The sequence below is a fragment of the Kerstersia sp. genome (genome assembly GCF_052103615.1).
Classification (GTDB): domain Bacteria; phylum Pseudomonadota; class Gammaproteobacteria; order Burkholderiales; family Burkholderiaceae_B; genus Kerstersia.
The window spans coordinates 1-45809 of record NZ_JBQEKA010000018.1 but is presented as its reverse complement, the minus strand read 5'-3'; the positions used below and the strand labels follow the sequence as shown (position 1 = coordinate 45809).

The window sequence follows — 45809 nt, the reverse complement described above, 5'->3', positions numbered from 1 at the left end:
GGCGATACTGCGGCATAAGGCTGGTCAGGGAAACAGCACCCAGGCGGGCCGGATAGATATCGCGGCAACTCGCTCCCCACTGACCGGCCAGCCATCTCAGGCAGACTGGCAGACTGGCCCCAGCGTCATCAGGCCTGCACAGGTTTAGGTTTTCGCCAGCTCATCACCGCATGCGCGGCCAGGCCGATCACTATTCCCCAGAACGCAGAACCGAAGCCCCACAACGTCATCCCCGATGCCGTGGCCAGGAACGTCACAGTCGCAGCCTCCCGGTGGGGCGCATCCTCAATCACCAGCGTCATATTGGACACGATGGCGCCTATCAAGGCCAGGCCCGCAAGAATGGCCACCAGCTCCGCAGGAACAGCCTTGAACAGCAGCACGATCGTGCCTGCGAAAGTGCCGCCCACCAGATAGAACACCCCATTGGCAATACCGGCAATGTAGCGTTTGTCTTTCTCAGGGTGAGCATCCTTGCCGGTGCACAAGGCGGCCGTAATAGCCGACAGCACAATCGTGGCGCCGCCAAAAAAAGCCGTCGCCAAGGAAGCCAGCCCCGTCACCACAATCACTGGCCGAGCCGGCATCTGGTAGCCCGACAATTGCATCACGGCCATGCCCGGCAAGAACTGCCCTGTCAGGCTGACAATCGTCAATGGCAGCGCCAGGCTGAAAAACGATATCCAATCAAACTGCGGCGCAATGAATAGCGGCTGTGTCCATGACAGCGTCAAACTGGAAAAATCAGTCAGCTGCTGCGCGAGCGCCATCGCAAAACCCGTCAGGGCAACCGCGACGACGGTATAGCGCGGACAGAGCCGGCGGCAAATGAAATAGGCAGCCAGCATGGCAAACACCAAGGCGGGCATGGTGCCTGCGGCGGCAAACGCCTGAGCGCCAAACTGGAACAAAATCCCGGCCATCATGCCGGCGGCAATCCCGCGCGGTATCGCCCGCACCAGCTTGTCAAAATACCCGGTCAACCCCACCAGCAGCACCATGACGGCCGCAAGCATATAGGCCCCGACCACCTGGGCCATGGATATTTCAGGAAATAGCGTAATCAGCAGCGCGGTGCCCGGCGCCGACCAAGCGGTAATCACCGGAATCTTCAGCCAGGCGCTCAGCACCAGACCGCTGACGCCTGACCCAATCGAAATCGCCCATATCCACGACGCCAGCATATCCGGGGCAATCTGGCCGACATGCGCAGCCTGGATAAATATCAGCAATGGCCCGGCATAAGAAATCAAGACCGCCAGAAAACCCGCGACCCATGCTGAACCCGACCCTGTACGCGCACCCATGAAACCTCTCCGACAAGCAAAAACAAGCTGCCGATATTGCCAGACATGCTCTGCCCTGCCCCCGATAACCCTGCCTGCCGCATAGGCGTTGCGCCTAGCCAAGCCGCACAAAGCAGACAGCCAGGCGCAGTCCGCTGATATATTCCCTCTTCTTGGCGCTATTCTTCTTTAACGTACATCCGACTGCATGTCCGCACACAATAATCGCTATGGCCGTCTGGCCGCGCAGGTCTATCACCTGGACAAACCCATCGGCCACTCCTTCGGCGACGTCGCTTTCTATCTGGAACGCCTGCAACACTGCCCCGGCCCCATCCTCGAACCTGCTGCCGGCAATGGCCGGATCCTCATCCCCCTGTTACAGGCCGGGTTGGATATTCACGGTTTCGATGCCTCGGCAGACATGCTGGCCTTATGCCGCACCGAATGCGCGCAGCGCGGCCTGCCCGCGCCCGTCACGCAACAGACCTTTGAAGCATTCCAGTACGACCAGCCATTCGCCGCCATCATCATTCCCGCCGGATCGTTTCAACTCATCACTGATCACGCTGCCGCCACGGACGTTCTCCGGCGTTGCCATCACGCCCTGCAAACCCAGGGCCGCCTGATTCTGGATCTGGACCCGGCGCACGCCATTCACACCGGCGGCCACTCCGTGCGGGCCTGGCAACCCTCCCCCGCGCAGCAACTCACCCTGACCTGCGACCGCCTGCAGACCGACCACATCAATCAGATATCCGTGGACCTGCTGCGCTATGAAGCCTGGGAAAACGGCCTGCTGCAAAGCACCGAACTGGAGTCCTTCAGCCTGCGCTGGTGGGGCGTCCAGGAAATGCTCGCCGCTTTGCGGGCAGCAGGCTTCACCGGCAGCATCACAGTCTCGGGCAGCTATGCGCATGGCCGCTGGCCGACGGACGCGGACACCATCATCACCTTTGAAGCCGTCAAACCTTAAACCCGCCGCACGCCTTACGCCGTAGCCTGGGCGCCTGGCGGGCGGTGACAGAAGGTGTTCAACACGCCAAGCCTAATCGGCACGGCGCTAGCCTCTTGCCGCAAACCACAAGCCGCCCGCCTCACACGGCTCCCAGGCACTCGACACATTGTGCAGCCTTTGGCAGCAATAAAAAAACCCCTGGGCGCCATCAAGGCATCCAGGGGTTTTCCGGTCAGGCGCATGACGCGCCTGCCTTCATGCATCAGTCCATCAGTGCTTCAGCACCGCGCCCGGCTCACCCGGCTTGGAACCGGAAGCAACCACCGGTTCTTCCGGCTTGGCTTCTTCCTCAGGCAGAGGCGTAGGCAAGCGTTCCAGCGCATGTTCCAGCACCGCGTCGATCCAGCGTACCGGCACAATCTCCAGCTGGTTCTTCACGTTGTCCGGAATTTCGGTGAGATCCTTCACGTTTTCTTCGGGAATCAAAACCTTCTTAATTCCCCCGCGATGGGCGGCCAGCAGCTTTTCCTTCAAGCCGCCGATCGCCAGCACCTCACCGCGCAGCGTGATTTCACCTGTCATGGCGACATCGGCACGCACAGGAATGTGCGACAGCGCAGACACGATGGCCGTCGTGATGGCGATACCTGCGGACGGCCCATCCTTGGGCGTCGCGCCTTCAGGAACGTGCACGTGCATGTCGCGCTTTTCGAATACGGTGTCGGCAAAACCCAGACGGCGGGCACGCGAACGCACTACGCTGCGGGCGGCTTCGACCGATTCCTTCATCACGTCACCCAGCGAACCCGTGCGCTGAATCACACCCTTGCCCGGCATGTCGGCCACTTCAATGGTGAGCAAGTCGCCCCCCACTTCCGTCCATGCCAGCCCGGTGACCTGGCCGATCTGGTTTTCCTTCTCCGCCACGCCGAAACTGTAGCGCCGCACGCCCAGGTAATCCGCCAGATTTTCGCTGTTGACCACAACGATCTTGGCTTCGCCTTCAACCTTGTCTTCCACGCGCTTGATCAGTTGGCGGATCACCTTGCGGCAAATTTTGCCAACCTCACGCTCAAGCGAACGCACACCGGCTTCACGCGTGTAATAACGCACGATGTCGCGCAGCGCATCTTCCTCAACCTGTAGCTCGCCTTCGCGCACGCCGTTGTTCTTCATCAGCTTGGGCAGCAAATGCTCACGCGCGATGCGGATCTTTTCCTCTTCGGTGTAACCGGAAAGGCGGATCACTTCCATACGGTCCAGCAGCGCCGGCGGGATGTTCAAGGTGTTGCTGGTCGCAACAAACATGACGTCCGACAGGTCGAAGTCCACTTCGACATAGTGATCCTGGAAGGTGTGGTTCTGTTCCGGATCCAACACTTCCAGCAAGGCCGATGCGGGATCGCCACGGAAATCCATGCCCAGCTTGTCGATTTCGTCGAGCAGGAACAAAGGATTGCGCACGGCGACCTTGCCCATGTTCTGCAAAATCTTGCCAGGCATGGAGCCGATATAGGTACGGCGGTGACCGCGAATTTCGGCCTCGTCACGCACGCCGCCCAGCGCCATGCGCACGAACTTGCGGTTCGTCGCCTTGGCAATGGACTGCCCCAGCGAGGTCTTGCCGACCCCGGGAGGCCCCACCAGGCACAGAATCGGCGCCTTGACCTTGTCCACACGCTGCTGCACCGCGAGGTGCTCCAGAATGCGTTCCTTGACCTTTTCCAGGCCATAGTGGTCGCCGTCCAGCACCCGCTCGGCATTATCCAGCGAGTTGTTGACGCGGCTCTTCTTGCGCCACGGCAAACCGATCAGCGTATCAATATAGGTACGCACTACGGTCGCTTCCGCCGACATGGGCGACATCAGCTTGAGCTTTTTCAGCTCGGCATCTGCTTTTTTGCGCGCTTCCTTGGGCATTTGCGCGGCAGCGATCTTTTTCTCGAGTTCTTCGAGATCAGCGCCTTCCTCGCCTTCGCCCAGCTCCTTCTGAATGGCCTTGACCTGCTCATTCAGATAGTAGTCACGCTGGCTTTTTTCCATCTGCTTTTTGACGCGGCCACGGATACGCTTCTCCACCTGGAGAATGTCGATTTCCGTTTCCAGCTGGCTCAGCAGCGTTTCCAGGCGTTCGGTCGTCCCGAACACTTCCAGCATGCGCTGTTTTTCTTCCAGCTTGAGCGGCAAATGCGCAGCGATGGTGTCGGCCAGACGCCCGGCTTCGTCGATCCCGGACAGCGAGGTCAGGATTTCCGGCGGGATTTTCTTGTTGAGCTTGACGTATTGCTCGAACTGGCTGACCACAGCACGGCGCAGAGCTTCGGTTTCCGCATTGGATTGGGTATCCGATTCAATGGGCGTCACCGAGCAGGTGAAATGCGCTTCACCATCGGTAATTTGTGCAATGCGGGCGCGCTGCGTGCCTTCCACCAGCACCTTGACGGTGCCATCCGGCAGTTTCAGCATCTGCAGAATGCTCGCAACGCATCCAATTTCATAAACATCTTCCGGCGTAGGGTCATCCTTGCTGGCGGACTTCTGCGCCACCAGCATGATGCTCTTTCCGGCTTCCATTGCCGCTTCCAGTGCCTGGATCGAACGCGGCCGTCCCACGAACAATGGAATGACCATATGTGGGAAAACCACGACGTCGCGCAGAGGCAGCAGCGGCAATTCAACGGGTTCTGAAGGCAAGGCCCGGCTGACTGACATGATTAGGCTTCCTCGGAGAGAAACTGTAGTTCGGGAAGCGTATGGGATGGCAGCGCGATGCCGCCAGCTTCCTGTGATGAGTCAGAGATGGAGACGATATCGGAAAAAACAAGCCCAGTGGCCTGAAATTTCATGAAAACCCTTCAAAGTAAAGGGTTTTCATGCCTTATCGACACTCTCAGGCGGCGTTTCCGACCGAACGGCGCAGATTTCCTTCCTCGCGGAAGAAACGGGGCTCAGCCCCTTTTTCGATGACGTCCGCATCCACAAACACCTTGTGGATGCTGGCGTCACTGGGCAACTGGTACATGGTGTCCAGCAGCGCAGATTCAAGTATGGACCGCAAGCCGCGCGCGCCCGTCTTGCGCTTGAGCGCCTTGCGCGCCACCGCATGCACGGCTTCGGGCGACAACTCCAGTTCGACCTCTTCCATTTCGAAGAGTTTCTGGAATTGTTTGACAATCGCGTTGCGCGGCTCCGTCAGGATGCGAACCAGGGCCGTTTCGTCCAGTTCCTGCAATGTCGCCACCACAGGCAGACGGCCCACCAGCTCGGGGATCAGACCGAACTTGACCAGGTCTTCCGGCTCGACTTCGGTGAAAACTTCGCCCACCGAACGCTCGGACTTTTGCTTCACATCCGCCGAAAAACCAATACCCGATTTTTCCGTGCGATTGCGGATCACCTTTTCCAGACCATCGAAGGCGCCGCCCACGATGAACAGGATATTGGTGGTGTCCACCTGCACAAAATCCTGGTTGGGATGCTTGCGCCCGCCTTGCGGCGGCACCGAAGCCACTGTGCCTTCAATCAGTTTGAGCAAGGCCTGCTGGACACCTTCACCCGATACGTCACGCGTAATGGAGGGGTTATCCGCCTTGCGCGAAATTTTGTCGATTTCGTCGATATAAATGATGGCACGCTGTGCCTTTTCGACATCGTAATCGCAGCTTTGCAGCAGCTTCTGGATGATGTTTTCGACATCTTCGCCGACATAACCGGCTTCCGTCAGCGTCGTGGCATCCGCCATCACGAACGGCACGTTCAACTGCCGCGCCAAGGTCTGGGCCAGCAAGGTTTTGCCGGAGCCGGTCGGCCCGATCAGCAAAATATTGCTCTTCGCCAGTTCCACACCGCCATCCTCAAGATGGTCGCGATGCCGGATACGCTTGTAATGGTTATAGACCGCCACGGCCAGCATGCGCTTCGGAGCATCCTGACCAATGACATATTGGTCCATGAAAGTCTTGATTTCCGCTGGCGTCGGCAACTCATCGCGCTGATTCTGGCGGGCTTCCTGCTGCAACTCTTCGCGGATGATATCGCGCGACAGGTCTATGCACTCGTTGCAGATATAAACCGAACCCTCACCCTTGATCAGCTTTTTGACTTCATGCTGGCTCTTGTTGCAGAACGAGCAGCGCGGCGCGCGCGCATCAAGCAGGTCTTTTTTATCAGTCATGGACTCTGTATCGGTAGTGAAGAACAGCGGGCCGCTGGCCCGATATTCTCCGACACCACTGGGAGGAGCCTAAGGCTCCCTATTAAACATGCCTCACCTGGCCTGGTCAGCTTGGCCAGGCCTCGTCCGGTCAGGCTGAGGCCTTTTCCGGACGGCGAGGATTATTCCCGCGTACTCAATACCTGATCGACCAAGCCATAAGCTGCGGCATCATCCGCAGACATGAAGTTGTCGCGTTCGGTATCGACCTCAATGCGTTCCACAGGTTGCCCCGTGTTGTCCGCCAGAATGCGGTTCAGGCGGGCACGCAAATCAAGGATTTCACGCGCCTGGATCTGGATATCGGTAGCCTGACCCTGCGCACCGCCAGAAGGCTGGTGAATCATGATGCGCGAATTGGGCAGCGAGAAGCGCTTGCCGCGCTTGCCCGCTGCCAACAGAAACGCGCCCATGCTGGCCGCAAGACCCGTGCACAGCGTGGACACATCGGGCTTGACGAACTGCATGGTGTCAAAGATGGCCATGCCGGCATACACCGACCCGCCAGGCGAGTTGATGTAGAGGGAGATGTCCTTGTCAGGATTTTCCGATTCCAGGAACAGCAGTTGGGCGACGATCAGGTTGGCGCTGTTGTCGTTCACGGGACCGACAAGAAACACCAGACGCTCCTTTAGCAGGCGCGAGTAGATGTCGTACGAACGCTCGCCGCGCCCGGACTGTTCGACGACCATGGGGATGTACCCCAGCCCAGTAGGCGTGACGGACGAGCCGCCGTGCATGGACGCATAGAAATCGGTAAATCGCTGCATATCAGGCCGTTCCCATCAATTGCTCGAAAGATACGTTCTCGTCAGTGACCTTGGCTTGCGACAGGATGTGTTCGACCACATTGTCCTCGACCACCACGGCTTCGATTTCACCACGACGCTGCTTGTCGGCCAAGTAGTAAGCCACGACTTGTGCCGGCTGCTCGTAGTTCTGAGCGAACTCTTCGATACGGGCGCGCACTTGTTCCGGCTTGGCTTGCAGGGCAGCCTGCTTCACCAGTTCCGACACCAGCAGGCCCAGGCGCACACGGCGCGAGGATTCGTCAGCAAACGCTTCCACCGGAATATTGAGCGACTCGGCATTGGGCACGCCGCGTTGCTTCAGGTCTTCACGGGCAGCTTGCACACGGCCTTGGGCGTCCTGGTTAACCAGAGCCTTGGGCACGTCGAACTCGGACGCGGCAACCAGCGCATCCATCACGCTGGACTTGGTGCGGCCCTGGGCGCGCAGCTTGACTTCGCGTTCCAGGTTGACACGGATGTCTTCGCGCAGCTTGGCGACGTCGCCTTCAGCCTGGCCCAGCGACGTGGCGAATTCGGCATTCAGTTCCGGCAGCACTGCTTCGGCGACTTCCTTCACCGTGATGGTGAATTCAGCCGTTTTGCCAGCCACTTCCTTGCCCGGGTAGTCTTCCGGGAAAGCCAGCGGGAAGGTCTTGCTTTCGCCAGCCTTCAGGCCGCGCACGGCCGTTTCGAACTCGGGCAGCATGCGGCCCTGGCCCAGCACGAAGGGGAAATCAGTTGCCTGGCCGCCTTCGAACAGTTCGCCGTCGATGCTGCCGCTGAAATCCAGCGTCACGCGATCGTCGTCGGCTGCCGCGCGGTCGGCGCGAGCTTCGTAGGTGGCGCGCTGTTTGCGCAGCACATCAATGGTGCGGTCAACTTCGGCGTCGCCGACTTCGGCCAGCGTGCGGGTGATTTCCAGCGCGCCCAGCTCGGGGATCTTGACTTCGGGGTACACCTCGAAGGTTGCGCTGAATGCCAGCACGCCTTCCTGGCCTTCGCCTTCGGCCTTGGGCTCCAGGGTGGGCTGACCGGCCACGCGCAATTCAGCGGTGCGGACGGCTTGCTCAAACGCACGGCCAACTTCGGCGTTGATGGCATCGTAACGGATGCTGGGGCCGTGGCTGCGCTCAAGCAGATTCAGGGGCACTTTGCCCGGACGGAAGCCCGGCAGTTTCGCCGTGCGAGCAAGACGCTTGATTTGCGCCTGCACTTCCTTTTCGATATCGGCCACAGTAACGGCCAGATCAATACGGCGCTCGAGGCCGGAGAGGGTTTCAACCACAGGCTGCATGAAAAACCTATTTTTCTGAAGTATGGAGTGAAAGCGGAAAGCTTAGCAGAGCATTTTACCGGAAACTAGAAAGAGCATCGTTTCTACCGTCAATGAAGCGATTTCCTGCTGATTTTCCTCAGGTCTGAGGCTATTTTCCGCCAGTCAAACACCGAGCGCGCCCTTTTCCCAGCATTGTCATACGGCCAGCGCCCCCCAAAAAAAACGGCACCCCTGAGGGTGCCGGGCCGCTTGCGTCATAGGCACCGCTTGCGACCGGAATTCATTATGCCCGCAGTCCTGGCCAGCGCCTCAGGCCGTTCGATAAATTGGAAAAACCAGGCTGCCGCATGACACTCTGCTGCTGGAATCGTCCTGTGCTGTGCCCCTCCTGTGCCCCTATCTGGCTTCATCCCCCCTCATCTGACGCCTTACACTGCCCTGTATGGTCATGTATGGCCCTGCGCCTCAGCCAGGAGGGCGTCTATCCGGCCTCTATCTTCCGACGCCCTCCAGCTCCCTCTGCGACACACCCTGCGGCCAAGCGTAGCCCTGAACAGCCCTAGCAATCCTGAACTGCCCTAGCGGCCCCGGCCTGCCGGGCACGCTGGCGTTTCAGGAATGCACGCTTCCCAGTGTTTCGCTCGCTGGCGCATCCAGCCGCAGCGCCTGTTTCCCCTCTTCCTCAGGCGCAATGGAGATTTGCAGCACCGAACGCACGCCCAGTTTCCTGAACAGGTTCTGCTTATGCGCGCTGACAGTTTTTTCGCTCAGGCAGAGGCGTGTCGAGACTTCCTTGTTGCGCATGCCTTGCCGCAACAGCCGCAGCACCGCCAGCTCCCTGACCGATAAGCGCGACAAATCGTGATAGCGCGGCCGCTCCACGGCGGCCGGGTCCAGGACAGGGAAGCACTGCATGCCGGCCAGCACCATGCGCACCGCCGCCGCGACCGTGACCTCTTCACCATCCTTGGCAATGAAACCGCTGATCCCCAGGCGTACAGCCAGCGGTGAATAAATGTCGATATCCCGGCCGCAAAAGAACAGGACGGGCACGCCGGGAAAACGGCGGCGTATTCGATAAACCAGACGGTCGCCACTTTCGCTTGCCTGGGCGGGGTCAATAATGATCAGGGACACCGGCTGGCTCAGCTCGGCAGGCACTGCCTGCAGACTGACCGACTCGATGATTTCATGGGGGAAACCGTTGTTGATCAAAAGATTGCGTACGCCAAGACGCACGACGGGCAATTTTTCTATAATGAGAATCGTGTGCATCACATCTGCGGGAGAAGGCCGTTGATGGCTGAAATCTACCCGGCATCCTGTCGCCAGATAAGGCCGATCCGGTGATTTCAGAAAAAAACACGAAACGCTTGGCAAGAGGGAAGGAAAATACATGGCAGCCCAAGGAAAATTCTGTAGATAAAGTGCAAGTACCTGAGAACTTCAGGGAATTTCCATTCATCATTGCCACTCAGGAATAAAACGATAAAAACAGCATTGCTGATCTGGCAATGCCCTCATCATAGAAAATAACTGGATAAAAACACAGCATACTGAGTGCTGAAATCAGCACTCTTTTGCCCCTGCCCGCCCGGCCTTCGGGCGGGCCGCCTGAAGCAGACGGATCGCTCAGCGCATCCTCAAGCACATCCTCAGCACATCCTCAGCACATCCTCAGCACATCCTCAGTACATCCTCAGTACATCCTCAGTACATCCTCAGCATAACGCTCACTAGACCGCTACGCGCATCCTTTAGCGCGGCGTGCCAGGCGCAGGCCATTCAGCGCAAACGCGGCGCAAGGACGGCCTGATGCAGGCGGCCAGGCACAGTACTCAGCCAGCATGAAAAAAGCCTGCCTCCTTACGGAGGCAGGCTTGCAGCGAATTGCCACATGACTCAGCCGGGCAGCTTGGCCGCCCGGCCGCCGCGCTTATTCCTCGCGGCCGTCCTTCAGTTGCGGCACGCCCGCACCGGCAGGCAGCAGCAAACCGGATTGCGTGTAAATCATCAGTTTGTCGCGGGTATCCACGATATCCAGATTGCGCATCGTGAGCTGGCCGATACGGTCAGCCGGCGAGAACGGTGCATCGTCCACCTTTTCCATGCTCAGGCGCTCAGGCTGATACGTCAGGTTGGGCGACACAGTGTTCAAGATGGAGTAGTCATTGCCGCGGCGCAGTTCCAGGGTCACTTCCCCCGTCACGGCACGCGCCACCCAGCGCTGGCTGGCTTCGCGCAACATGATGGCTTGCGGATCGAACCAGCGGCCCTGATACAGCAGACGGCCCAGGCGGCGGCCATTTTCGCGGTACTGCTCGATGGTGTCTTCGTTATGGATGCCGTTGACCAGACGCTCGTAAGCGATGAACAGCAGCGCCAGGCCCGGAGCCTCGTAGATGCCGCGGCTCTTGGCTTCGATGATGCGGTTTTCGATCTGGTCGCTCATGCCCAGGCCATGGCGGCCGCCAATGCGGTTGGCCTCAAGGATCAGTTCCACGAGGTCGCCAAAAGTTTCGCCATTCAGCGCGACCGGCACGCCCTCTTCAAAGCGGACCGTCACTTCTTCGCGCTTGACCACAACCTCATCGCGCCAGAACGCCACGCCCATGATGGGCTGAACGATATGGATACCCGTGTCCAGGTGTTCCAGATCCTTGGCTTCGTGCGTAGCGCCCAGCATATTCGAATCGGTCGAATAGGCTTTTTCGGCGCTCATCTTGTACGCGAAACCGGCCTGGTTCATGTACTCGGACATTTCGGCGCGGCCGCCCAGCTCGTCGATGAAGTCCTGATCCAGCCAGGGCTTGTAGATTTTCAGCGCCGGGTTGGTCAGCAAGCCATAGCGGTAGAAACGCTCGATGTCGTTACCCTTGAAGGTGCTGCCATCACCCCAGATATTGACGCCATCTTCCTTCATGGCGGCAACCAGCATCGTGCCGGTCACAGCGCGACCGATGGGCGTGGTATTGAAATAGGTCGCACCGGCGGAGGAAATGTGGAAAGCGCCCGATTGCAAGGCGGCCACGCCTTCGGCGGCCAGCTGCGCGCGGCAGTCGATCAGACGGGCAGCCTCGGCGCCATACTGCATGGCGCGGCGGGGAATATCCTCGTAATCGGTTTCATCGGGCTGACCCAGGTTGGCCGTGTAGGCGTAGGGAACGGCGCCCTTGGCGCGCATCCAGTGCAGTGCCGCGCTGGTGTCCAGTCCGCCGGAAAAAGCGATGCCGACCTTCTGGCCGGCGGGAATATGCTGAAGGATGGTTGCCATGGTGCAGGAAAGCAGTCAGAAGTAAGAAAAAACAGCGGGACAAAACAGTGGTTGCAGCCAATCAAACGCCGCGCAGCAGACTTTGCAGCGCGCCGGCCGCTGCCAGCCACCGAAATGCACAAGAGGGACATTGTAGAGCGATTCCCCCGGCTTGCCCAAGAACCGCCACTGCTGCGGCGCTGCCGCCGCCCCGCCCTGCAAACCGAAGAACTTCGAGCTGCCATGATCCAGGCCAAAGTTCTGTCACAGGAAGCCTGCCACGGTGTCATGCCCGCGACGTACACTGGCGGCGGACTCATTCCTATTCCCCTAGCCGTAACAGGAGCCGTCGCATGAGCGTCTCATCTGCCTCCCCCCAGGTTTCCCCTGCGCCCCCCACCCCGGCCGCCCCCACCGGCCAGGCGCCCAAACCCATGCCAATCGCGTTCCTCTGCGGCATCGCCGCGATGATCGCTGTTCTGCTCCTGCCCACGCCGGCAGAACTGCCCGTTGCCGGGCACCGCATGCTGGCCATCCTGGTTTTTGCCGTGGTGGTCTGGATTACGGAAGCGGTTTCCTACGAAGCCAGCGCCATCATGATTACCGCGCTGATGGCCGTCTTGCTGGGCACGGCACCCAAAATCAATGACCCCGACACCCTGATCGGCACGTCTTCGGCCATCAATATGGCGCTGCAGGGCTTTTCCAATAGCGCGCTGGCGCTGGTAGCCGGCGCCCTCTTCATTGCCGCCGCCATGACGCATACCGGGCTGGACCGCCGCATCGCTCTGGTCACGCTATCACGCATAGGCACCAGCACGCGGCGGATCCTGATCGGCGCCATCGCCGTCACCATCATCCTCAGTCTCGTCGTGCCCAGCGCGACCGCCCGCAGCGCCTGCGTCGTCCCCATCATGATGGGGGTGATCTCCGCCTTCGGCGTGGACAAACGCTCCAATATCGCCGCAGGCATCATGATTGTGGTGGCGCAGGCCACCAGTATCTGGAACGTCGGCATCCAGACGGCTGCCGCGCAGAACCTGCTCACGGCGGGCTTTATGCAGCAAATCCTGGGTGAGCGCGTCAGCTGGGCCGACTGGCTGATTGCCGGCGCGCCCTGGTCGCTCATCATGTCGCTGATCCTGTTGGTCACGGTGCTCAAGCTGCTGCCCCCGGAAACCGATCAGGTGCCCGGCGGCGAACAGGCCGTGAAAGACTCCCTGCAGGCGCTGGGCCCGATCACCAGCGCCCAGAAACGCCTGATGGGGGTGTCGATTCTGTTGCTGCTGGCCTGGGCATCGGAAAACAAACTGCATCATCTGGACACCACGACCACCACTTACGCCGGCCTGGTTCTGCTGATGCTGCCCCGCGTAGGCATCATGACCTGGAAAGATGTGCAGTCGCGCATTCCCTGGGGCACGGTCATCGTCTTCGGCGTTGGCATCAGCCTGGGCACCGCCCTGCTGAGCACGCAAGCGGGCCAATGGCTGGGCGCGCAAGTCGTCAACCATACCGGGCTGGATCAAATCGGCCCGCTGGCGATTTTCGCTATTCTGGCGGCCTTCCTCATCGTCATCCACCTAGGCTTTGCCAGCGCCACCGCACTGACATCCGCCATGCTGCCCATCCTCATTACCGTGCTGCAAACACTGCCTGGTGAATTCAACCGGCTGGGCATGTCCATGCTGCTGGGCTTTGTCGTGAGCTATGGCTTCATCCTGCCCATCAATGCGCCGCAGAATATGGTTTGCCTGGGCACGGATACCTTTAACGCACGCCAGTTTGCCAAGGTCGGCATCATTATTACCTTGGTCGGCTACCTGCTCATGCTGGCATTCGGCATGACCTACTGGCGCTGGCTGGGTCTGATGTAATCCCTTCCCCCTGCTAGCCGCTTCCCTTGCCGGCACCGTCAGACAGTATTCCTGCTGCTCTCCGGTGCCGGTTTTGCATCCGCGGCCGGGCCGTGTGCTGTCATGGCGCAACACTCCTGGCCCATGACAAAAAAAGCTGTTTTCCGGTGTAGCCCGGCGCAATAAAATCGGCTCCCAACTATCGCTGGCGCGCTGACCCCGGCCAGCCATCTGTCTCCCCGACCATGAGCAACAGCCTCACCTACACGCCACTGCCGCTGGCTGATCTCGCCTCTTCCGAGCTGCGCGACGACAACCCGGACAGTAATCCCTGCCTGCATTGCGGCGCCTGTTGCTCCCATTACCGCGTGTCTTTCTATTTCGGAGAACTCGACGGCCTTAACGGCGGCTGGGTTCCCGCGGAATTGACCACGCCGGTTACCCCACACCGTGTTTGCATGAAAGGCACCGAACAGGCGCCAGTGCGCTGCGTGGCCCTACAGGGCACGGTGGGCGAACCAGGTATCGCATGCGCCATCTACACGCAACGGCCCAGCCCCTGCCGGGAATTCAGTCTTTGGGAAGCCGACGGCAGCCCCAACCCGGACTGCCAACGCCTGCGCCTGACGCTGGGCCTGCCGCCGCTGCGGGGCCGCCCCGACGCCGATAATGACCCTGATGGCCCCGGCCATCCCAACCATCCGCCGCAACCTGCCGCCGCCTGAAGCGCCTGAAGCGCCTGAAGTGCCTGAAGTGCCTGAAACGTAACACCTGGAAAACGCCCCGGCCCGCCATGCATTGCATGAGTGCGCCGGGCCTTGTTACTCTTGTACGGGTTCTCAACCGTGCCGTCGCTGGCCGCGCCATGACATCCTGGTCTTTCCCCACCTTTCTGTCCCGTCTGCGTTGCCTTCGCCCCCAGGTGACGGCTGCCCTGCTCTCGGCCGCCCTGCTCGCCGCCTGCGGCACCACAGGCTCCAACGGCGCCAGCGGCCCCGTTCCTGCCGGACATTACCGCGTGCAGCCTGGCGATACGCTCAACCAGATTGCGCGCTCCAATAAACAAAGCGTGTCCAGTCTGGTGCGCTGGAACAACCTGTCCAACCCCAACCAGATCCATGTGGGACAGGTCTTGCGGGTGACCGCGCCGGCTGGCGGCAGCACGCCCAGCAGCAGCAAAACAGCGTCAAGCGGCCGCAACAGCACCGCCACAGCCCCTGCCACCAGCAACACCAGCCGCCCCAGCGGCAGCTCTGCCTCGACCGCGCCCACCAAGAAAATTGCGCTGGTCTGGCCTGCGCCGGGCAACATCATCCGGCAATTCGGCCAGGCGCGTTCCAACGGCATCACCATTGGCAACACCGCCGGCACACCGGTGGTCGCCGCTGCCGCTGGCACAGTGGCCTACGCCAACAACACGCTGCGCGGCTACGGCAACATGCTGATCATCCGCCATGCCAATGGTTTTCTCAGCGTCTATGCCCATAACCGCAAACTGCTGGTTCAAGAAGGCGCCACCGTACGCCAAGGGCAGACCATTGCGGAGATGGGCCAGACCGAAACCAGTCAGCCCTCACTGTATTTTGAAGTGCGCCAGGACGGCCGCGTCGTTGACCCCCGCTCGCTCCTGCCCAAACGCTGAGCCGGCTTCTTGCTACCTCTTGCTGCCCCCCCCCCGCCGCCCCCGTCCCGCCAAAGACTGACACGCAGCGAAACAGTTGCTTAACCCCGCCGGCCGGGGGTTAAGCGAGACGAGAATACGAATAACTGTTAGTGTTACGCATGCTTGCGGGAACAGCATTCCAGGCTTGCATTGGCTACTTGCTGGCGCGCTGTCGGGCATGCAACTGCAGACTTGAAACTGCAAGCTTGATATTTCAGGCTTAGTGATCTCAAGCTTGGGCTTTCAGATTTAGTGAGCTCAGACTCAGGCAGGCAAGCTCAGTGCAGACACTCAGTGTTGGCAAATCCAATATTGGCAAATCCAGCAGGGGTAAATTCAGAGCGGCCTGACTCAGTCAGGCCCAGCACTGCCGGCTTCTGTATTCTGCCTGATGCGCCAGGACAGCCCGGTTTTTGCGCGGCTCAAGCCGCATGGCGGTCTGCTCGTTGGTCTGCGCGTGGTCCGCTTATTGGTCTGCTTATGTGTATGCTCGCAAGACCCAGCTGAATCATGCTGCAGGTGCCGACCACTGCGCCCTCCGCCCAGGCAGACGGCAGGTCCTCTGCCAGCGCCGCAAAGCCCCCGGCTCAGCCAGTTCCAGCCCCGGCCTTCGAGTCAGCACGCACAGCCATGCAGTCCCGCATTACCGTATTCTGCAATTTGCATTTTTCGCCATCTTCTACGTTTTGTTCCGCTATTACCATACAAGGCAATCCCGTGACGAATTCCACTTCTGCATCCCCGAATAGCGACGACCGCAAACCCCAACGCCAGCGCCACCCGCTGCGTTTCCGGCTCGTCAACGTCGTCAGCCGTGAACTGCTCAGCCCCAGCCTGCTGCGCCTGACCTTGACCGGCGATGAACTCCAAGGTTTTTTCAGCCCCGGTTTCGACGACCACGCCAAACTGATTTTCCCCGACCCTGATACCGGCGAAATTCCGCGCCCGACGGTCACGGAAGAAGGCATTGCCTGGCCGGACGGCAAACGTCCGCTGGCGCGTGACTACACCCCCCGCTACTTTGATGCTGAACAGCGTCTGCTGACCATAGACTTCGCCCTGCACGACGAAGGCGTGGCCACCGATTGGGCGCGCAAGGCCGAACCGGGCGACGAGCTGGGCATCGCCGGGCCGCGCGGTTCCTTCATCGTGCCCGCGAACTTCGATTGGCACTTGCTGGTCGGTGATGAAACCGCCATCCCCGCCATTTCCCGCCGCCTGGAAGAACTGCCTGCGGACGCCCGGGCCATTGCCGTCATTGAAATCGACTCGGAAGAACACGAGCTGCCCATTACGGCTGGCGCCAAGGTCGATGTGCATTGGGCCTTGCGCCGCGGCGCAGCCGCTGGCCAAAGCGATGCCATGCTGAAAAAACTGCAAACGCTGGACTTCCCCGCAGGGGATTACTACGCCTGGGTGGCATGCGAAAGCGCGACGGCCAAAACCCTGCGCCAATACCTGCTGAGCGAGCGCGCGGCGCAAGCCAAGTGGATCCGCGCCTCCGGCTACTGGAAGCCCGGCAAGGCCGCCACGCACGACACGCACGAAGACTGACCCTGTCCGCTTTATTTGTGCCTGCTTTATTTGTGCTTGTTTTACCTGCCCGCCTTACCGTCTGAACACCAGCCTGCGCCGCTTCTGAAGCGGCGCAGGCTGGCGGGGCGGGCAGCGCAGCCCTTGGCATCGTTGGATAGCGGCATCGCAGCCGGTGCGTTCGCCGCCCTCAGTGCAAGGGCTCATCATCCAGCGGAAAGGGCACGGCCAGCGCATCTATGCCTTCCTCTGCCAATTCGCGCCGCTCGGCAGCCGTCGCGGTGCCGCGGATCGGGCGCTCCGCAGCCTCGCCGGCATGAATGCGCCGGGCTTCGCTCACAAAATCATCCCCAACATTCTCGACCTGGCGCAAATGCTCGCGCACCTTGGCGAACACTTCCCTGACCACGCGTTGCTGTTCTGCCTGCTCGCTGCTGACGGCAGGCGCGGCAGCCGCCCCCGTCCGCTTGGCGGTATGCACGCTGGGCGCTGATAAGCGGCGGCTGACTGCCGTGCTTTGACAGGCAGGACATTGCACCATGCCCTGCGCCTGCTGCGCGGCATAATCTTCATGCGAGCGAAACCAGCCCTCAAATACATGGCCCTGGTCACATTCCAGATCGAATACCTTGAAACTCATGCTGCGTCTCCCATCCGCCTGTCCAGGCTGAAACGTCCTGGCGACTGGCCGATACGCCCTTTGAACATCGTAATGAAAGCGTGAACCGACTCATAGCCCAGCTCCGCCGCCACAGCTTGTACCGACGTTCCCACCGCCAGGCGCTGCACGGCATGCAACAACTGTAATTGCTGGCGCCAGCGGCCGAATGTCATGCCGGTCAGTTCCCGCGTCCGCCGGGCCAGCGTGCGCTCACTCATCGCCACCCGTGCCGCCCACTGCGGCAGCGTGCTGCGGTCCCCCGGATCGGCCAGCAAAGAGCGCGCAATATACTGCAAACGGCCATCTTCAGAAACCGGGCAATACAGCGCCTGCACCGGCAAACGGGATAACTGATCCAGCAGCACCTGCACGAAACTCTGGCGCACCACGCCATCGGTCTCCCCAGCCTGGTCTTCGGCCAGATAACGCACCATTTCCCGCGCCAGCGGCGTCATGCGCAGCATGCAGCACTGATCCGGCATGGGCACGGCGCAAGGTTCGACAAACAGGAAATAGACCTGCGCCTCCCCCAGCGCGCGGTTACTGTGCGCCACGCCGCCAGGAATCCACATGGCGCTATTGGCAGGCAGCATCCAGAAACCGCGCGGTTCGCGGCAAATCACGGCGCCCTTGAGCGCCAGCACCAGCTGCCCTTTGCGGTGACGGTGCATGGGCAATTCCTGCTCCTGGCCATCGACATCCAGACGCAATGCGCTCAGCGCATCCGATGCCGCATCCGGGTCGAAATATCGCGGACAATACATAATCCCTTTCCTTTCATGCCGCCGCCCGCCAGCGCCCGCCATCGGCACTGCCCCAACGCCCGGCACACGCCATGCCCCGCTGCCAGACACAGAATTGCCCAGTCAACGGCGCTTATGGCAGTTTTTAGATATTGAAAGTCATTTTATCGAAATCCATGCAACAGAATACAAGGTAGAGTACCCATCAAGCTGCTCTCCCATCTTTTTGAATACGGTTCCATGTCCACTACGTCAGACCCGCAACACGCTTCAAGCCGCCTGGGGCGCTTTTTGGCGCAACTTTCATCACCACAGGACCCGGATTCACGCGGTCGCCTGCTGCTCATCATCTGCATCCTGCTGTTTGCCTGCAACTTGCGGGCCCCGATGACATCGCTGGCGCCGCTGCTGACCCAGATCCAGGAAAGCTTCGGCCTGAACGCCGCCACCGCCGGCACCATTACCGCCATCCCCTTGCTGGTCTTCGGTATTGTCTCGCCGCTGGCCCCCTTGCTGGCCCGGCGTGTCGGACTGGAACGGGCACTGGTCAGCGCCCTGATCCTGATCCTGCTAGGCGTCGCCATCCGTTCCAGCGGGCCGCTGCCCTTGCTGTTTATCGGCACCAGCGCCATTGGCGTCGGGATTGCGATCGGCAACGTTCTGCTGCCCAGCCTGCTCAAGCGCGACTTCCCCGGCCAGATCGCGGTACTGACTTCCGTTTATGCCCTGACCATGGGCACCGTGGCCGCATTCAGCTCCAGCCTGGCCATCCCGCTGGCTGACATGACCGGTCTGGGCTGGCGCTTTGCGCTGCTCTGCACTGGCTTGATTCCGGCCATCAGCCTGGTCTGCTGGCTGCCCCTGGCGCGCCGCCCGCGGGTCGATACCGCATCCGGGCCCGCCAGCAATCAGGTCCGCACCCCGGTCTGGCGCCATGCCATCAGCTGGCAAGTCACCTTTTTCCTGGGCATGAATTCCTTCCTGTTCTATTCCGTCATGAGCTGGCTGCCCGCCATCATGAATGACGCAGGCTACAGCCCTGCCGCCGCCGGCACAGCGCACGGCATCATGCAATTCGGCGCCTCCATCATCGGCCTGCTGATGATGCCCATCGTGCGCCGCAGTTCGGACCAGCGCAAACTGGCAGTCGCCATCAGCACCCTCTCCCTCGTCAGCCTGGGCGGCCTGTGGCTGTTCCCCTCCTGGAGCACGTTCTGGGCCACGCTCTTTGGCATGGGCAATGGCGGCGTCTTCATTCTGGCGCTGTCCTTCATGGGCACACGCGTCAGCACGGCAGGCCAGGCGGCATCACTGTCCGGCATGGCGCAAAGCGCGGGCTATCTTCTGGCTTGCACCGGCCCCAGCCTGCTGGGCAGCATTCATGATGCCTCCGGCAACTGGAGCATGCCGCTGCTGGTCTGCTGCCTGTTGAGCGCCACCCTGATCTACGCCGGCTGGTGCGCGGGGCGTTCCGTGCGCATCTCGGCCGATGGCCACCTGATCCCCATCCCGCCCAGCGAAACCAAACGCTGATCCGGCCAAGCCGCAGCGCCAGCAGAAGTCACTGCACTTCCGCTGGCGCTTTTTTTATTCATATGGAATCCGATTCAACTTGCGCTATGCTGTTGCCCTCACCTGGCAGCGGCTGCCGCTGCCTTATTGATTCCCCCAAGAGACAAAACAGACATCACCATGGCGACATCCCTGCATCTGATTTCTTCCATGGCGACCAAATCCATTCTGCAGGATCTGGCCGCGGACTTTGAACAGCAAACCGGCATCGCCGTGCGTGTCGAATCTGTCGGCGGCGTCACTGCTGCGCAACGTGTCGAAGCCGGAGAGAACTTCGATATCGTCGTGCTTGCCGCGGATGCCATCGAAAAGCTCAGCGCCAAACAGCACATCGTGGCCGGCACCCGTACCGATCTGGTGCACTCCAGTACCGCCGTTGCCGTGCGCGCCGGCGCCAAGCGCCCTGATATCAGCAATGAAACCGCGGTACGCGAGGCCGTTCTGGCTGCCGGCAGCCTGAGCTACTCCACCGGCCCGAGCGGGGTGCAGCTGGCCAAGCGCTTCGAACAATGGGGCATTGCCGACACCATCAAAGACCGCATCGTCCAGGCGCCCCCGGGCGTGCCGGTCGGCAGCCTGGTCGCCAAGGGCGAAGTGGAACTGGGCTTCCAGCAACTGAGCGAACTCTTGCCGCTGACCGGCATAGAAATTCTCGGCTCACTGCCTGATGACATGGCCATCGTCACCACCTTCTCTGGCGGCATCGCCAGCAGCTCGCAATACGCTGAAGCCGGCCGCAAACTGCTGGCCTACCTGGCCTCCGACGCCACCACCGCAACCAAACAAAACCACGGCATGGACGCTGCCTAAGCCCTGACGCAAAAGGCTTGCACACAAACCCAACTTCCATGCTAGAATTACTGTCTCTTCTTCGCTGCCATGCTTAATCAGCACAAAGCAAAGACAGAAAGGCGCATTAGCTCAGCCGGTTAGAGCGACGGAATCATAATCCGCAGGTCCCCTGTTCGAATCAGGGATGCGCCACCAGAATTTCTCCTGCTTCGGCAGGACATTGAAGCCACCCAGCCGGGTGGCTTTTTTGTTGTCTGCGGTTTGAGGGTCAGCAAAGTGTCAACGCAGGATCAAGACATCAACCGCTTGAAGGTTGTGACTACGTCCGGACGGCCTGGCGCAAGGTGTGCGCATCACACCGTGGCCTTCAAATCCTGGCGGCCCAGGATGCAGCGCAAGGGAAGATGTTCCCGCCATTGATATGGGCCGCAGCCAGCCGAAAAAGCCATTCCAGGCTGTGCTTCGGCAGCGGCAGCAGCAGCGGCATACAAGACTGACACAGCGTGCGCTTTGTGGCCCTGCACGAGTACGTCAAATCGCTAATATCTCGCCTCTGTCGTGTTGTATCTCTCCATGCAACATACAACGCTACAAACGACAGCAATTCATGGATTGCACGATGCTAGCGACCGGGCTATGGTTTTCCCATCTTTGTTTGGAGGAACCATGAATTTCAAGCCATTCGTTGGTATTGCCGCCCTCACCATCCTATCCGCATGCAGCTCGGAAAAAGAGCATGACGTGCAGTACTACCTAGACCACCCGACTGAACGCGCGGCGAAAATCGAAGAATGCGTGAACAATCCTGGGAAACTGGACAGCACCGTCAATTGCGTGAATGCCAAAGAAGCACAGGTGCGGCAGGAGTTCAGCTCGAAAAACAAAGGGATGCCCAGTATCCGTTCTAATTGACGGCCTTCAAAGTCTGCAAATTCAACAGCGTGAATTTGCCGCCATCGCGCCATCCCCCGGTGTCGATGAAAAACACGTTACCCAACTGCGCCATCTTGCTCACGGTCATGTGACCATGCACGATGGCGCGGACATTGCGGACAGGCTGCTTGTATCCGCTGCGGTAACGGCCAATCGACCAAAGGCAGGTATCTTCATCCTCGGTGCTGAACTGGCGCTCATATACGGCCTGCCAGTCGTCATAGGGGTAGTCGGCATGGATGATGCCCACTGGCCCATTTGATGTCTCGACTTCAATCGCCAAGGGCAGCTCACGCAGGCTTTGTGCAATACGCTGACGCTTCAGTTCATCCAGGCTATCGAGCCATTGCCCGCCATGCGCGGCATGGTCAATATCCGGCAGTGGATCACCCGACGCCCGGCGCCATGTCATCAGGTCGTGATTGCCGCAGACAGAATGAAACCAAGGTTGCGCAAGCCATTCCAGCACCACGGCTGACTCTGGCCCTCGGTCAACCAGATCACCCACCGCGAATAACCGATCATGCGCCGCGGAAAAACGCACCTTGCGCAGCGCAGCATCCAGCTTGCTGAAACAACCGTGAATGTCGCCCACGGCGAAGTCTCGTCCCTGAGTGTTCAGGCCGAAGCGGCGCAGGCGTAACTTGTCAGGCATTGTCTGTGGTCGGGGGGAACATAACGGAGAAACTTACCTAAACGGCGTGCGCCATGTCAAGGATGGGCACGGACGCCGCCACCCGGCTTGCCGGGACCGGGTGAGTGCCCGGCGCAGCGAATCCTTGCCACACCGCTGAACACACACGCTGTTGGTTAAGTGGGTGGGTGTTGTTTACCCTGCAACCCTGCTAAGTCCTTACCATCAAACTGAATCATCCTCCGCAGGCCCCTGTTCGAATCAGGGATGCGCCACCAGAATTTCTCCTGCCTCGGCAGGACAGTGAAACCACCCAGACGGGTGGCTTTTTTGTTGCCGGCTCAAACCCAGCTGACCAGCCCCGGAGTTCTGCGGCTGCGGTCTGGGCGCGAGAACGGCCAGCCCTTGTCCCGCTGAAATGATATGATTCATATATGATTCATATATATTCTCTCAGCGTATCGCCCCTGCGATCTGCGCAATCCTCCAGGTAACCGCGGCATGACCAAATCCCCTGAAGAACTGGCCTTGATGGCCGAAGCGGGCCGCCTGCTGGCGCAGGTGTTCGCCTATCTGGATACCCTGCCCTTGCGCGGTATGTCCACCATGCAGGTGAATAATATGGTGGATCAGTACATCGTCAGTGATTTGCAGGCGCGCCCCGCCAGCAAGGGGCAATACGGCTATGCCTATGCGCTGAATGCGTCGCGCAATCAGGTGGTCTGCCATGGCGTCCCCGCCTTGATGGATGTTCTGCAAGATGGCGATATCGTGAATTTCGATATCACCCTGGAGAAAAACGGCTTCATCGCTGATTCCAGCAAGATGTATTGCATAGGCACGGTCACACCTGCCGCCCAGCAATTGGTGCAGGTCACTTACGAAGCCATGTGGAAGGGAATTGCTGCCGTCAAACCCGGCGCCCGGCTGGGCGATATCGGCTATGCCATCAGCCAGCATGCGCGCCGTCATGGCTATAGCGTCGTGCGGGACTACTGCGGGCACGGCATAGGACGCGAAATGCACGAGCCGCCGCAAGTTTTGCACTGGGGACAGCCGCGCACCGGACTGCGCCTGCGCGAGGGCATGACGTTCACGATAGAGCCCATGCTTAATGAAGGCCGGCGCAATGTCCGCACAGAGGACGACGGCTGGACGGTCGTGACCAGTGATGGCCTGCTTTCGGCACAATTCGAACACACTGTCGCAGTCACCAAGGACGGCGTGCAAGTGCTCACCCTGCGCGCCGAGGAACGCCCCCTTATCCGCCGCGCCTGAGACCGCCGGGGACATCAGCAGCGCCGACAGTACTGATAGTGCCAATAGCACGATCAGTACCAATAGCGTCGCCCCCTCCGGCTAACGCTGTTGTCTCCAGATAGCGCCCGGGCGTTATCCCAAAGAGACGCTTGAAGATGGCAATGAAAGTGCTGGTGCTCGCATAGCCCAGTTCCATGGCGACATCTGTCACTGCCCGGCCTGCCGCCAGCCTTTCCAACGCCTGCAATAAACGCAGCCGCTGGCGCCAGGCGGCGAAGCTGTAGCCGGTTTCCTGACTGAAGTGGCGGCTCAGCGAACGCGGTGCCATGCCTGCCCACCGGGCCCATTGCGCCATACTGCGCCGCTCTCCCGGCTGCGCGATCAAGGCCCGAGCGATTTTCAGCAAGGCTGCCTGTTGCGGCAAAGGCAGGCCCAGCGCCAAGGGCGGCAAACCATGGATTTCATCCAGTATCACGCCCGCCAGACGCTGCTGAGCCTCGTCCAGTTCGCTGTCCCGCTCGGCTGCCGCCGGCCATTGCGCCGCCCGCATCACTGCGGCCTGCAGCAGCGCCGAACTTTGCCAGAGGCCAACCTGCGCCGGCAGATCCCGGCAGGCGTCAGGCCGTATGTAAATACTCCATCCTGAAAATGCGCCATGCGCTTGCAGGCCATGCGGCAAACCAGGGGGAATCCAGATGGCGCCATCCGCGGGCACGGCCCATTTTCCCTGACCGGTCTCGACGGCCAGCAAACCACGCATGACCCCCAGCAGCTGGCCCCGCGCATGCCTGTGCCACGGTGTCACGCGCCCGCTGCGGCTTTGCTGCGCGCCAACGGCCAAGATAGGCCCGGCCTGCGCATCGGCAAGCTCTGCCGCGATCAGGGGCAAGGTATCCGCAGCAGCGTTGGTCGGCAACATCCATGCCTCCATTTTTTGGCCTTAAAAGAACATTTATCGTCTCTTCTATCGTATTACAGCCGCACTTGAATACCTATGATGTTTGCATGACTTTTTCATCCAAAGGAGCCAGTCATGCAAGCCCACGATATTCTTCCCGGCCACCAGAACCAAGTCGAACTCAACGGCGTTGTCATCCGCAAAGGCAGTGTCGGCGCTTTTCTCGCCAATGCGACAGCCTGGCTGGATACCCATAGCACAGCCGCCCAGCGCGCCGAAGCGGAGCGCGACATGATTGCTGCGCTGCCCGCTCTGCGCGCCTTGGGGCTATTCAATATCCTGCAAATCAAGGATGACGTGCTGCAACAGCTGTTGCAGGCGTATTGAATCACCGGGCTGGCGCAGCGCCAGCCCCGCCCCCTTCATGGAACTGATTCCCATACCCGGCAAACTGCTATGCTGAACACTGCCACTGGCCACCCGAATCCCGCCCGGATCACGCCCGAATCGGCCAGGGCACAAACGGAGACAGACACCCAATGAAAATCGACCTTTCCGGCAAGACCGCGCTAATCACCGCCTCCACAGGCGGCATCGGTTTTGCCATTGCCCAGGGGCTGGCCGCCAGCGGCGCCAGCGTTATTCTCAACGGCCGCAGCCAGGCCGGCATCACCCGCGCCCGCGACCGCTTGCAGGCAGAGCAGCCCCAGGCCTCCGTGCATGGCGTGGCCGCCGACCTGGGCAGCGCAGACGGCGCCCAAACGCTGCTGGATGTGCTGCCCGGCCCTGTGGACATCCTGATCAATAACGCCGGGATCTACGGCCCCAGGGATTTTTTCGACACCAGCGATGAGGTCTGGGAAGAATACTGGCAGACCAATGTCATGAGCGGCGTACGGCTGGCGCGAGCCTTGCTGCCCGCCATGGCCACGCAGCAATGGGGCCGCGTGGTCTTTATCGCCTCGGAATCCGCGCGCAATATTCCGGCGGATATGGTGCATTACGGCGTGTCCAAAACGGCGCAGCTGGCCTTGTCACGGGGGCTGGCCAAACGCATGGCGGGCACGGGCGTTACCGTGAACAGCGTTCTGCCCGGCCCGACACTTTCGGACGGCTTTGCCGAAATGATGAAGGATGAAGTCGCCCGTACCGGCAAACCGCTAGAAGTGCTGGCGCGTGAGTTTGTCATGACCCACCGCCCCAGCTCCATCATTCAGCGCACGGCAACCGTCGAGGAAGTCGCCAACATGGTGGTGTACGTCTGCTCGCAGCAAGCCAGCGCGACATCCGGCGCAGCCTTGCGCGTGGATGGCGGCGTGGTGGACGATATCGTCTGATCCCGGCGGCGCCAGCCTGCCCTGGCGCTTATCCCGCCAGTTTCAGCACCACAATGCCGCCCACAATCAGCGCCAGGTAGATGAACTTCCTGGCGCCGTTTTTATCTCCCCAGAAGAAAATGCCAGCCAGCACCGTTCCGATGACACCGATACCGGTGTAGGCGGTATAGGCGACCGACACATCAATGCTGCGCATGGCCAGATACAGAAATGACAGGGAAGTGCTGATCCCCAGCGCGTACACCACGATACCGCGCGCATAGCGTTTCAAGGCCATATCCCGGATGCCGGCAACCACGAAAATTTCCAGCACGCCTGCCAGCAGCAAATACACCCAGTTCATCTCATTTCACCTGATGCAGACGCGCGACCGACCATAGGATGACGGCGATGGCCGCCACCGCCAGCAACTTGGGTTCCTTGCCAAAATAAGCCACGTCCAGCAAATAGGTGCCAACCGCCCCGAAGGTCACGAAAAATACGTAGGCCAGCGCGGCCCCCATGCGCTTTGAGGCCAGCAGCATGAACACGAAACTGCCCGCCATGCAAAGGATGGTCAAAGACCATTGCAGCGGCGTCGCCGCGTATTTCAGGCCGGCCGCCCACATCACTTCCAGCCCGCTGGATAACAGCAGGAATACCCAACTCAACATGTCACGCCCGGATTTTGTCTGTTGCCCATGCCGAGAGCCTGATGCGGCCTCTCGTCCTGCACCCGGCAGCATGCCCATGCCTGCCCCGATGCCACCGTCAAAAGCTAATTCTACACTGTAGAATTAGCCTGCGGAAACACAGGTTCGCGCCGCCGGACACGCGGCAGGCGCCGCGCTTGCCATCACTCCTGGCTTGCTCCTGGGGCAGAGTTTTGCAAGAATGGCGCCATGTCTATGGTCATGAAAACACGCGTGGTTCCCGGACCTCGCGGCCTGGATAAGGACGCGCTGGTCGAGACAGCTATTGCCTTGATGGAAAGCGCGCAGGAAAGCGGATTTTCCCTGCGCAAGCTCGGTGAGCGGGCCAATTGCGACCCCATGGCCCTGCTCTATCACTTCAAATCCAAGGATGGCCTGCAACGGGCCATGGCAGACTGGCTGACGGCCCGCCTGCAAGCCGTGGATGACAGCCTGCCCTGGCAGGACCGTTTGCGGAATCTGGCCAGCCAGTACCGGCAACTGGCCCTGGCCTATCCGCAAACATTCGGCCTGCTGCAACGTTTCCTGCACACCGGCCTGGCGGATTTCCTGCACATTGAAATGGTCTATCAAGCGCTATCACAGGCAGGCGTGCCGGCACAGCGGCTGCCTGCCGTGTGCCTGGGCTGGTATGCCACGGTCTATGGCCTATCCATGGCAGAAATCGGCGGCCTGATCCGCCAGGCGGCCCCGGAAGAAATCGAAGATATCGCCCGTCTCCCGGCCGAACACTATCCGCTGACACGGCAGATTGCGCCGCAACTTGGCCTGATCGACCCCGAGCAAGTCTTTTTCACGGCGCTTGATGCCTTGCATGCAGGCATCAGCCAGACCAATCGGCCCGCCGCCCCCGAGGCCGAACAGGCATCTTAATAAAATACTTAACAAACTGCCTAAGCCGCCTAAGCCGCCTAAGCCACTCAAGCCACTCAAACCACCTAAGCGTCAGACGCTTGCAGCAGTTTCTCCCGGATATCGTTGAGCACCCCGAGAAATACCGCCGCAGGCAAGGAAGTGGTCGGGGATTCGACATGCCCGGTTTCATGCACTAGCGTGGCGCCCGCCGTCGAACGCAAGACGGCCTGCAGGCCTGGCGACTGTTCGATGCGCGCCCGGATTGCAGCACCGATCAGTTGATGGTGCTGGGCCGAACCGTATGCCAGGCTTGTCTGATTCCAATAGGCGCCGCTGCGATCCGCGCCATCCCCCAGGTGTTTCGCCTCCCAGCCGCTCAGATGAAAAGCCTGCCCGCGGCGCGGGTCCGACTCCGGAAACTTGATGCCCTGGATGAAGCCTTCGATGGAAGCAAACAACTGCCCTTCAAAAAGAAATGGCGACAATCCGAAATTGGAGAGCGCCTGGCCACGCCAATCCGGCGAGTTGATGGAAATATTCACGGAAGTCGCCGACACAGTCATACGCACGCCCCAGGGCATAAAGTGAAAAAATTTGATAGCAGGCCGCGTGCCAAGCGCGGCCTTTCTTGGCCACGGATCTTGGCCACGGATCTTGGCCCCTGATCTTGGCGCTGGATTTTGGCCCAGGATCTTGGCGCTGGATTTTGGCTCAAGAAAGCGCTGGCGCTGCACCAGCCTGCCCTTTCCTGCGCCAGCTTCCTGCTTATTTGATCAGGCGTTGGACATTGCGGAACGCCGCATGCTGGCAGTCACGCATCCACTCAAAGGCCACCATTTCCGTTGTGACCAGTTCTGCCCCGGCAGCCGCCAGACGATCAAACGCCGCATCACGATTGCGCTCTGTCCGTGAACTGCAGGCATCCGTCACCACCCAGACTTCCAGCCCGGCAGTCAGCAAGTCCAGGGCCGTTTGCAACAGGCAAATATGTGTTTCGCAACCCGCCACGACAATACTGGCGCGTTCTGGCAAGGTTTGCAGCGCCATTGGCCCATCCTGCTGGCAGACGGCGCTGCCCGGGCCGTTGACGGCCGGATGGGCCGTTCCTTGCAACAGCGTCAGCAAACCATCCGGCACCCCGCTGAAATGCGTTTTGGTGAGTGTTTTCAGACACAACTCGCGCAGTTCAGGCTCGTTATGCCCCAGCTTTTCGGGAATCTGCTCCGTGCCCCAGACTGGCACCTGCATCAGCTGCGCAATTTTGGCCAGCCGCAAGGCATTGGCCACGACAAAATCCGCCTCATGCATCACCGGCATCAGCTTCGTCTGGTAGTCCACCAGCACCACCTGGGAATGTTTGGCATCGAGCAACATAGGGTTTCCTGTTCAGATTCAAGCACACATGCAAGGATAGCGGCGCCAAGCAAACGCGCCACCTGATGGCAGCAGCCTCTGTCCTCCATGCTAGTACAATCTGCCCCATCCTTGAACCCCGCCAGCCGCAGCCAGGCGACGCGCCTTGCGCCTGCCAGCCCCTTTATCGCGATTCCCCCGTGTGGACTGCCTGCCTTCCCCCGCCGTTGTCTGCGCTGCAGGCGCAGTGGCTTGCCCTGCCCGGCTCACTGACCCGGGCATTGCGCGCGCTGGGCCAGTTCCAGCTCACTGTCCTCTATGAGGGCAGCGCGCAGGCGGCTGACGATGAAGCGCTGGCACTGGGTATCCCCGGCCATACCCCCTGCTGGCTGCGGGAAGTGCTGATGAGCGTCAACGGTACCCCCGCAGTCCTGGGCCGCAGCCTGACGCCGGACCGCCCTGACGCGCATGCCTGGCAGGACATCCGCACTCTCAGCAATACGCCATTGGGCGTACTCTTGTATGAAGACCCGCGTATCGCGCGCACGGCTTTCGAATATAGCGCGCCGCAGGCCGGCCACCCGCTGGCCGCGCTGGCGGCACAGGCCTGCCCCCGCCTGCCCGCCCCCGCGCCGCGCCCGCCAGCAGACAGCGCCGATCCCCCCGCGCTCTGGGCCAGACGCTCGGTTTTTCATCTACAGCAGGAACCCCTGCTGGTCGCGGAATGCTTTCTGCCCGGCCTGTGGCCCCTGGCCTGGCCGCCAGTGCGCTAACGCCGGCACGCTGCCTGTTACAGCGCTGAAACCACACGGCCTGCCGGCAGACAGCGCAGATATACTGAAAGCCCCTGTCTCGCTGCTGCCCTGCTGCGCAGGCGCCGGCCGGACAACACCGTTCCCATTCTTTCTGGAGCTGCCGTTCCATGTCCAAGCCTGCCTTAGACCTTCTGTTTCGCCCCTTCCAGTACAAATCCCTGACGCTGCCCAATCGGATCGTCATGGCTCCCATGACGCGCAATTTCTCTCCGGACGGCATTCCCGGCGCTGATGTCGCTGCCTACTACCAGCGGCGGGCAGAAGGAGGGGCCGGGCTGATTCTTTCTGAAGGGACGGTCATTGACCGCCCCGCTTCCCGCAACGAACCGCGCGTGCCTTTCTTTCACGGCGCAGCCGCGCTGGCAGGCTGGCAAGCCGTGATCCAGGCCGTGCATGCCGCCGGCGGGCGCATGGGCCCGCAACTCTGGCATACCGGCGCCACCCGGGGCAGCAGCGGCTGGCAAGCAGAAGCGCCCGTTGAAAGCCCCTCGGGCCTGAATGGCCCGAATGACCCTAACGGGGCCGCCATGAGTGACGAAGACATTGCCGACACCATCGCCGCTTTCGCCCGCGCTGCTGCCGATGCCCAACGCCTGGGCTTCGATGTCGCTGAAATCCATGCCGCCCACGGCTATCTGATTGATCAGTTTTTCTGGCATGGCAGCAACCAGCGCAACGACCGCTATGGCGGCGCCAGCCTGCGCGAACGCTCGCGCTTTGCCGCAGAAGTGCTGTCTGCCGTGCGCCAGGCCGTCGGGCCGGACTTCCCCATTCTGCTGAGACTGAGCCAATGGAAGCAGCAGGATTACACCTGCAAGCTCGCAAGCACTCCCAATGAAATGGCGGACTGGCTGCAACCGCTGGTCGATGCCGGCGCAGATATCCTGCATTGCTCGCAACGGCGCTTCTGGGAAGCCGAATTCCCGGAAATCGACGGCGAACAAGGATTAAACTTTGCCGGCTGGGCCAAGAAGCTCACCGGCGCGCCCACGATCTCCGTCGGCTCCGTTGGGCTCTCTGGCGAATTCCTCGCGGCCTTCAAGGGCGAACGTTCCCATGCTGTCGGCCTGGACGATTTATTGCGCCGCCTGGAACGCGATGAGTTCGACTTGATCGCGGTCGGCCGCGCCTTGCTGGCCGACCCGCAATGGATCAATAAGGTGCGGGCGGGCCAGACCGGTGACCTGCATGATTTCGATCGCTCGGTGCTGGGCACCCTGTACTGATCTTCTCGCTGCCGCCGGCCTACCCACACGCGCCGGCACGCAGCTGAATCCGGTAGCGATCACCAGCAGAGGGCCGCGAAGGCGCCCCTGCTGGCCCGCCGGCAGGCAACGGGAAAATGGTTACCGGCAGCTTGCGCCTGCGGCAATCCTTTCACCCTGCCGGCCGCGCCGCCATCAGGCGGCTTTTACTTCCAAGGTCACGTCAATATTGCCCCTGACCGCATTGGAATAAGGGCAAATCTGATGCGCCTTGTCCACCAAGGCCTGAGCCACATCCTGCTTCACGCCCGCGACTTCCACTTGCATCACGACGCTCAACTTGAAACCGCCAGTTTCGGTGGGATGCAAACTGACACGCGCCGTCACCGTCGAGTTCGTCACCGGCGCCTTCTCTTTGGAAGCCACCAGATTCAATGCCGAATGAAAGCATGCGGCATAACCTGCGCCAAACAATTGCTCAGGATTGGTTTTGCCGCCAGCGCCCCCCAGTTCCTTGGGAAATGCCAGATCCAAATTCAGCAGCCCATCCTCACTGCGCACATGGCCATTACGGCCGTCGCCCGTCGAGGTTGCAGCCGTGGTGTATAGCGTTTTGCTCATTTTCATCTCCTTTTTTTCCTGCGTGGAACAGCGGTTTGCGTGCACCGCCCATCACCCGGCACTCACCAGCGTGAATTGCCGGGCAACACCTCAGCATGCATCCTTATTCCTGAAACATCAAGCGCGTGGCCAATCTGCCTGACCACAGATTCTTCATCAGAATGACACAATACCCATGATTCCTTTCGTCGTTTTATCCGGCTGCTCCGGCGGCGGAAAATCTGCCCTGCTCGATGAATTGGCCCGCCGCGGCCACCCCGTTATTCCCGAAGCAGGCAGACGCATTGTTCAGGAAGAATGCCATGCCGGCGGGCAGGCACTGCCCTGGCTGAACATGCCGGCCTTCCTGGAACGAACTCTCCGTCTGGCCCGGCAGGACTATGCCCAGGCGCCCCGCGATGCTGACGGCTGGGTTTTCTTTGACCGCAGCCTGATTGATGCGGCTGCCGCCTGGCATGAACACGCAGATACAGCCAACCTGTCCGATCTGCCGAACCTGACCCAACTGGCCCGGCTGGCCCGGCTGGCCCGGAAATACCGCTATCATCCGCAAGTGTTCCTGACCCCGCCGTGGCCGGAAATTTATGTTCAAGATGCCGAGCGCCGCCATGACATGCAAGCCGCGCAGGCAGAATATCAACGCCTGCTGCTGGCCTACCCCGCCCTGGGCTATACCGTCCATGTGCTGCCCAAAGTCAGCATCGCGCAACGCGCGGACCTGATTCTGAAACACCTATCGCACCACGGCAGAACACCCTGAACTCAGCATATTTCTATCGCTGCCACGCCTCAGATCTGACTGGCCACCCCGGCAAACACGACAGGCAGATGACACGAATTCTTACCTAAGCTCAGCAGAAACCCCGCGCCATCACCGGATCCGGGACATATCATGGGCCCAGCTTTCCGAATCTAGCGCGCAGCCCGCCATGAGCCGCAACAACTGGGTCCATCCGCAGCACTCCCAGCCCATGGCCAATGCATGCCCTCTTATGCCCATGGCCATATGCGCTTGCCTTTCAATCACTATGCCCAAGGATCATCCCATGACATTCCTACCCAAAAGCCTGCTGGCAGGATTCAGCCTGCTGCTCGCCTCTTGCAGCTTGCTGGCGGCGCCGGCCGCAAGCGTCAATGAAGAAAAACCCGCCCAGGCAACCCTTTTGAACAACATCAGGACCCAGGAGCTTTATGGCGCCTGGGCCATGGTCGAAGAAGAGCCTGCCGAGCTTTTTTATATGGTCGTTCTGACGCCCAATCACGTCGGCTTCAACTACATGACCATAGACGAAAAGAACGGCAAGCCAGAATCGCGTTACAGCGAGTACTACACCTGGACGTTCGATGAGGCGACCAAGATCTTTACCAGCATCACCCACCAGCGCAAGACCGCTGAACACGGCCAGCCGGAAAAAGTTCAGGAACTCAATGAAGTGGCAAGCTATAACACCCAGCTTTACCAGCTGAACGACAAAAACAAGGTCGTCCAATTCACCGCGGACAAACAACAATTCACTTTCGTCAAAATGGAAGATGAGATGTACCAGCGGCTGGTCAAAGACATTCCGGACCTTCCGCCCGTGAGGTAAGCCGCTCCCGGACAGCCAACTGGCAAACCGTCCTGGGGCCTGACGAGTTTCCCATCTCCCCAGGACAGCGTCCGCCCCCGCGAGCCTCTGCGCAGCATGCTCATCCGCTCTCTGGATTGGCATCCGGAATATAAAACCGGAATGTGCAACCAGGGGTGGCTGCCCCAGGGTAGCTGCGCCAGGGTGCCTGCCCCGGATAGCCGCCCTATTGGCCCTCACGGCCTGCACGCTTGCAACATCAGCGCACTTTACCTCTCGTTCTTCCCAACTTATAATTAGCCACCATACCATATGGTGACAAACAATGAATCTGGAACAGAAGTACCGAGCATTGCTTACGGAAGCGGCGCGGCGCGAGTTGCCGAATATCGCCAGCATTCAGCTTTGCTTCCAAACCCTGTCGCTGGCTAACGCCATCGACAAAGACTGCGCAGCCTTGCTCGCCCCGCATGGCCTCTCAGAAGGCCGCTTTGTCCTGCTATTTCTGCTGGATGCCGCCCCTGCCGGCCTGGCGCCCAACGTCCTGGCCGCACAGGCAGGCGTGACTCGCGCCACCGTAACCGGCCTGCTCGATGGCCTGGAACGCGAAGCCCTGATCAAGCGCCATGCCGATAGCCAGGACCGCCGCGCCCTGCGTGTCGTGCTCACCCCAAAAGGTAAGCAAACCGCACAAAACGTCTTCGAGCAGCACAGCCGCTGGATCGCTGGACTCTTTGGCAACCTGACGGCGACGGAACATGAACAACTGGCGCTATTGCTGCGCAAAGTCGCTGGCAATCTCGAAACCTCCACACAGGAGTCATCCTCATGAAAGCAGCGCCTGCGCGCAAAGGTGCCACACGCACCGCCGATATTCCTGCTGACATCCTGGCTGCCTTATCCTCAGGCACCCTGCCCAGCGCCACCCTGGCTGAAGGGCTGGCGCTGGATCAATCCGTCTTGCTGCATGCTGTCTTTCCCGCGCTATCCCCCGCCGCGCGGCAAGCCGCGGAGGCCGCTTGCCAGCAAGGCATCCTGAAACGGATGGCGGGCATTGCGGCCGTTCTCTTGCAGGAACCTGGCTTCACCGCGCTGGAAATATGCCAGAACCACCCTTCCGATACCGTCCGCGGCTGGGCCTGCTTCATGATTGGCCAGCATTCCTACCCGGATCTGGCAAGCCGCCTGGCGGCTATTCGCCCGCTGGCCGACGACCCTCACTTCGGTGTCCGCGAATGGGCCTGGATGGCCATCCGCCCGCACCTGGCAACGCAATTGGCTGATGCCATCGAACTGCTGGCGGGCTGGACCGCTTCGCCCTCGGACAAGCAGCGGCGTTTTGCCAGCGAAGCCCTGCGCCCGCGCGGCGTCTGGTGCGCTCACATCGGCGCGCTCAAGCAACACCCTGAACAGGCGCTGCCTGTTCTCACCCCCTTGCGCAGCGACCCATCCGTCTATGTGCAGGACTCTATCGCCAACTGGCTTAACGATGCCGCCAAAGATCAGCCGGAGTGGGTACGCCAGCTTTGCCTGCAATGGGAGCAGCACTCGCCCACGGATGCCACCCGCCGTATCTGCCAGCGCGCCTTGCGCAACCTCAAATAGCCCTTACCCCCATATGAACCACTACCTCGTCGAACTCTATACACCGAACGCCGCCTGGCATGCCCTGGCGGCCCCTCAGCGCCAGGCTTTTCTCAACGGCATCCAGGCCGCCATGGGCAGCCTGTCCAGTCTGGGCATTGAAGTCTTGGCGCTGAGCGAAACAGATCCCGGCATAGACCAGGCCAGCGCGCACCGTTTTCTAGGCATCTGGCGCTTTCCCGACACGCAGGCCAGAGACGCCCTGCTGGCTGGTATCCAAGCCAGTGGCTGGTATGACTACTTTAACCATATCAACGCCGCCAGCGACACCGGCGGCATGGCCAGCCATCTGGCCATGCTGTCTGCCGCCTGAAGCCGCTGCCATCACAAGCCAGCGCGTTACGGCGGCTCTGCTTACGGTCTCTGCTTAACACCAGCGCGGCCCCGGCCTTGGGCCGTCACGCTGGCCTTCCCAAGGCCAGCCCGGCCGCGCTCCATTTGTGCGCCAGGCATCAGGCCCACGCCTGCCAACCCATGCCTGCAGCCGAAAACCGGCACCATTCTTCTGTCAGGCCAGGCTGCGCCGCCCCTATCCGCTTGGCCTAGCGGACCAACGCAGGCAATCCTAGGCCAACAGGCAAAATCCATGAGGATTCTTCATGCCATCCGGGCTTCAGACACCTGGAACACGGCATGAACGCTGGCCCCAGGGCAGATCTTGAGAAAAACTAATACTAGAGTGAAATTAAATCACTTTTTTTCAAGCAATGACTCAGCATAAAATACGCTTTGCTCTGAATTTAGGCAATACAAAAAAACACCAAATTGCAGCCAGGAAATTAAAACCATAAACGCCTGGCAGCGCAAGAAATAACTTCAGGTTTTATCTCAGAATTTAGGATGCCAGGTTGCAATGAATAACGATTTCACATTTTCTCTGAAAAGCATTCGCTTCGACGAGAACTATCACCCTTCGAACAATACGCGCCTTACCACCAACTTTGCCAATCTGGCCAGGGGTGAAAGCCGTCAGGAAAACCTGCGCAATACGTTAAGGATGATAAACAATCGTTTTAACTCCCTGGCGCACTGGGACAATCCCAAAGGGAATCGTTACAGCGTTGAACTGGACATTATCTCCATTGAAATCAATGTGGATACCACCAGCACCAGCAATGCCTTGCCGCTGATTGAAATTCTGAAAACCAGCATCATTGATCACCAGACCGGCACGCGCACCACGGGCATGGTCGGCAACAGCTTTTCCTCCTATGTCCGGGATTATGACTTCAGCGTGCTGCTGCTGAACCACAACCGCGATCAACCGGGCTTCAGCACGCCAGAGAACTTTGGCGATCTGCACGGAAAGCTGTTCAAACACTTCATTCATTCCAGCACTTACCAAGAGCACTTCAAAAAACTGCCGGTAATCTGCCTGAGTGTTTCGAGCAGCAAAACCTATCACCGCACCGAAAACGTACACCCGGTGCTGGGGGTGGAATACCGCCAGGATGAATACTCCTTGACGGACGAATACTTCGGCAAAATGGGGCTGCAAGTGCGCTATTTCATGCCGCAAAACAGCGCCGCCCCGCTGGCTTTCTATTTCGCTGGCGACTTGTTGAACGATTACAGCAATCTTGAGCTCATCAGCACCATCAGCACGATGGATAGCTTCCAAAGAATCTATCGGCCGGAAATTTACAATGCGAACTCCGCGGCCGGGCACAACTACCAGCCCAGCCTGAAGCATCAGGATTATTCGCTGACCCGCATTGTTTATGACCGGGAAGAACGCAACCGGCTGGCCATTGAGCAGGGCAAGTTTGTTGAAGAACACTTCATCAAACCGCACCAGGCTATTCTTGAAGAATGGTCCGCCGCCCATTACGCTCTCTGATTCTCAAAAACAAGGTCGTCCATCATGAAAAAACTGCTTCCTACGTGCACTGCCGGCAGCCTGCCCAAACCTTCCTGGCTGGCGCAACCGGAGACGCTTTGGTCACCGTGGAAACTGCAAGGCGAAGAACTCATTGAAGGCAAGCAAGACGCCCTGCGTCTGGCGCTGCAAGAGCAAGTACACGCCGGCATAGACATCGTCAGCGACGGCGAACAAACGCGCCAGCACTTCGTCACGACGTTTATCGAACACCTCAGCGGTGTTGATTTTGAAAAACGCGAAACGGTCAGGATCCGTGATCGTTATGACGCCAGCGTGCCGACCGTCGTCGGCGCAGTGGCCCGGCAAAAACCTGTTTTTGTTGAAGACGCCAAATTCCTGCGTCAGCAAACCAAGCAACCCATCAAATGGGCCCTGCCTGGCCCCATGACGATGATTGATACGCTGTATGACAACCACTATAAAAGCCGCGAAAAACTGGCTTGGGAATTTGCTGTCATCCTCAATCAGGAAGCCCGCGAACTGGAAGCGGCTGGCGTTGACATCATCCAGTTCGACGAACCAGCGTTCAATGTCTTCTTTGATGAAGTCAATGACTGGGGCGTGGCCACCCTCGAACGGGCCATCGAAGGCCTGAAGTGCGAAACCGCCGTGCACATTTGCTACGGCTACGGCATCAAAGCCAATACCGACTGGAAAAAAACCCTGGGATCGGAATGGCTGCAGTACGAAGAATCCTTTCCGAAACTGCAAAAATCCAGCATCGACATCATCTCGCTGGAATGCCAGAACTCGCACGTCCCCATGGATCTCATTGAACTGATCCGCGGCAAGAAAGTGATGGTAGGCGCCATTGACGTGGCAACCAACACCGTCGAAACGCCCGAGGAAGTCGCCAACACCCTGCGGAAAGCGCTGAAGTTTGTCGATGCCGACAAACTCTACCCGGCCACCAACTGCGGCATGGCCCCCCTCTCCCGCCAGGTAGCACGAGGCAAACTGCAGGCCCTCAGCGCAGGCGCCGCCATCGTTAGAAACGAACTCTCGGCCTGAACTTGCGCATGAACCGCTGGCCTGCCCCCAGGCCAGCAGCGCATGAAATCCCCGCAAGCCCACCAGAAACAGCAGCTGGCCCAATCGGCCAGCCACGCCGCCCCCTGGTGGGCTTTCCTATTTCGGGCACCAGAGCGTGCCGTCAAACGCAGAAGAAACGCACACAAGGCCGCCCAATCCCCTTGCCGCCCCTAGCGCCCCAACCCTGGCGCCTGACACATCACACCCGATATCCGCCCTCACCTGGGCGCATGATAAAAAATGATCTCGGGATCTCCTTCGTCCAAATTGTCGATATAGCCGCTAGGCCTGAAACCTTGCTTGAGAAATAACGCTTGCATCGGCTGGTTGGACAAATTGGTCGAGCTGAACAACTTTTGACCAGCCTGAGCGGATTTAAAATACTCAAGGATCGCTGCGCCCCGGCCATGGCCACGGTACGCTTTACCGACCATCACCATCTCAATAAATAGCTGCCCAAAAAAATGGCGCGTCAAAACGCCATAAGCAAGCGCCTGCCCCTGCTGTTCGCCGACACAACAGCACGCAGACTCAAGCCATGCCCGGATCTGCGCGCGCCGCCCTGCGTCTGTCTCAGCGACTGAATCAAGCGCACACAGCGCCTCATAGTCCCCTAAATTGGCAAACCTCACACACACCGCCTCATCGTTCACTGAAACCTCTACTGGCTATCTTGGTATCGGGGAAACCGGTAAAAATCCTGCTGAAAATCCGCAGCACACTCATCCGCGCTATCAGCGGCACATCCATGCAAGCGGAATTGGATTGCCAATGTCGCCATGAGAAAATTTTACTTGTGACTCCATCGCTTTAGCGGGGGGATTTCCGTCCTTCGCCAGGCACGCAACATGTGGCGAACCGACTTCACGGTCTCATGACGACACGGCCCAGCGGCTTGGCCGTTTCCGCATAAGCATGGGCCGCAGCGGCCTGCGCCAGGGGGAAGATGCGGTCAATGACGGCGTATATACGCCCATCGGCAAGCGCTTGCAAAAGCTCGTCCACGGTTGAACGGATCGCCGGCCTCTCAAAAAGCGGGCCCATGAACACACCCGAAAGCGTTTGGTTGCCCTGCATAGCCGGCCACAAATCGACAGCCAAATTGCCTCCGCCAGCATTGCCAACGAAAACAACACGCCCCTCAGGAGCCAGCGCAGCAAGAGAATCCTGCAGCGTTGTTCCCACCGGATCCAGGACAAGATTTGTGCCTGCGCCATGGGTGATCTGCCGGACAGCATCCACGACGTTATAGGCCGTGCGATCCACCACATGATGGGCACCGAGCTCGCGCAGCCGACTGCTTCGCTGTGTTCCACTAGCCACGGCGATGACCGTCGCACCGGCTTGCGCGGCAAGCTGAACAGCAGCAAGGCCCACGCCGCCAGCCGCTGCCTGGATCAGTACCGTTTCTCCGTGTGCCAGCGCACCGCGCGCGAAAAGACAGTGATGCGCCGTCCCGAAAGAGATTGGCAATATCGCCGCGTCCACAGCTTCCACGCCATCGGGTATCAGCCATGTGCGCCCTGCTGGCACAGCCCAAAGTTCGGCATGCGAGCCCTGCATGTCGAATGCCGTGACACGCTCCCCAACTCTGCGGCTCGCAACGTTCGCTCCGACCACCACCACCGTGCCCGCTGCCGCGTAACCGACCACCCAGGAAGAATGAGGTGGCGGAGTCGAACGGCGGTTGATGAGATCGCCCCCTTCAATCGAGATTGCCTCAACAGCAATCAAAACCTCGTCAGGCCCGACATCCGGGGTGGGAATATCGGCATACCTTAAAACCCCAGGGGCGCCTGCTGCGTCGTAAACCGCTGCTTTCATCATGGCTTATCTCTCTAGTCGATGCGTAGGATCCTTAGCAGGCAAACGCACCCATTCGGTCAGTTTGAATTGTCAGGCGGCCTTGCTCGGAACGCGCTTTGAACAGAGGCACCAGCCCCTTCTTATCCCGCCCGTAGTCGGCAGACATCCAGCATGCCTAACCGGAATAGACGTTAGGGCAACTTGGCAATCACTTTGATCTCAAACTGAAATCCGTAAAGCCACGTCACGCCAATTCCAGTCAAAGTGGGATAAGGCGCTTCTCCCCAATATTCTGGCAGAACATGCCAAATCGCTTCGAGGTTCGACTCGGGATCGACGACAAAAAGAGTGACGTCAACCACATCGCCGAATGTGCAACCCGCTGCCGCGAGCACAGCATTAAGGTTTTCGAATGCCAGCCTGACCTGCGCCTTTAGGTCCGGCTCAGGCGAACCATCCTCTCGGCTTCCCACCTGCCCCGAAACAAACAAGAAGCCATTGGACTTAATGGCTGGTGAATACCGGTTGCGCTCATAGAGCGCCCGCCGACCGGACGGAAAAACTGCTTCGCGTGTTGCCATGTTTATCCCTGTGTATTGGGGCGAAACCTGCCCCATGAATCTCAGGTACTCTACAAGCGCAGACCAGGCGGATAAACAAGTAACTTTGTTCAGCATTGTTTGTAAAATCCAAACAATCTGCCAGAAAGAGGATAGGAAATGGATCGCTTCGATGCGATGCGCGCCTTTGCTCGTGTCGTGGAAGCAGGCAGCTTCACCAAGGCTGCTCAAACCCTGCATATGAGCAAAACCACCGTGACGCAACTCGTTCAGCAGCTGGAAGCGCGCCTGCGCGTCAAGTTGCTCCATCGCACCACGCGCAAGCTCGGTGTCACTCCCGACGGAGCCGCCTACTACGAGCGCGTCATCCGCCTCTTGGCGGACCTGGAAGACGCTGAAAATAGCTTGTCCAATGCGGCGAGCACGCCCAGAGGACGGCTACGGGTAGATGTACCCAGCCCCCTGGCTCGTCTCATCCTGGTGCCCGCGCTCCCGGCCTTCCATGCACGCTACCCTGATATCCAGTTCGACATGGGTGTGAGCGACCGGATGGTGGATCTGATCGGCGACAACGTGGATTGTGTCTTGCGCGGTGGAGAAATAAACAACCAATCCCTGATTGCGCGTCATGTCGGCGATTTGCCCATCGGTGCCTACGTTGCACCGAGTTATGTAGAACGCCTTGGCACCCCTACACATCCCCGAGAGCTGGAAAACACCCACCACCGCATCGTGGGATTCTTATCCTCACGCACCGGCAAAATTGATCCTCTGACACTGCACTGCGGGACTGAGCGCCTGGAAATCAAGAGCAGCTACGTACTCGCCGTCGATGATGGAAATGCCTATCTGGAAGCTGGGCTGGCTGGGCTAGGAGTAATTGCGTTGCCAAACTACATGGCGGCAGCACATCAGGCCCATGGCGCCTTGATTCCGTTATTTGAACAATGGCGTTTTAAGCCTATGCCACTGCACTTGGCATTTCCAGCAAACCGCCATGTCAGTGCCAAACTGCGCGTTTTCATTGATTGGATTACTGAACTGATGCAGCAGCATCAATAGCCCCGTTTTTCGGGAAAACCATCGGTTTCAAGCGCAGCGAACGGCCACGCCCAGACGCCAGGCAGCGCCGGTACCAGCCTGTGCTTTGAATGCGGACACCTCAGTCACGAATGCTGCCATTGATCTACCCGCAAGGTTCGCCCCCAAAGTATGGTGCCGACGGAAAATCCATCACAACACCTTGCGGCAACAAGGCGACGCCGCGTGGTTTTTGAGCTGGGCAGCCTGGCTGATGACCGCCTGGCATTGGTCAACCAAACATCCACCGGCCCGCCAAAGGGCTGGACAAGATCAACATCTCACAACGACCGTGCAGACGATCATCGTCGCGGAAAGGACGGTACCGGCAGGCGATACCGTCAGGGGCCGGGAGACCTGCTGATGCCGGGAAAGCCGCATGAAATAAACTTTCCCGAAGAGACCTAAACCGTCAAAGGCGGTTTAGGTCTGGATAGTGAACGGAACGATCTTAATCAGGCCTTCGATTCTTACCGCCAATTTCATCGCCAAGCGGTTCTATATGTTACGGCGGCTTTTCGATAACTGACGAGAGTCCTCGAAGGGCCTGATTTCACTCCCACTCGATCATCAACAAACCACTTAAGTCATTGTGGTTAAAGGGATTTTTTGTGATCGAAATATGCCTCTACCGTCACTGATACCGTCGCCAAAAAATAGGTTTTGTTGGCAAGGAGTTACGGAGCATCGGCATATCATCAATCAGCCCTCAGCATACCGAAAAAATCCCAAATCGTCAGCCGGCATAAAGTGCAAGCTAGCGCCCTCATCCGGCAGCTGAAAGTTGTGGCGGGCGCTCCGAGGATACTCACCTGACTGATCTGCGTCTCCAAGTCGCTGTATCGCTTCGAGCGCATTTTCTCAACGTCCTGAATGCGTTTCCAGGCATGCGGTAGTGCTTAGCTTCACGGCAAGCACGAAAGCCTGCTTCTCTTGAAAACTGTCAGAAATTACTTCATAATTCTAACAGTCAGGAGATTCCCACCATGCAAACCATTGCCAAACAGGTTCTGGAGCACGCCGCCGGATTGCCGGAGGGCACTCCTTTGGTCGCCAAAGAACTGCTGCATTTGGGAAACCGAGCAGCGGTAGACCAAGTGCTGTCCCGACTCGTACAGCGCGGCGCCCTGCTACGCGCTGGTCGCGGCATCTATGTCCTACCGGTGGAGAACCGGTTCGGCTCCCGCGCACCCTCTGCCTCCAAAATGGTCGAGGGGCTCGCCCAACAGCGCGGCGAAACCATCGTGCCGCACGGTGCAGCGGCAGCCAATGCGCTGGGGCTCACCACCCAAGTGCCCGTGCGATCTGTCTACCTGACCTCGGGCCCCAGTCGCCGTTTGAAGCTGGGAGCCCAGACCGTTGAATTCCGCCACGCGCCGGTGTGGCAGTTGATCCTTCCTGGACGCGCTGCTGGTGATGTCGTGCGGGCGCTGGCTTGGCTGGGGCCAGAGCGCGCCGGAGAAGCGCTGCGCGCTCTGCGTGCCAAACTACCGCCATCCGAAATAAAGGAAGTCGCATCAGCACGCGCGCGCCTACCTACATGGATGGCAAAGGAAGTAAGTGCTCTGGTGTCGCATGGCTAAATTTTTCGATCTCTCTGTCGATGACCGTCTTGAAGCCCTGGCCCATGCAGCCGACGCTTCCGGTCGCCCTCCCCACCTGCTGGAAAAGGATGTCTGGGTGGTGTGGGCTCTACACCACCTCTTCGCCGCACCCTACGCGCCACATCTCATCTTCAAGGGAGGCACCTCGCTGTCAAAGGCCTACGGTGTCATCCAGCGTTTTTCCGAGGATGTGGATCTCACTTACGACATCCGTGCCATCGCCAGCGACCTGATTGGCGAGGCAGGCACGCCCCTTCCTGCCAGCAAGAGCCAGGAAAAGAAATGGAGCAAGGAGATTCGTTCCCGGCTGGCTGAATGGGTGACGGCCGATGTCGTCCCGCTCCTCCGGCAAGAGTTGCTGCGGCAGGATCTGCCAGCCCAGATTCGCGCCGAAGGCGACAAAGTGTTCATCGACTACACCCCGCTAGCTTCTGGAACGGGCTATGTGCCGTCTGCGGTCATGCTCGAATTCGGCGCACGCTCCACCGGAGAACCATGCGAATTGCGCGGGGTCAGTTGCGATGCCGCCGCACACCTGCAATGTGTAGAGTTTCCGGAAGCAACGCCGCAGGTGATGCGTGCCGAACGGACGTTTTGGGAGAAAGCCACCGCGATCCATGTGTTTTGCTCACAAGGGATCTTTCGCGGTGGTGAACGATTTGCACGTCACTGGCACGACGTAACGCGTTTGGATGCCGCCGGCTTCGCTGACTCGGCAATCACCGACAGGACGCTCGCCAAGGAAGTAGCCAATCACAAGAGCATCTTCTTTACGGAAAAAGGCCCAGACGGCACACTAATCGACTACCACGCGGCCGTCTCAGGCGGATTGTGTTTGGTGCCAGGCGACGAGGCCCTGGCCAAGTTGGCCGCTGACTATCAGTACATGGTAGAGGATGGGCTGTTCCTCGACGAAGTTGAATCGTTCGACGTCCTTCTCCGGCAGTGTTTGTCCATACAACAAAAGGCGAATTCGGCGTAGCTTGGCGCGTTCATCAAATCGCGCAAAGCTGGGATCAAACGGTGAGGCTCTACGGATTCGAAGGGGATGTTTTGCTCTCGATCCAATTAGGCAGTGTGCATCTGCTGAAGCAAGCTGCCGCATATTGATATATGCCTGCCAGTCGTAGTCTGCATACGACAACGGCCAGATTTTCAAACTCTCATCCCTTCGATTTCACTGCATGAACAGATGATCGAACATCGACTTCTCTACGGTGCCTGTCCGACTGATCATGTTCTCATTTCAAAAAAATAGCAGCATATGGGGAGCTCATGTCGCTCTTAAAGACAGAAGGCCGGGCACCTAAGGCTGTAAAGCTATGGGGAAGGCGTACGCCAGACACGAACGCCATGCGCAAACATGACGATGGCGAAAGCTGAAGCGGGAAGAAAATCCCCGGCATCAAAGCGTACCAGTTCAATTCCGGCTTTGGCACCGGGCACTAGAGAAAACCGTTCCCTGGTTTGTGGAAACGGCTTTTTTATGACTCTGAGATCGGTAGCAATCTCACAAAAACTCGTAGCTTCAGTAAAATCCGCGAGGGGCAATTGCAAATGGAAAATGCGGCGTAGTTCTTGGGTACATCGCAGATGGATTCTGACGACCAGAAGACCTGTTTTTTACCCGTACCTTAGCCGCGTCATGGGCAGAAACAATTGACATCACACGGATTTTATTACCACTCTTTCCCCATTGCCTTCCTGAACCAATAAGAGAACTAGTATACAAACCACCTTCAGCATCATCTTCATTTGCACCCTCATTGCGGTCGCAAGCATATAGTTCAACTACGCCGGGTGAACAACCATTCAAATGTTGATCAAAAACTGCTCGCGAATCGTCAGTGTGAATACTTTCAAGTGCTTCGGAATAGGCCTGTAGATCAGCTGCCTTACGTAACATCTCATAATGGAAAACACGGCAGGCATCCGCGATTACCGTGTGCTTTCTTGCTCCTGCGCGCACTAGATCAGCCATTTCAATATAGACTCCAGGCCTTAAGCTCAGTTGAGTTCTATTTCTCTCAACAGCATGGCGACCGTGACCTCCAAAGAACACAAATGAATAGTCATGGGCTTTAAGCTCACTCAATTTCGAATCAACATCTGCACGAGTCGGATCAACAAGCACATCAATTTCTGACTGATACCACCCCCCTCCTACTGGGGACATTAAAAAGCCACGCAGATTTTCCAGATCTGCATTAACACCAGGCAACTTATCGTCTTTATCCCCATTGTTCCCTGGGGCTCCTATGAGCAATGCTTTACGTTTCATGTTCAATTCTTCTCTCTGTAATTAGAATCAAATTTTTCAATCATTGATGATGCTAAACGCTCACCGGAACCAGCCACCATTGCAAGAAACAATAGGACAAACTCCGACTTATCCCCCCGAGCCAAGCTCGGAAACAGCAATTCTGAGCGGATAGCTAGTGCAACCACCCCACCCGCGATTGCACCAGTCAACACTCTGGCAACACCCTCTAAATTGTGGACTTTTCTACCCGAAGCACTATCAAAATTGATTTTTCCTGTTCGTAGCAAGACAGAAAATAGCCCCCCCAATGCACCAGCACAAACAGCAAGAACTAACCAGAAAACAGATAAACCAAGTGTTTGCTGGAAATACAGTCGCAAACACCAAAATATAATCACAACCACAGCAAATGGTGCAATTGACCACAAACAAGAAATCACATACCAATACCGTGATTGCTCTTGACTACGAGCATTTATGTACTGCTCTGCCTCACTGATAAGACGCCCAGCAGTTTCATAGTCGTGCTCAAAGCATGACACTAGCGCCTCACCTATTAGAATACGAAAATCTCGCTGAACATCATCCGGCAGATCTGAGCAAGGCCGCGCTTCTAGCAAAGCAGCAACAGCAAGCACTCGACATTTTTTATCGTATGCATAGTGGGTCGCCTTTTCACATTCAAGGTCATAGGCATTCGAAGTTGCCCAGTCGATACGATTTGTTTCCTCGCTTATATAGACAATGTAGTCAGCAGTTCGTCGAATTAGCACGGAATACTTGTGGCCCGCCTTATCCCAAAAATCCTTGTAATCACCAGTTTCATCCTGAGGTTCCACCTTGGATGGCGTATCGACAATATGCACAGTAGCCCTCACTTAACTCACGACTCCATCCGTATTCAGTAGAATTTTGCTCACATGTAACCCTGCCTCGGAGTGAAAGCTGTTAACCGCTACGAGCCGCACACTTAAACGGTCAGTTGCAAGAATACAGTTCACGTTCAGGACGTACTGGGTGCGACGCGACCAGTATTGGCTGAAAGCCATTCCTCATCTAAGGATGCCAAAAAGTTACGTTATTTTACTTTCTTAAATGCTCTATCACCAGATACAAATGTAAGCGGTCGCCGAACGCACCCTTGACGATCAGTTTTCCGGCGTCCACCGA

General features: G+C 59.1%; 45 protein-coding genes and 1 tRNA gene. 25 read left to right on the top strand and 21 right to left on the bottom strand.

The window, feature by feature from the left end; genetic code table 11:
* Nucleotides 1–128: 128 nt before the first annotated feature.
* Nucleotides 129–1307: a benzoate/H(+) symporter BenE family transporter gene (locus ACTJGZ_RS06665; protein WP_441662162.1), complete on the bottom strand. Its 1179-nt coding sequence runs from the start codon at nucleotides 1305–1307 to the stop codon at nucleotides 129–131.
* Between the two features lie 187 nt (nucleotides 1308–1494).
* Here ACTJGZ_RS06665 and ACTJGZ_RS06660 point away from each other — a divergent pair, with 187 nt between their 5' ends.
* Entirely contained in the window at nucleotides 1495–2262 is a 768-nt protein-coding gene (locus tag ACTJGZ_RS06660; protein ID WP_441662161.1) for a class I SAM-dependent methyltransferase, read from the top strand.
* A 252-nt stretch (nucleotides 2263–2514) separates the two neighbouring features.
* On the opposite strand, the gene lon is transcribed toward ACTJGZ_RS06660, so the two are convergent.
* From lon to argG, 6 genes are all read right to left on the bottom strand, one after another.
* Nucleotides 2515–4956: an endopeptidase La gene (gene lon, locus ACTJGZ_RS06655; protein ID WP_441662160.1), complete on the bottom strand. Its 2442-nt coding sequence runs from the start codon at nucleotides 4954–4956 to the stop codon at nucleotides 2515–2517.
* Nucleotides 4957–5134: 178 nt separating this feature from the next.
* Nucleotides 5135–6418, bottom strand: coding sequence for an ATP-dependent Clp protease ATP-binding subunit ClpX (clpX, locus tag ACTJGZ_RS06650; RefSeq protein WP_441662159.1), 1284 nt, complete (start codon nucleotides 6416–6418; stop codon nucleotides 5135–5137).
* Nucleotides 6419–6579: 161 nt separating this feature from the next.
* A complete protein-coding gene (clpP, locus tag ACTJGZ_RS06645) occupies nucleotides 6580–7227 on the bottom strand; it encodes an ATP-dependent Clp endopeptidase proteolytic subunit ClpP (protein ID WP_441662158.1) in 648 nt (215 codons plus the stop codon).
* Nucleotide 7228: 1 nt separating this feature from the next.
* The gene (gene tig / locus ACTJGZ_RS06640) at nucleotides 7229–8542 is read right to left on the bottom strand and encodes a trigger factor (RefSeq protein ID WP_441662157.1); all 1314 of its coding nucleotides are present in this window, start codon (nucleotides 8540–8542) and stop codon (nucleotides 7229–7231) included.
* Between the two features lie 594 nt (nucleotides 8543–9136).
* Entirely contained in the window at nucleotides 9137–9799 is a 663-nt protein-coding gene (locus tag ACTJGZ_RS06635) for a LuxR C-terminal-related transcriptional regulator (RefSeq protein WP_441662156.1), read from the bottom strand.
* Nucleotides 9800–10460: 661 nt separating this feature from the next.
* The gene (gene argG / locus ACTJGZ_RS06630; RefSeq protein ID WP_441662155.1) at nucleotides 10461–11798 is read right to left on the bottom strand and encodes an argininosuccinate synthase; all 1338 of its coding nucleotides are present in this window, start codon (nucleotides 11796–11798) and stop codon (nucleotides 10461–10463) included.
* Between the two features lie 413 nt (nucleotides 11799–12211).
* Between argG and ACTJGZ_RS06625 the strand changes: the two genes are divergently transcribed.
* From ACTJGZ_RS06625 to ACTJGZ_RS06610, 4 genes are all read left to right on the top strand, one after another.
* A complete protein-coding gene (locus tag ACTJGZ_RS06625) occupies nucleotides 12212–13654 on the top strand; it encodes a DASS family sodium-coupled anion symporter (RefSeq protein ID WP_441662164.1) in 1443 nt (480 codons plus the stop codon).
* A 224-nt stretch (nucleotides 13655–13878) separates the two neighbouring features.
* Nucleotides 13879–14358 (top strand): YkgJ family cysteine cluster protein, encoded by a 480-nt coding sequence (locus ACTJGZ_RS06620; RefSeq protein WP_441662154.1) that lies wholly within the window; start codon nucleotides 13879–13881, stop codon nucleotides 14356–14358.
* A gap of 140 nt (nucleotides 14359–14498) precedes the next feature.
* The gene (locus ACTJGZ_RS06615; RefSeq protein ID WP_441662153.1) at nucleotides 14499–15275 is read left to right on the top strand and encodes a peptidoglycan DD-metalloendopeptidase family protein; all 777 of its coding nucleotides are present in this window, start codon (nucleotides 14499–14501) and stop codon (nucleotides 15273–15275) included.
* Between the two features lie 738 nt (nucleotides 15276–16013).
* Nucleotides 16014–16850, top strand: a complete 837-nt coding sequence (locus ACTJGZ_RS06610) for a siderophore-interacting protein (RefSeq protein ID WP_441662152.1) — start codon at nucleotides 16014–16016, stop codon at nucleotides 16848–16850.
* A gap of 169 nt (nucleotides 16851–17019) precedes the next feature.
* Here ACTJGZ_RS06610 and ACTJGZ_RS06605 read toward each other — a convergent pair whose 3' ends face one another.
* Together ACTJGZ_RS06605 and ACTJGZ_RS06600 are read right to left on the bottom strand one after the other, a co-directional pair.
* Nucleotides 17020–17469, bottom strand: coding sequence for a DUF1178 family protein (locus ACTJGZ_RS06605; RefSeq protein WP_441662151.1), 450 nt, complete (start codon nucleotides 17467–17469; stop codon nucleotides 17020–17022).
* Nucleotides 17466–18254, bottom strand: a complete 789-nt coding sequence (locus tag ACTJGZ_RS06600; RefSeq protein ID WP_441662150.1) for an AraC family transcriptional regulator — start codon at nucleotides 18252–18254, stop codon at nucleotides 17466–17468. Before ACTJGZ_RS06600 ends, ACTJGZ_RS06605 begins: the two co-directional genes overlap by 4 nt.
* A gap of 219 nt (nucleotides 18255–18473) precedes the next feature.
* Between ACTJGZ_RS06600 and ACTJGZ_RS06595 the strand changes: the two genes are divergently transcribed.
* The 4 genes from ACTJGZ_RS06595 to ACTJGZ_RS06580 all read left to right on the top strand — a co-directional run bounded on the left by ACTJGZ_RS06595 (nucleotide 18474) and on the right by ACTJGZ_RS06580 (nucleotide 21509).
* Nucleotides 18474–19766 (top strand): MFS transporter, encoded by a 1293-nt coding sequence (locus tag ACTJGZ_RS06595; RefSeq protein WP_441662149.1) that lies wholly within the window; start codon nucleotides 18474–18476, stop codon nucleotides 19764–19766.
* A 159-nt stretch (nucleotides 19767–19925) separates the two neighbouring features.
* Entirely contained in the window at nucleotides 19926–20615 is a 690-nt protein-coding gene (locus ACTJGZ_RS06590) for a substrate-binding domain-containing protein (RefSeq protein WP_441662148.1), read from the top strand.
* A gap of 100 nt (nucleotides 20616–20715) precedes the next feature.
* Nucleotides 20716–20792 (top strand) — tRNA-Met (locus tag ACTJGZ_RS06585).
* Nucleotides 20793–21170: 378 nt separating this feature from the next.
* A complete protein-coding gene (locus ACTJGZ_RS06580; RefSeq protein ID WP_441662147.1) occupies nucleotides 21171–21509 on the top strand; it encodes an EexN family lipoprotein in 339 nt (112 codons plus the stop codon).
* Here ACTJGZ_RS06580 and ACTJGZ_RS06575 read toward each other — a convergent pair.
* A complete protein-coding gene (locus ACTJGZ_RS06575) occupies nucleotides 21502–22185 on the bottom strand; it encodes a metallophosphoesterase (protein ID WP_441662146.1) in 684 nt (227 codons plus the stop codon). The two genes, ACTJGZ_RS06580 and ACTJGZ_RS06575, sit on opposite strands and share 8 nt — an antisense overlap.
* A 480-nt stretch (nucleotides 22186–22665) precedes the next feature.
* On the opposite strand from ACTJGZ_RS06575, the gene map reads away from it, so the two are divergent.
* Nucleotides 22666–23442: a type I methionyl aminopeptidase gene (gene map / locus ACTJGZ_RS06570; protein ID WP_441662145.1), complete on the top strand. Its 777-nt coding sequence runs from the start codon at nucleotides 22666–22668 to the stop codon at nucleotides 23440–23442.
* Here map and ACTJGZ_RS06565 read toward each other — a convergent pair.
* Nucleotides 23426–24343 (bottom strand): AraC family transcriptional regulator, encoded by a 918-nt coding sequence (locus ACTJGZ_RS06565; RefSeq protein WP_441662144.1) that lies wholly within the window; start codon nucleotides 24341–24343, stop codon nucleotides 23426–23428. The genes map and ACTJGZ_RS06565 overlap by 17 nt on opposite strands.
* 114 nt (nucleotides 24344–24457) lie before the next feature.
* On the opposite strand from ACTJGZ_RS06565, the gene ACTJGZ_RS06560 reads away from it, so the two are divergent.
* On the top strand, nucleotides 24458–24709 hold the full coding sequence (locus ACTJGZ_RS06560; RefSeq protein WP_441662143.1) for a hypothetical protein: 252 nt from the start codon (nucleotides 24458–24460) through the stop codon (nucleotides 24707–24709).
* Between the two features lie 152 nt (nucleotides 24710–24861).
* Nucleotides 24862–25659 (top strand): SDR family NAD(P)-dependent oxidoreductase, encoded by a 798-nt coding sequence (locus tag ACTJGZ_RS06555; protein WP_441662142.1) that lies wholly within the window; start codon nucleotides 24862–24864, stop codon nucleotides 25657–25659.
* A 28-nt stretch (nucleotides 25660–25687) separates the two neighbouring features.
* Here ACTJGZ_RS06555 and ACTJGZ_RS06550 read toward each other — a convergent pair whose 3' ends face one another.
* Nucleotides 25688–26002 (bottom strand): DMT family transporter, encoded by a 315-nt coding sequence (locus tag ACTJGZ_RS06550; protein ID WP_441662141.1) that lies wholly within the window; start codon nucleotides 26000–26002, stop codon nucleotides 25688–25690.
* Between the two features lies 1 nt (nucleotide 26003).
* Nucleotides 26004–26312 (bottom strand): DMT family transporter, encoded by a 309-nt coding sequence (locus tag ACTJGZ_RS06545; protein ID WP_441662140.1) that lies wholly within the window; start codon nucleotides 26310–26312, stop codon nucleotides 26004–26006.
* 240 nt (nucleotides 26313–26552) lie between these two features.
* On the opposite strand from ACTJGZ_RS06545, the gene ACTJGZ_RS06540 reads away from it, so the two are divergent.
* The gene (locus tag ACTJGZ_RS06540) at nucleotides 26553–27224 is read left to right on the top strand and encodes a TetR/AcrR family transcriptional regulator (RefSeq protein WP_441662163.1); all 672 of its coding nucleotides are present in this window, start codon (nucleotides 26553–26555) and stop codon (nucleotides 27222–27224) included.
* A gap of 65 nt (nucleotides 27225–27289) precedes the next feature.
* Here ACTJGZ_RS06540 and ACTJGZ_RS06535 read toward each other — a convergent pair whose 3' ends face one another.
* Both ACTJGZ_RS06535 and ACTJGZ_RS06530 read right to left on the bottom strand, forming a co-directional pair.
* Nucleotides 27290–27748: a hypothetical protein gene (locus ACTJGZ_RS06535; protein ID WP_441662139.1), complete on the bottom strand. Its 459-nt coding sequence runs from the start codon at nucleotides 27746–27748 to the stop codon at nucleotides 27290–27292.
* A gap of 223 nt (nucleotides 27749–27971) precedes the next feature.
* Entirely contained in the window at nucleotides 27972–28580 is a 609-nt protein-coding gene (locus ACTJGZ_RS06530) for an isochorismatase family protein (RefSeq protein ID WP_441662138.1), read from the bottom strand.
* 206 nt (nucleotides 28581–28786) lie between these two features.
* On the opposite strand from ACTJGZ_RS06530, the gene ACTJGZ_RS06525 reads away from it, so the two are divergent.
* Nucleotides 28787–29332: a chorismate--pyruvate lyase family protein gene (locus ACTJGZ_RS06525; protein ID WP_441662137.1), complete on the top strand. Its 546-nt coding sequence runs from the start codon at nucleotides 28787–28789 to the stop codon at nucleotides 29330–29332.
* A gap of 149 nt (nucleotides 29333–29481) precedes the next feature.
* Nucleotides 29482–30600 (top strand): NADH:flavin oxidoreductase, encoded by a 1119-nt coding sequence (locus ACTJGZ_RS06520; protein WP_441662136.1) that lies wholly within the window; start codon nucleotides 29482–29484, stop codon nucleotides 30598–30600.
* Between the two features lie 174 nt (nucleotides 30601–30774).
* Here ACTJGZ_RS06520 and ACTJGZ_RS06515 read toward each other — a convergent pair whose 3' ends face one another.
* The gene (locus tag ACTJGZ_RS06515) at nucleotides 30775–31206 is read right to left on the bottom strand and encodes an organic hydroperoxide resistance protein (RefSeq protein WP_441662135.1); all 432 of its coding nucleotides are present in this window, start codon (nucleotides 31204–31206) and stop codon (nucleotides 30775–30777) included.
* 169 nt (nucleotides 31207–31375) lie between these two features.
* Between ACTJGZ_RS06515 and ACTJGZ_RS06510 the strand changes: the two genes are divergently transcribed.
* The 7 genes from ACTJGZ_RS06510 to ACTJGZ_RS06480 all read left to right on the top strand — a co-directional run bounded on the left by ACTJGZ_RS06510 (nucleotide 31376) and on the right by ACTJGZ_RS06480 (nucleotide 37305).
* Nucleotides 31376–31960 carry an AAA family ATPase gene (locus tag ACTJGZ_RS06510; protein ID WP_441662134.1) on the top strand — a complete coding sequence of 195 codons (585 nt, stop codon included), beginning with the start codon at nucleotides 31376–31378 and terminating at the stop codon, nucleotides 31958–31960.
* 169 nt (nucleotides 31961–32129) lie between these two features.
* A complete protein-coding gene (locus ACTJGZ_RS06505; protein WP_441662133.1) occupies nucleotides 32130–32789 on the top strand; it encodes a hypothetical protein in 660 nt (219 codons plus the stop codon).
* A 304-nt stretch (nucleotides 32790–33093) separates the two neighbouring features.
* The gene (locus ACTJGZ_RS06500; RefSeq protein ID WP_441662132.1) at nucleotides 33094–33600 is read left to right on the top strand and encodes a MarR family winged helix-turn-helix transcriptional regulator; all 507 of its coding nucleotides are present in this window, start codon (nucleotides 33094–33096) and stop codon (nucleotides 33598–33600) included.
* Nucleotides 33597–34373, top strand: a complete 777-nt coding sequence (locus ACTJGZ_RS06495) for a HEAT repeat domain-containing protein (RefSeq protein WP_441662131.1) — start codon at nucleotides 33597–33599, stop codon at nucleotides 34371–34373. The genes ACTJGZ_RS06500 and ACTJGZ_RS06495 overlap by 4 nt, the downstream gene beginning before the upstream one ends.
* 13 nt (nucleotides 34374–34386) lie before the next feature.
* Entirely contained in the window at nucleotides 34387–34725 is a 339-nt protein-coding gene (locus tag ACTJGZ_RS06490) for a DUF6616 family protein (RefSeq protein ID WP_441662130.1), read from the top strand.
* A 540-nt stretch (nucleotides 34726–35265) separates the two neighbouring features.
* The gene (locus tag ACTJGZ_RS06485) at nucleotides 35266–36252 is read left to right on the top strand and encodes a DUF1852 domain-containing protein (RefSeq protein ID WP_441662129.1); all 987 of its coding nucleotides are present in this window, start codon (nucleotides 35266–35268) and stop codon (nucleotides 36250–36252) included.
* A gap of 24 nt (nucleotides 36253–36276) precedes the next feature.
* Nucleotides 36277–37305 (top strand): methionine synthase, encoded by a 1029-nt coding sequence (locus ACTJGZ_RS06480; RefSeq protein ID WP_441662128.1) that lies wholly within the window; start codon nucleotides 36277–36279, stop codon nucleotides 37303–37305.
* 239 nt (nucleotides 37306–37544) lie between these two features.
* Here ACTJGZ_RS06480 and ACTJGZ_RS06475 read toward each other — a convergent pair whose 3' ends face one another.
* The 3 genes from ACTJGZ_RS06475 to ACTJGZ_RS06465 all read right to left on the bottom strand — a co-directional run bounded on the left by ACTJGZ_RS06475 (nucleotide 37545) and on the right by ACTJGZ_RS06465 (nucleotide 39713).
* A complete protein-coding gene (locus ACTJGZ_RS06475; protein ID WP_441662127.1) occupies nucleotides 37545–37958 on the bottom strand; it encodes a GNAT family N-acetyltransferase in 414 nt (137 codons plus the stop codon).
* Between the two features lie 232 nt (nucleotides 37959–38190).
* Nucleotides 38191–39153 (bottom strand): quinone oxidoreductase family protein, encoded by a 963-nt coding sequence (locus ACTJGZ_RS06470; RefSeq protein ID WP_441662126.1) that lies wholly within the window; start codon nucleotides 39151–39153, stop codon nucleotides 38191–38193.
* Between the two features lie 170 nt (nucleotides 39154–39323).
* Nucleotides 39324–39713 carry a RidA family protein gene (locus tag ACTJGZ_RS06465; RefSeq protein WP_441662125.1) on the bottom strand — a complete coding sequence of 130 codons (390 nt, stop codon included), beginning with the start codon at nucleotides 39711–39713 and terminating at the stop codon, nucleotides 39324–39326.
* A gap of 138 nt (nucleotides 39714–39851) precedes the next feature.
* Between ACTJGZ_RS06465 and ACTJGZ_RS06460 the strand changes: the two genes are divergently transcribed.
* The 3 genes from ACTJGZ_RS06460 (at nucleotide 39852) to ACTJGZ_RS06450 (ending at nucleotide 43358) form a co-directional block, all read left to right on the top strand.
* Nucleotides 39852–40754, top strand: a complete 903-nt coding sequence (locus tag ACTJGZ_RS06460) for a LysR substrate-binding domain-containing protein (RefSeq protein WP_441662124.1) — start codon at nucleotides 39852–39854, stop codon at nucleotides 40752–40754.
* Between the two features lie 1004 nt (nucleotides 40755–41758).
* Nucleotides 41759–42355, top strand: coding sequence for a DUF6088 family protein (locus ACTJGZ_RS06455; RefSeq protein ID WP_441662123.1), 597 nt, complete (start codon nucleotides 41759–41761; stop codon nucleotides 42353–42355).
* Nucleotides 42348–43358, top strand: coding sequence for a nucleotidyl transferase AbiEii/AbiGii toxin family protein (locus ACTJGZ_RS06450; RefSeq protein WP_441662122.1), 1011 nt, complete (start codon nucleotides 42348–42350; stop codon nucleotides 43356–43358). Before ACTJGZ_RS06455 ends, ACTJGZ_RS06450 begins: the two co-directional genes overlap by 8 nt.
* 546 nt (nucleotides 43359–43904) lie before the next feature.
* Here ACTJGZ_RS06450 and ACTJGZ_RS06445 read toward each other — a convergent pair.
* Nucleotides 43905–44657: a caspase family protein gene (locus ACTJGZ_RS06445; protein WP_441662121.1), complete on the bottom strand. Its 753-nt coding sequence runs from the start codon at nucleotides 44655–44657 to the stop codon at nucleotides 43905–43907.
* A 2-nt stretch (nucleotides 44658–44659) separates the two neighbouring features.
* Nucleotides 44660–45505 carry a hypothetical protein gene (locus tag ACTJGZ_RS06440; protein ID WP_441662120.1) on the bottom strand — a complete coding sequence of 282 codons (846 nt, stop codon included), beginning with the start codon at nucleotides 45503–45505 and terminating at the stop codon, nucleotides 44660–44662.
* Between the last annotated feature and the right edge of the window lie 304 nt (nucleotides 45506–45809).

What these genes read in the sequence shown, in the direction of transcription:
- ACTJGZ_RS06665 (WP_441662162.1), bottom strand. Translation starts at nt 1,307, where the DNA reads ATGGGTGCGCGTACAGGGTCGGGTTCAGCATGGGTCGCGGGTTTTCTG.
- ACTJGZ_RS06660 (WP_441662161.1), top strand. Translation starts at nt 1,495, where the DNA reads ATGTCCGCACACAATAATCGCTATGGCCGTCTGGCCGCGCAGGTCTAT.
- lon (WP_441662160.1), bottom strand. Translation starts at nt 4,956, where the DNA reads ATGTCAGTCAGCCGGGCCTTGCCTTCAGAACCCGTTGAATTGCCGCTG.
- clpX (WP_441662159.1), bottom strand. Translation starts at nt 6,418, where the DNA reads ATGACTGATAAAAAAGACCTGCTTGATGCGCGCGCGCCGCGCTGCTCG.
- clpP (WP_441662158.1), bottom strand. Translation starts at nt 7,227, where the DNA reads ATGCAGCGATTTACCGATTTCTATGCGTCCATGCACGGCGGCTCGTCC.
- tig (WP_441662157.1), bottom strand. Translation starts at nt 8,542, where the DNA reads ATGCAGCCTGTGGTTGAAACCCTCTCCGGCCTCGAGCGCCGTATTGAT.
- ACTJGZ_RS06635 (WP_441662156.1), bottom strand. Translation starts at nt 9,799, where the DNA reads ATGCACACGATTCTCATTATAGAAAAATTGCCCGTCGTGCGTCTTGGC.
- argG (WP_441662155.1), bottom strand. Translation starts at nt 11,798, where the DNA reads ATGGCAACCATCCTTCAGCATATTCCCGCCGGCCAGAAGGTCGGCATC.
- ACTJGZ_RS06625 (WP_441662164.1), top strand. Translation starts at nt 12,212, where the DNA reads ATGCCAATCGCGTTCCTCTGCGGCATCGCCGCGATGATCGCTGTTCTG.
- ACTJGZ_RS06620 (WP_441662154.1), top strand. Translation starts at nt 13,879, where the DNA reads ATGAGCAACAGCCTCACCTACACGCCACTGCCGCTGGCTGATCTCGCC.
- ACTJGZ_RS06615 (WP_441662153.1), top strand. Translation starts at nt 14,499, where the DNA reads ATGACATCCTGGTCTTTCCCCACCTTTCTGTCCCGTCTGCGTTGCCTT.
- ACTJGZ_RS06605 (WP_441662151.1), bottom strand. Translation starts at nt 17,469, where the DNA reads ATGAGTTTCAAGGTATTCGATCTGGAATGTGACCAGGGCCATGTATTT.
- ACTJGZ_RS06600 (WP_441662150.1), bottom strand. Translation starts at nt 18,254, where the DNA reads ATGTATTGTCCGCGATATTTCGACCCGGATGCGGCATCGGATGCGCTG.
- ACTJGZ_RS06595 (WP_441662149.1), top strand. Translation starts at nt 18,474, where the DNA reads ATGTCCACTACGTCAGACCCGCAACACGCTTCAAGCCGCCTGGGGCGC.
- ACTJGZ_RS06590 (WP_441662148.1), top strand. Translation starts at nt 19,926, where the DNA reads ATGGCGACATCCCTGCATCTGATTTCTTCCATGGCGACCAAATCCATT.
- ACTJGZ_RS06580 (WP_441662147.1), top strand. Translation starts at nt 21,171, where the DNA reads ATGCAACATACAACGCTACAAACGACAGCAATTCATGGATTGCACGAT.
- ACTJGZ_RS06575 (WP_441662146.1), bottom strand. Translation starts at nt 22,185, where the DNA reads ATGCCTGACAAGTTACGCCTGCGCCGCTTCGGCCTGAACACTCAGGGA.
- map (WP_441662145.1), top strand. Translation starts at nt 22,666, where the DNA reads ATGACCAAATCCCCTGAAGAACTGGCCTTGATGGCCGAAGCGGGCCGC.
- ACTJGZ_RS06565 (WP_441662144.1), bottom strand. Translation starts at nt 24,343, where the DNA reads ATGTTGCCGACCAACGCTGCTGCGGATACCTTGCCCCTGATCGCGGCA.
- ACTJGZ_RS06560 (WP_441662143.1), top strand. Translation starts at nt 24,458, where the DNA reads ATGCAAGCCCACGATATTCTTCCCGGCCACCAGAACCAAGTCGAACTC.
- ACTJGZ_RS06555 (WP_441662142.1), top strand. Translation starts at nt 24,862, where the DNA reads ATGAAAATCGACCTTTCCGGCAAGACCGCGCTAATCACCGCCTCCACA.
- ACTJGZ_RS06550 (WP_441662141.1), bottom strand. Translation starts at nt 26,002, where the DNA reads ATGAACTGGGTGTATTTGCTGCTGGCAGGCGTGCTGGAAATTTTCGTG.
- ACTJGZ_RS06545 (WP_441662140.1), bottom strand. Translation starts at nt 26,312, where the DNA reads ATGTTGAGTTGGGTATTCCTGCTGTTATCCAGCGGGCTGGAAGTGATG.
- ACTJGZ_RS06540 (WP_441662163.1), top strand. Translation starts at nt 26,553, where the DNA reads ATGAAAACACGCGTGGTTCCCGGACCTCGCGGCCTGGATAAGGACGCG.
- ACTJGZ_RS06530 (WP_441662138.1), bottom strand. Translation starts at nt 28,580, where the DNA reads ATGTTGCTCGATGCCAAACATTCCCAGGTGGTGCTGGTGGACTACCAG.
- ACTJGZ_RS06520 (WP_441662136.1), top strand. Translation starts at nt 29,482, where the DNA reads ATGTCCAAGCCTGCCTTAGACCTTCTGTTTCGCCCCTTCCAGTACAAA.
- ACTJGZ_RS06515 (WP_441662135.1), bottom strand. Translation starts at nt 31,206, where the DNA reads ATGAAAATGAGCAAAACGCTATACACCACGGCTGCAACCTCGACGGGC.
- ACTJGZ_RS06510 (WP_441662134.1), top strand. Translation starts at nt 31,376, where the DNA reads ATGATTCCTTTCGTCGTTTTATCCGGCTGCTCCGGCGGCGGAAAATCT.
- ACTJGZ_RS06505 (WP_441662133.1), top strand. Translation starts at nt 32,130, where the DNA reads ATGAGCCGCAACAACTGGGTCCATCCGCAGCACTCCCAGCCCATGGCC.
- ACTJGZ_RS06500 (WP_441662132.1), top strand. Translation starts at nt 33,094, where the DNA reads ATGAATCTGGAACAGAAGTACCGAGCATTGCTTACGGAAGCGGCGCGG.
- ACTJGZ_RS06495 (WP_441662131.1), top strand. Translation starts at nt 33,597, where the DNA reads ATGAAAGCAGCGCCTGCGCGCAAAGGTGCCACACGCACCGCCGATATT.
- ACTJGZ_RS06490 (WP_441662130.1), top strand. Translation starts at nt 34,387, where the DNA reads ATGAACCACTACCTCGTCGAACTCTATACACCGAACGCCGCCTGGCAT.
- ACTJGZ_RS06485 (WP_441662129.1), top strand. Translation starts at nt 35,266, where the DNA reads ATGAATAACGATTTCACATTTTCTCTGAAAAGCATTCGCTTCGACGAG.
- ACTJGZ_RS06480 (WP_441662128.1), top strand. Translation starts at nt 36,277, where the DNA reads ATGAAAAAACTGCTTCCTACGTGCACTGCCGGCAGCCTGCCCAAACCT.
- ACTJGZ_RS06470 (WP_441662126.1), bottom strand. Translation starts at nt 39,153, where the DNA reads ATGATGAAAGCAGCGGTTTACGACGCAGCAGGCGCCCCTGGGGTTTTA.
- ACTJGZ_RS06465 (WP_441662125.1), bottom strand. Translation starts at nt 39,713, where the DNA reads ATGGCAACACGCGAAGCAGTTTTTCCGTCCGGTCGGCGGGCGCTCTAT.
- ACTJGZ_RS06460 (WP_441662124.1), top strand. Translation starts at nt 39,852, where the DNA reads ATGGATCGCTTCGATGCGATGCGCGCCTTTGCTCGTGTCGTGGAAGCA.
- ACTJGZ_RS06455 (WP_441662123.1), top strand. Translation starts at nt 41,759, where the DNA reads ATGCAAACCATTGCCAAACAGGTTCTGGAGCACGCCGCCGGATTGCCG.
- ACTJGZ_RS06450 (WP_441662122.1), top strand. Translation starts at nt 42,348, where the DNA reads ATGGCTAAATTTTTCGATCTCTCTGTCGATGACCGTCTTGAAGCCCTG.
- ACTJGZ_RS06445 (WP_441662121.1), bottom strand. Translation starts at nt 44,657, where the DNA reads ATGAAACGTAAAGCATTGCTCATAGGAGCCCCAGGGAACAATGGGGAT.